The 53,143-nt window shown below is 66.1% G+C and carries 66 protein-coding genes, 1 tRNA gene and 1 pseudogene (2 of these 68 cut by a window edge); 37 read left to right on the top strand and 31 right to left on the bottom strand.

The window, feature by feature from the left end; all coding sequences use genetic code 11:
* The 10 genes from BJ970_RS12300 to BJ970_RS12255 all read left to right on the top strand — a co-directional run.
* Positions 1-2,768, top strand: the 3' portion of a protein-coding gene (locus BJ970_RS12300; RefSeq protein WP_184726380.1) for a tape measure protein. Its footprint begins 130 nt before the window's first position; the window shows 2,768 of its 2,898 coding nt (coding positions 131-2,898); its start codon lies beyond the left edge, outside the window; its stop codon occupies positions 2,766-2,768.
* Positions 2,662-3,840 carry a lytic transglycosylase domain-containing protein gene (locus BJ970_RS37760; protein ID WP_184726379.1) on the top strand — a complete coding sequence of 393 codons (1,179 nt, stop codon included), beginning with the start codon at positions 2,662-2,664 and terminating at the stop codon, positions 3,838-3,840. Before BJ970_RS12300 ends, BJ970_RS37760 begins: the two co-directional genes overlap by 107 nt.
* Before the next feature lie 10 nt (positions 3,841-3,850).
* Entirely contained in the window at positions 3,851-4,798 is a 948-nt protein-coding gene (locus BJ970_RS12290; RefSeq protein ID WP_184726378.1) for a phage tail family protein, read from the top strand.
* A 34-nt stretch (positions 4,799-4,832) separates the two neighbouring features.
* A complete protein-coding gene (locus BJ970_RS12285; protein ID WP_184726377.1) occupies positions 4,833-5,162 on the top strand; it encodes a hypothetical protein in 330 nt (109 codons plus the stop codon).
* A 3-nt stretch (positions 5,163-5,165) separates the two neighbouring features.
* Positions 5,166-6,350 carry a hypothetical protein gene (locus BJ970_RS12280; RefSeq protein ID WP_184726376.1) on the top strand — a complete coding sequence of 395 codons (1,185 nt, stop codon included), beginning with the start codon at positions 5,166-5,168 and terminating at the stop codon, positions 6,348-6,350.
* A complete protein-coding gene (locus BJ970_RS12275; protein WP_184726375.1) occupies positions 6,350-7,486 on the top strand; it encodes a hypothetical protein in 1,137 nt (378 codons plus the stop codon). Before BJ970_RS12280 ends, BJ970_RS12275 begins: the two co-directional genes overlap by 1 nt.
* The gene (locus tag BJ970_RS12270) at positions 7,486-8,022 is read left to right on the top strand and encodes a hypothetical protein (protein WP_184726374.1); all 537 of its coding nucleotides are present in this window, start codon (positions 7,486-7,488) and stop codon (positions 8,020-8,022) included. The genes BJ970_RS12275 and BJ970_RS12270 overlap by 1 nt, the downstream gene beginning before the upstream one ends.
* Positions 8,023-8,227: 205 nt before the next feature.
* Positions 8,228-8,374 (top strand): hypothetical protein, encoded by a 147-nt coding sequence (locus BJ970_RS12265; protein WP_184726373.1) that lies wholly within the window; start codon positions 8,228-8,230, stop codon positions 8,372-8,374.
* Complete coding sequence (locus BJ970_RS12260; protein WP_184726372.1) at positions 8,375-9,052, top strand: peptidoglycan-binding domain-containing protein; 678 nt, start codon at positions 8,375-8,377, stop codon at positions 9,050-9,052.
* 6 nt (positions 9,053-9,058) lie between these two features.
* Positions 9,059-9,367: a hypothetical protein gene (locus tag BJ970_RS12255; RefSeq protein ID WP_184726371.1), complete on the top strand. Its 309-nt coding sequence runs from the start codon at positions 9,059-9,061 to the stop codon at positions 9,365-9,367.
* A 177-nt stretch (positions 9,368-9,544) separates the two neighbouring features.
* Here BJ970_RS12255 and BJ970_RS12250 read toward each other — a convergent pair whose 3' ends face one another.
* The 6 genes from BJ970_RS12250 to BJ970_RS12225 form a co-directional block, all read right to left on the bottom strand.
* Positions 9,545-9,859, bottom strand: a complete 315-nt coding sequence (locus BJ970_RS12250) for a recombinase family protein (RefSeq protein WP_184726370.1) — start codon at positions 9,857-9,859, stop codon at positions 9,545-9,547.
* Positions 9,856-10,323, bottom strand: a complete 468-nt coding sequence (locus BJ970_RS12245) for a histone-like nucleoid-structuring protein Lsr2 (protein WP_184726369.1) — start codon at positions 10,321-10,323, stop codon at positions 9,856-9,858. The genes BJ970_RS12250 and BJ970_RS12245 overlap by 4 nt, the downstream gene beginning before the upstream one ends.
* 12 nt (positions 10,324-10,335) lie before the next feature.
* Positions 10,336-10,728 (bottom strand): hypothetical protein, encoded by a 393-nt coding sequence (locus BJ970_RS12240; protein ID WP_184726368.1) that lies wholly within the window; start codon positions 10,726-10,728, stop codon positions 10,336-10,338.
* A gap of 177 nt (positions 10,729-10,905) precedes the next feature.
* Positions 10,906-11,286, bottom strand: coding sequence for a DUF397 domain-containing protein (locus BJ970_RS12235; RefSeq protein WP_184726367.1), 381 nt, complete (start codon positions 11,284-11,286; stop codon positions 10,906-10,908).
* A gap of 12 nt (positions 11,287-11,298) precedes the next feature.
* Positions 11,299-12,195 carry a DUF5753 domain-containing protein gene (locus BJ970_RS12230; protein WP_184726366.1) on the bottom strand — a complete coding sequence of 299 codons (897 nt, stop codon included), beginning with the start codon at positions 12,193-12,195 and terminating at the stop codon, positions 11,299-11,301.
* Positions 12,196-12,660: 465 nt separating this feature from the next.
* Positions 12,661-12,963, bottom strand: coding sequence for a hypothetical protein (locus BJ970_RS12225; protein ID WP_184726365.1), 303 nt, complete (start codon positions 12,961-12,963; stop codon positions 12,661-12,663).
* Between the two features lie 106 nt (positions 12,964-13,069).
* Here BJ970_RS12225 and BJ970_RS12220 point away from each other — a divergent pair, with 106 nt between their 5' ends.
* The 6 genes from BJ970_RS12220 to BJ970_RS12195 all read left to right on the top strand — a co-directional run bounded on the left by BJ970_RS12220 (position 13,070) and on the right by BJ970_RS12195 (position 17,860).
* Entirely contained in the window at positions 13,070-13,432 is a 363-nt protein-coding gene (locus tag BJ970_RS12220; protein ID WP_184726364.1) for a hypothetical protein, read from the top strand.
* Positions 13,433-13,680: 248 nt separating this feature from the next.
* Positions 13,681-14,019 (top strand): hypothetical protein, encoded by a 339-nt coding sequence (locus tag BJ970_RS12215; protein ID WP_184726363.1) that lies wholly within the window; start codon positions 13,681-13,683, stop codon positions 14,017-14,019.
* A gap of 163 nt (positions 14,020-14,182) precedes the next feature.
* Entirely contained in the window at positions 14,183-14,869 is a 687-nt protein-coding gene (locus tag BJ970_RS12210) for a cytidylate kinase family protein (RefSeq protein ID WP_184726362.1), read from the top strand.
* Positions 14,866-16,176 (top strand): B12-binding domain-containing radical SAM protein, encoded by a 1,311-nt coding sequence (locus BJ970_RS12205; protein WP_184726361.1) that lies wholly within the window; start codon positions 14,866-14,868, stop codon positions 16,174-16,176. The genes BJ970_RS12210 and BJ970_RS12205 overlap by 4 nt, the downstream gene beginning before the upstream one ends.
* Before the next feature lie 184 nt (positions 16,177-16,360).
* On the top strand, positions 16,361-17,428 hold the full coding sequence (locus tag BJ970_RS12200) for a DNA glycosylase AlkZ-like family protein (protein ID WP_184726360.1): 1,068 nt from the start codon (positions 16,361-16,363) through the stop codon (positions 17,426-17,428).
* A 96-nt stretch (positions 17,429-17,524) separates the two neighbouring features.
* On the top strand, positions 17,525-17,860 hold the full coding sequence (locus BJ970_RS12195) for a MazG nucleotide pyrophosphohydrolase domain-containing protein (RefSeq protein WP_184726359.1): 336 nt from the start codon (positions 17,525-17,527) through the stop codon (positions 17,858-17,860).
* 97 nt (positions 17,861-17,957) lie between these two features.
* Here the strand turns inward: BJ970_RS12195 and BJ970_RS12190 are convergent, their stop codons facing one another.
* The 5 genes and pseudogenes from BJ970_RS12190 to BJ970_RS12170 form a co-directional block, all read right to left on the bottom strand.
* Positions 17,958-18,374, bottom strand: a complete 417-nt coding sequence (locus BJ970_RS12190; protein WP_184726358.1) for a hypothetical protein — start codon at positions 18,372-18,374, stop codon at positions 17,958-17,960.
* Positions 18,371-19,843, bottom strand: coding sequence for a recombinase family protein (locus BJ970_RS12185; RefSeq protein ID WP_184726357.1), 1,473 nt, complete (start codon positions 19,841-19,843; stop codon positions 18,371-18,373). Before BJ970_RS12185 ends, BJ970_RS12190 begins: the two co-directional genes overlap by 4 nt.
* Before the next feature lie 117 nt (positions 19,844-19,960).
* A pseudogene (locus tag BJ970_RS12180) lies at positions 19,961-20,044 on the bottom strand (exodeoxyribonuclease III); the annotation flags it as partial.
* A gap of 75 nt (positions 20,045-20,119) precedes the next feature.
* Positions 20,120-21,466 carry a sensor histidine kinase gene (locus BJ970_RS12175; protein WP_184726356.1) on the bottom strand — a complete coding sequence of 449 codons (1,347 nt, stop codon included), beginning with the start codon at positions 21,464-21,466 and terminating at the stop codon, positions 20,120-20,122.
* Positions 21,463-22,140, bottom strand: coding sequence for a response regulator transcription factor (locus tag BJ970_RS12170; RefSeq protein ID WP_184726355.1), 678 nt, complete (start codon positions 22,138-22,140; stop codon positions 21,463-21,465). Before BJ970_RS12170 ends, BJ970_RS12175 begins: the two co-directional genes overlap by 4 nt.
* A gap of 157 nt (positions 22,141-22,297) precedes the next feature.
* On the opposite strand from BJ970_RS12170, the gene BJ970_RS12165 reads away from it, so the two are divergent.
* On the top strand, positions 22,298-22,813 hold the full coding sequence (locus BJ970_RS12165; protein WP_221467827.1) for a hypothetical protein: 516 nt from the start codon (positions 22,298-22,300) through the stop codon (positions 22,811-22,813).
* Between the two features lie 21 nt (positions 22,814-22,834).
* On the opposite strand, the gene BJ970_RS12160 is transcribed toward BJ970_RS12165, so the two are convergent.
* The gene (locus BJ970_RS12160) at positions 22,835-23,662 is read right to left on the bottom strand and encodes an SAM-dependent methyltransferase (protein ID WP_184726353.1); all 828 of its coding nucleotides are present in this window, start codon (positions 23,660-23,662) and stop codon (positions 22,835-22,837) included.
* Positions 23,663-23,859: 197 nt separating this feature from the next.
* Between BJ970_RS12160 and BJ970_RS12155 the strand changes: the two genes are divergently transcribed.
* The 3 genes from BJ970_RS12155 to BJ970_RS12145 all read left to right on the top strand — a co-directional run bounded on the left by BJ970_RS12155 (position 23,860) and on the right by BJ970_RS12145 (position 25,621).
* Positions 23,860-24,726 (top strand): Sco1979 family transcriptional regulator, encoded by an 867-nt coding sequence (locus BJ970_RS12155; protein WP_184726352.1) that lies wholly within the window; start codon positions 23,860-23,862, stop codon positions 24,724-24,726.
* Positions 24,727-24,977: 251 nt separating this feature from the next.
* Positions 24,978-25,214, top strand: a complete 237-nt coding sequence (locus tag BJ970_RS12150; protein WP_184729052.1) for a DUF397 domain-containing protein — start codon at positions 24,978-24,980, stop codon at positions 25,212-25,214.
* A gap of 50 nt (positions 25,215-25,264) precedes the next feature.
* Entirely contained in the window at positions 25,265-25,621 is a 357-nt protein-coding gene (locus tag BJ970_RS12145; RefSeq protein ID WP_184726351.1) for a hypothetical protein, read from the top strand.
* A 261-nt stretch (positions 25,622-25,882) separates the two neighbouring features.
* On the opposite strand, the gene BJ970_RS12140 is transcribed toward BJ970_RS12145, so the two are convergent.
* Positions 25,883-26,368 (bottom strand): DoxX family protein, encoded by a 486-nt coding sequence (locus BJ970_RS12140; protein WP_184726350.1) that lies wholly within the window; start codon positions 26,366-26,368, stop codon positions 25,883-25,885.
* A gap of 110 nt (positions 26,369-26,478) precedes the next feature.
* A complete protein-coding gene (locus BJ970_RS12135) occupies positions 26,479-27,186 on the bottom strand; it encodes an HAD family acid phosphatase (RefSeq protein ID WP_184726349.1) in 708 nt (235 codons plus the stop codon).
* A 336-nt stretch (positions 27,187-27,522) separates the two neighbouring features.
* Here BJ970_RS12135 and BJ970_RS12130 point away from each other — a divergent pair, with 336 nt between their 5' ends.
* Positions 27,523-27,855, top strand: a complete 333-nt coding sequence (locus BJ970_RS12130) for a helix-turn-helix domain-containing protein (protein WP_184726348.1) — start codon at positions 27,523-27,525, stop codon at positions 27,853-27,855.
* Positions 27,856-27,930: 75 nt separating this feature from the next.
* Positions 27,931-28,737, top strand: a complete 807-nt coding sequence (locus tag BJ970_RS12125) for a hypothetical protein (RefSeq protein WP_184726347.1) — start codon at positions 27,931-27,933, stop codon at positions 28,735-28,737.
* 529 nt (positions 28,738-29,266) lie between these two features.
* Here BJ970_RS12125 and BJ970_RS12120 read toward each other — a convergent pair.
* Genes BJ970_RS12120 through BJ970_RS12110 form a run of 3 tightly spaced genes read right to left on the bottom strand, consistent with a single transcriptional unit; the run spans position 29,267 to position 30,509 of the window.
* Positions 29,267-29,440, bottom strand: coding sequence for a DUF397 domain-containing protein (locus tag BJ970_RS12120; protein ID WP_184726346.1), 174 nt, complete (start codon positions 29,438-29,440; stop codon positions 29,267-29,269).
* A 36-nt stretch (positions 29,441-29,476) separates the two neighbouring features.
* Positions 29,477-29,650: a DUF397 domain-containing protein gene (locus tag BJ970_RS12115; RefSeq protein WP_184726345.1), complete on the bottom strand. Its 174-nt coding sequence runs from the start codon at positions 29,648-29,650 to the stop codon at positions 29,477-29,479.
* A 1-nt stretch (position 29,651) separates the two neighbouring features.
* Positions 29,652-30,509, bottom strand: coding sequence for a helix-turn-helix domain-containing protein (locus tag BJ970_RS12110; protein WP_184726344.1), 858 nt, complete (start codon positions 30,507-30,509; stop codon positions 29,652-29,654).
* A gap of 644 nt (positions 30,510-31,153) precedes the next feature.
* Here BJ970_RS12110 and BJ970_RS12105 point away from each other — a divergent pair.
* A complete protein-coding gene (locus BJ970_RS12105; protein ID WP_184726343.1) occupies positions 31,154-31,465 on the top strand; it encodes a hypothetical protein in 312 nt (103 codons plus the stop codon).
* A 521-nt stretch (positions 31,466-31,986) separates the two neighbouring features.
* On the opposite strand, the gene BJ970_RS12100 is transcribed toward BJ970_RS12105, so the two are convergent.
* From BJ970_RS12100 to BJ970_RS12085, 4 genes are all read right to left on the bottom strand, one after another.
* The gene (locus BJ970_RS12100) at positions 31,987-32,664 is read right to left on the bottom strand and encodes a cation efflux transmembrane domain-containing protein (RefSeq protein WP_184729051.1); all 678 of its coding nucleotides are present in this window, start codon (positions 32,662-32,664) and stop codon (positions 31,987-31,989) included.
* Positions 32,665-32,671: 7 nt separating this feature from the next.
* Positions 32,672-33,076, bottom strand: coding sequence for an ArsR/SmtB family transcription factor (locus BJ970_RS12095; protein WP_184726342.1), 405 nt, complete (start codon positions 33,074-33,076; stop codon positions 32,672-32,674).
* Positions 33,077-33,210: 134 nt separating this feature from the next.
* The gene (locus BJ970_RS37755; RefSeq protein ID WP_246470825.1) at positions 33,211-33,633 is read right to left on the bottom strand and encodes a nucleoside hydrolase; all 423 of its coding nucleotides are present in this window, start codon (positions 33,631-33,633) and stop codon (positions 33,211-33,213) included.
* 51 nt (positions 33,634-33,684) lie between these two features.
* Complete coding sequence (locus BJ970_RS12085; RefSeq protein WP_221467120.1) at positions 33,685-34,461, bottom strand: GntR family transcriptional regulator; 777 nt, start codon at positions 34,459-34,461, stop codon at positions 33,685-33,687.
* Positions 34,462-34,687: 226 nt separating this feature from the next.
* Between BJ970_RS12085 and BJ970_RS12080 the strand changes: the two genes are divergently transcribed.
* From BJ970_RS12080 to BJ970_RS12055, 6 genes are all read left to right on the top strand, one after another.
* The gene (locus tag BJ970_RS12080; RefSeq protein ID WP_184726341.1) at positions 34,688-36,115 is read left to right on the top strand and encodes an MFS transporter; all 1,428 of its coding nucleotides are present in this window, start codon (positions 34,688-34,690) and stop codon (positions 36,113-36,115) included.
* Between the two features lie 240 nt (positions 36,116-36,355).
* Complete coding sequence (locus BJ970_RS12075; protein WP_184726340.1) at positions 36,356-37,153, top strand: helix-turn-helix domain-containing protein; 798 nt, start codon at positions 36,356-36,358, stop codon at positions 37,151-37,153.
* Between the two features lie 38 nt (positions 37,154-37,191).
* Positions 37,192-38,307, top strand: coding sequence for a WD40/YVTN/BNR-like repeat-containing protein (locus BJ970_RS12070; RefSeq protein WP_184726339.1), 1,116 nt, complete (start codon positions 37,192-37,194; stop codon positions 38,305-38,307).
* Positions 38,304-38,603, top strand: a complete 300-nt coding sequence (locus tag BJ970_RS12065) for a MoaD/ThiS family protein (protein ID WP_184726338.1) — start codon at positions 38,304-38,306, stop codon at positions 38,601-38,603. The genes BJ970_RS12070 and BJ970_RS12065 overlap by 4 nt, the downstream gene beginning before the upstream one ends.
* A gap of 305 nt (positions 38,604-38,908) precedes the next feature.
* Positions 38,909-39,226, top strand: coding sequence for a hypothetical protein (locus tag BJ970_RS12060; protein WP_184726337.1), 318 nt, complete (start codon positions 38,909-38,911; stop codon positions 39,224-39,226).
* Positions 39,227-39,400: 174 nt separating this feature from the next.
* Positions 39,401-39,682 carry a hypothetical protein gene (locus BJ970_RS12055; protein WP_184726336.1) on the top strand — a complete coding sequence of 94 codons (282 nt, stop codon included), beginning with the start codon at positions 39,401-39,403 and terminating at the stop codon, positions 39,680-39,682.
* A gap of 400 nt (positions 39,683-40,082) precedes the next feature.
* On the opposite strand, the gene BJ970_RS12050 is transcribed toward BJ970_RS12055, so the two are convergent.
* Together BJ970_RS12050 and BJ970_RS12045 are read right to left on the bottom strand one after the other, a co-directional pair.
* On the bottom strand, positions 40,083-40,403 hold the full coding sequence (locus BJ970_RS12050; RefSeq protein WP_184726335.1) for a hypothetical protein: 321 nt from the start codon (positions 40,401-40,403) through the stop codon (positions 40,083-40,085).
* Between the two features lie 264 nt (positions 40,404-40,667).
* Complete coding sequence (locus tag BJ970_RS12045; RefSeq protein WP_184726334.1) at positions 40,668-40,964, bottom strand: hypothetical protein; 297 nt, start codon at positions 40,962-40,964, stop codon at positions 40,668-40,670.
* Between the two features lie 485 nt (positions 40,965-41,449).
* On the opposite strand from BJ970_RS12045, the gene BJ970_RS12040 reads away from it, so the two are divergent.
* A complete protein-coding gene (locus BJ970_RS12040; protein WP_184726333.1) occupies positions 41,450-41,866 on the top strand; it encodes a hypothetical protein in 417 nt (138 codons plus the stop codon).
* Between the two features lie 353 nt (positions 41,867-42,219).
* On the opposite strand, the gene BJ970_RS12035 is transcribed toward BJ970_RS12040, so the two are convergent.
* Positions 42,220-42,621: an SSI family serine proteinase inhibitor gene (locus tag BJ970_RS12035; RefSeq protein WP_184726332.1), complete on the bottom strand. Its 402-nt coding sequence runs from the start codon at positions 42,619-42,621 to the stop codon at positions 42,220-42,222.
* Between the two features lie 715 nt (positions 42,622-43,336).
* On the opposite strand from BJ970_RS12035, the gene BJ970_RS12030 reads away from it, so the two are divergent.
* The gene (locus BJ970_RS12030; protein WP_184726331.1) at positions 43,337-43,642 is read left to right on the top strand and encodes a hypothetical protein; all 306 of its coding nucleotides are present in this window, start codon (positions 43,337-43,339) and stop codon (positions 43,640-43,642) included.
* Between the two features lie 148 nt (positions 43,643-43,790).
* On the opposite strand, the gene BJ970_RS12025 is transcribed toward BJ970_RS12030, so the two are convergent.
* The 5 genes from BJ970_RS12025 to BJ970_RS12005 all read right to left on the bottom strand — a co-directional run bounded on the left by BJ970_RS12025 (position 43,791) and on the right by BJ970_RS12005 (position 46,372).
* Positions 43,791-44,093 carry a hypothetical protein gene (locus BJ970_RS12025; protein ID WP_184726330.1) on the bottom strand — a complete coding sequence of 101 codons (303 nt, stop codon included), beginning with the start codon at positions 44,091-44,093 and terminating at the stop codon, positions 43,791-43,793.
* A gap of 318 nt (positions 44,094-44,411) precedes the next feature.
* Positions 44,412-44,924 (bottom strand): RICIN domain-containing protein, encoded by a 513-nt coding sequence (locus tag BJ970_RS12020; protein ID WP_184726329.1) that lies wholly within the window; start codon positions 44,922-44,924, stop codon positions 44,412-44,414.
* 732 nt (positions 44,925-45,656) lie between these two features.
* Positions 45,657-45,728: transfer RNA gene (locus BJ970_RS12015), tRNA-Val, on the bottom strand.
* Positions 45,729-45,797: 69 nt separating this feature from the next.
* Positions 45,798-45,998 carry a DUF4177 domain-containing protein gene (locus BJ970_RS12010; RefSeq protein ID WP_184726328.1) on the bottom strand — a complete coding sequence of 67 codons (201 nt, stop codon included), beginning with the start codon at positions 45,996-45,998 and terminating at the stop codon, positions 45,798-45,800.
* A gap of 65 nt (positions 45,999-46,063) precedes the next feature.
* On the bottom strand, positions 46,064-46,372 hold the full coding sequence (locus BJ970_RS12005) for an SH3 domain-containing protein (protein ID WP_184726327.1): 309 nt from the start codon (positions 46,370-46,372) through the stop codon (positions 46,064-46,066).
* Positions 46,373-46,525: 153 nt separating this feature from the next.
* Between BJ970_RS12005 and BJ970_RS12000 the strand changes: the two genes are divergently transcribed.
* Complete coding sequence (locus BJ970_RS12000) at positions 46,526-46,879, top strand: VOC family protein (RefSeq protein WP_184726326.1); 354 nt, start codon at positions 46,526-46,528, stop codon at positions 46,877-46,879.
* Positions 46,880-47,016: 137 nt separating this feature from the next.
* Here the strand turns inward: BJ970_RS12000 and BJ970_RS11995 are convergent, their stop codons facing one another.
* A complete protein-coding gene (locus tag BJ970_RS11995; protein ID WP_184726325.1) occupies positions 47,017-48,237 on the bottom strand; it encodes an NADP-dependent isocitrate dehydrogenase in 1,221 nt (406 codons plus the stop codon).
* A 205-nt stretch (positions 48,238-48,442) separates the two neighbouring features.
* On the opposite strand from BJ970_RS11995, the gene BJ970_RS11990 reads away from it, so the two are divergent.
* From BJ970_RS11990 to BJ970_RS11980, 3 genes are all read left to right on the top strand, one after another.
* Positions 48,443-49,273 (top strand): metal-dependent hydrolase, encoded by an 831-nt coding sequence (locus BJ970_RS11990; protein ID WP_184726324.1) that lies wholly within the window; start codon positions 48,443-48,445, stop codon positions 49,271-49,273.
* 183 nt (positions 49,274-49,456) lie between these two features.
* Positions 49,457-49,885 (top strand): DUF8711 family protein, encoded by a 429-nt coding sequence (locus BJ970_RS11985; protein WP_184726323.1) that lies wholly within the window; start codon positions 49,457-49,459, stop codon positions 49,883-49,885.
* Positions 49,886-50,124: 239 nt separating this feature from the next.
* Positions 50,125-50,325, top strand: coding sequence for a DUF1918 domain-containing protein (locus BJ970_RS11980; protein WP_184726322.1), 201 nt, complete (start codon positions 50,125-50,127; stop codon positions 50,323-50,325).
* 254 nt (positions 50,326-50,579) lie between these two features.
* Here BJ970_RS11980 and BJ970_RS11975 read toward each other — a convergent pair whose 3' ends face one another.
* Positions 50,580-51,260, bottom strand: a complete 681-nt coding sequence (locus BJ970_RS11975) for a TetR/AcrR family transcriptional regulator (protein ID WP_184726321.1) — start codon at positions 51,258-51,260, stop codon at positions 50,580-50,582.
* Positions 51,261-51,356: 96 nt separating this feature from the next.
* On the opposite strand from BJ970_RS11975, the gene BJ970_RS11970 reads away from it, so the two are divergent.
* Both BJ970_RS11970 and BJ970_RS11965 read left to right on the top strand, forming a co-directional pair.
* Positions 51,357-52,406, top strand: a complete 1,050-nt coding sequence (locus BJ970_RS11970; RefSeq protein ID WP_184726320.1) for a medium chain dehydrogenase/reductase family protein — start codon at positions 51,357-51,359, stop codon at positions 52,404-52,406.
* A gap of 113 nt (positions 52,407-52,519) precedes the next feature.
* A protein-coding gene (locus tag BJ970_RS11965) for a DUF4253 domain-containing protein (protein WP_312864221.1) crosses the window boundary here: on the top strand, positions 52,520-53,143 show its 5' portion. Its footprint extends 213 nt past the window's final position; only the first 624 of its 837 coding nucleotides appear in the window; the start codon lies at positions 52,520-52,522; the stop codon falls past the right edge of the window.

The following is a 53,143-nucleotide window of genomic DNA, read 5'->3' as shown; positions in this document are numbered from 1 at the left end:
GAAATGTCGGCGGGGGGATGGAAACCGGGCTGTCGGCCACCCTGACCCGGCTGCGCGGCCGGTTTGATGCTCTGGCCCGTGACGGGTCGGCGTCGATGGGCACGCTGGCGCGAGGCACCGCCCCGGTACTCGATCAGCTCGCCCGAGTCAGTCCCGTACTGGGGCGAGTCCGCGACGGCTTCAACGACGGCCGGGTAGCGGCGACGGCGTTCTCTGGCGCGGCGGGCACCGCGGGCGGGCGCCTACGCGCCGTGGTCGATCACACCGGTCGCGTCGGTGCCGGCTTCGGCGCGATGGCCACGTTGAGCGAAGGCGCGATGACGCGGACCGGCGGCGCGATCGGGCGCGGCCTGCTCGCACCGATCCGAAGCGCGAACAACCTGCTGGCCAGCTACGGCATTACCGCCGGGACCGTGTTCGGTCTCGCTGGCGTCGCCGCGGCTGGCATGGGCATCAAGTTCGCGGCCAGCCAAGAGCAGGCCCAGATGGCGTTCACGACGATGCTCGGCGGTGCTCAGGAGGCCCAGCGGTTCGTAGCCGAGCTCCAGGATTTTGCGGCGAGGACCCCGTTCGATCTGCCGTCAGTGACCACCGGGGCGCAGCGGCTCATGGCGTTCGGGTTCGCCGCTCAGGACGTGCTGCCCACATTGACCGCGATCGGCGATGCCGTGTCGGGCATGGGCGGCTCGGCGGAGCAGATCAACCAGGTCGTGCTGGCGATCGGGCAGATGTCGGCCAAGGGCAAGGTCCAGGGCGACGAGATCTTGCAGCTCACCGAGGCCGGGATCCCGGCGCTGCGCATCCTCGCCAACCAGTTCGGGGTCACAACTGGCGAGTTGCAGGACATGATCACCAAGGGGCTGGTCCCCAGCGCCGAGGCGATCCCCAAACTCATGTCCGGCATCCAGCAGGGCACCCAGGGAGCGGCGGGGCAGACGCAGGCGTTCGCCGGGATGATGGCCAACCAGGCCACGACCTTGACCGGCATCTGGTCCAACTTCACCGACAACCTGAACAAGGCGCTGGGCCAGCTCGTCACGCCCGCGCTGCCGCTGATCAAAACCTCGTTGGGCTTCCTGACCGATGCGCTCGACCAGGTTCCCGCGCTCCTCCAGTCCATTGCAAACAGTCCGCTGTTCCAATTGGTCACGGGCGCGCTCAAGACGGCCTTCGCTGAGATCAGCGGTGGTGTCCGGGCGTTCTTCGCTGCCTGGCGCGAGGGCGGGACCGACCTCACCTCGTCGGGCGTCGCGGGCTTCCTGGAGGCGGTCGGGTTGGCGGCCCGCAACGTCTGGGACGCGCTCCAGCCAGTCGTGAGCCTGTTAGGCCAGATCGCGGGAGCCGCGATCGTGGGGGGCTGGCGGTTACTGGGTGATGTGCTCGGCGGGTATGTGGCACCCGCGCTGATCACGGTGTCCACCTGGGTCCGGCCGCTGACGCCGGTCATCGTCGGCCTGGCCATAGCGTTCGCGACCTGGTACGGGATCGCCGCCGCAGTGGCGGCGGTGACCGGTGCGGTCACCCTTGTCCGGAACGCGATCATGGCCGTGCGCATTGCCTGGCTGGCACTGAGCCTGGTCTTCGCCGCGAGCCCGATCGACTTCATCATCGCCTTGGTTGCGGGTCTGGTCGCCGGGGTCATCTACGCCTGGACGCACTTCGAGGGCTTCCGCGCCGTCGTACTCGCCTGCTGGCAGGCCATCCAGGACGCGGCGCTGTGGGCCTGGAACAACGCGATCAAGCCCGCCTTCGACGGGATCGTCGCCGGAGCGCTGGCGGTCGGCTCGGCGGCGGTGTGGCTCTGGCAGAACGCGATCGTGCCTGCGTTCAACGGGGTCGTCACCGCCGTGGAAGCTGTCGGCGCGGCGGCCGTGTGGCTCTGGCGGAGCGCCGTCGCAGCGTTCAATGCGGTGGCTGCGGCAGCGGCCTGGCTCTGGTTCAACGTGCTTTCGCCTGTGTTCAGCTTCATCTGGCTGGCGGTTCGGGTGCTGGCGGCGATCGTGTTCACGGTGCTCGTCACGCCCTGGGTGATCGCGTTTCAGGCGCTCGCGGCGGTAGCGATGTGGCTGTGGGACAACGCGCTCGGGCCGTTCTTCAGCTGGGTCGGCGAGCAAGCGGCGGCACTGTGGAACGCCTGGGTTCAGCCCGCGATTGACGGGATCGTCGCCGGGTTCCGGTTGCTCGGCGCTTCGGCAATCGCATTGTGGACAGACTGGATCAAGCCCGCGATCGACTGGATCATCAGCGGATTCCGGTGGCTCGGCGCTGAGGCTAGTGCACTGTGGACAGATAAGATCGTCCCAGCGTTCGACGCGATCGGCCAGGCTTTCGTTTGGCTCTATGACCACACGATCGGCTTTGTTGCAAACCTGATCGTCAGCGCGTTCCGTGCGATCGGCGATTGGGCCGTGTGGCTGTGGACGCAGCAGATCGTTCCTACCTGGACGGCGATCTCGACCGCGATTTCCGACGCCTACCACGGCACGATCGCGGTGGTGTTTGGCTTGCTGCGATGGGCGCTGCGAGCTTGGCGATTTCTTCACCTGGGTCTACGAGGCGCGGATCAAGCCAGCCTGGGACGCCGTGGGGTCGGCGATCCAGTGGGTCTACGACCACTGGATTCATCCGGCGTTCGAGGCGGTCAAGTCGGCGGTTCATTCCGTGGGCGAAGCCTTCGACGCGGCCGTTGCCTGGATCGGCAGGGTCTGGGATCGGGTCAAGGGCATCGCGGCCGTGCCGGTCAACTTCGTGATCGATTGGGTCTATAACCGGGGCATCCGCGCGGTCTGGAACTGGGTCGCCGACTTCTTGGGCCTGGGTAAGCTCGCCGAGGCCACGCCTATCCAGTTTGCCGGGGGCGGTGTGCTGGCGGGGTACGCGCCCGGCCGCGACGACGTACCGGCACTGCTGTCGCGCGGGGAGTCGGTCCTCACACCGGAAGCCACGCGGCTGGTCGGTCCGGAAAACGTGCTGGCGCTCAATGCTGCGGCCTCCGGGCGTCCGGCCACCGTGGTAGGGCGCGGCGGATTCTCCGGCGGAGGCATCGCCCGGTTCGCTGGCGGTGGCGTCATCGATTCGCTCCTGTCCCTTGTGGAGGGCATCGGCGAGGGCGTGGTCTCGCTGTTCAAGGACCCGGTCGGTTGGGTCAAGGCGCGCATTGGATTCCCGGACTCTCCCTGGATCACGATGCTGGCCAAGATGCCGGGCGAGTTGATCGGCAAGGCCGTGGACTGGCTGTGGGCCAAGATCAACCCGTTCTCCTCCGGCGAGCCCGGTGCGCCCACCGTCGGCGGCGATCTGGCCGGGTGGATTCGCGCAGCGATGATGTTCGCGGGCGTGCCCGCGAACTGGGAAGGACCGCTGCGGACGCTGATCATGCGCGAGTCCGGCGGCAACCCCCGCGCGATCAACCTCTGGGACATCAACGCCCAACGGGGAGACCCGAGCCGGGGTCTCATGCAGACCATCGGGTCCACCTTCGATGCCTACCGAGACCGGCGGCTCTCGGCCGACATCTACGACCCCATCGCCAACCTCGTCGCGGGCATCAACTACATCAAGAGCAGCTACGGAACCATCTTCCGCGTTCAGCAGGCCGTCGGCCCCACCCCACAGGGCTACGACCAGGGCGGCTGGCTCCCACCCGGGCTGTCCACTGTCTACAACGGCACCGGCCGCCCCGAGGCCGTCTTCACAAGTGATCAGTACGAGGCCCTGGTCGGACAGATGCAAGCCGGAGAACCTGCGCGCTACATCACCGTCTACGCGCGCACCGACGCCGACCCTGAGCACATCGCTCACTCCGTCGATCGACACCTGGCAATCGGCACGCGACTGTAGGGGGTGAGCGATGCCGCAGGGCGCGCACGTCTGGACCCTCGACTGGCTGACCCTGCATCCCGACGGCGACTACCGCGATGCCTCCGGCGTGCAGTGGATTCTCACGAAAGAGCAAGGTTTCTGGAGCTCCCCGGCCACGAACGCAAGCCTGTCGCCCCGGCTCGCGCGGCACGGGGCCTACCGCTCTCCGGGATGGAAGAAGCAGCGCACGATCTCGCTGACCGGGCGGGCCTACGCCGACGACTACGCCGTTCTCCGCCAGGCCGAGTCCAATGTGCTCGGCCTGCTGTCCGATCCCATGAAACCGGCGACGCTGACTTGCTACTCCGAAATCGGCGCGCTGTGCTGCGAGGTGTACCTGGACGACGAGATCCTGTGCACACCGCTGGACGTGATCAGCGAGCCCGGGATCGAGTTCAGCGTTCAGGTCGTCGCGCCCGATCCGGCGAAGTACGCCGTCGAACAGCAGGTGATGTCCTCCGGACTCCCGCGCGACGCAGGAGACGGGCTGGACTTCTCCCAGATCATCGCGGGCGACACGAACCAAGGGCTGTTCTTCGGCTGGGGTGCCGATGACGACGGGCTGACCTTCGGCACCTCGAACGCCTCCGGGTTCATGCTGCTGACCAACCGCGGAACAGCTCCGACCACGCCGGTCTACACGCTGTACGGCCCGCTGACCAATCCGACGCTCACCGCCGGGACCGCGAGCATGCGCTACAACGCCGTGCTCGCAGCAGGGGAATACGTGGTGATCGATCCAGCGGCCCCCTCGGTCCTCCTCGGCGGCACCGCCGGGCGTCGCCAGCTCCTCAGCCCCGCGCAGTTCGGAGCCTTCGCCGTACCGCCGGCCAGCCCCACTGGCGAACCCGGCGTGCTCTCCGTCGGCCTCACGCACACCGGAGCGGTCACCGACAGCGGCTACGTCACGGCCGTCGTCCGCTCCGCGTGGTTCTAACCCGATTTCCCGCTTACCGGAAGGAGATCCCGACGTGGGCGTGTACTCCAACGAGCCCGACCCGCCGGTCTACTACCAGGCGGTCGAGGCGTCCGACTGCGTGCGCTACACCGACCTGAGCCAGGCGCAGTGGTTCATGGACCGGATCAACTACGCCTTCGGCGGCCAGCAGTCCACCAACGTCCGGATGGGTGAGGACGGCACCACGATCCGCTGGTTCGGCTACTACTTCCTGCACCTCGGTGACTGGCTCTACAAGGGCAACACCGCGATCACCGACGAGGTGCTGCGGGCCTCCGGACTGCGACCGATCACGACCGAATGGCCGCAGGACCCCGCTCCCGAACCGGCGCCAGGGGCGTAAGCAGTGGTCGCGCTCGGAACCTCGGTTACCTCGGCCTACGACCCGTGGGCGGTGCAGTCCCGCGTGGGGCTCACCGATGCGCGGCTGGCGCTGGATTCCGTGTTGATGCCGCGCCCGAACCTGAGCTACATCGACTACCGCAGCGGGATCATGGCCAGCGGCGACACCGCCGGAGTAGGCGGCAGTTCGCACATGGCCATGAGGGTCAAGCCCGCGACGTCCGGCCTGGCGGTCACCGTCGAGATGGGCAACGCCGTCATCAACACGCCGGGCCTCGGCGCGTACATGTGCGCGCTGGACTCGGTTAAGACCCTGAGCCTCGCGGCATCCAGTTCAACCACCAACCGTATCGACCTGATCATCGCGAGGGTCTACGACGATCTGAACCCGGCCATCGCTTCCGCGTCCGGAGTGCGCAAGTTCGCCGTGGAAGTCTGGCAGGGCGACCCGAGCACCAACACCCCGGCGGAGCCCGTTCCTACACCAACGTCCGGCTGGCACCCCCTGGCAGCGGTCAAGGTCAACAAGAACGCCACGGCGATCACCACCACGGACATCACCGACAAACGCGGGCCGGGCCTGGTGGCACGAGGCGGAATGCGGTCGTTGTTCGGACCGGACGCTCTGCCGGGCAGCTCCGCGTACTCCGAGGCCGGGGCCTATCCCGGCGATCAGCGCTGGGTGCACGCCTCGGGTTTCCAGCACCAGGTCTATTACGGCTCACCACAGGGCTGGCGCGGTGTCCACAACTGCATGGTCTACACGGCGAATCCGCCGCTCGGGCAAATGCTGTGGACCCTGGGCGCGGGCAACCTGAAGTCGGTCTGCTCGGTGACGATTCCCGACCCCGGCACGCCCTACATGATCTATCCCACCGCGCGGCTGGTCACGCAACAGTCGCCCGGAACGGCAGTCGATGTCCACACCAAAGTGGACGATCCCATTACGGGCTCAGCGGTCAATTGGGTCGGCGACGACACGGGAAACGTCAACGCTGACACCCGCCACGTCTACTCGGTGCCGCCGATCATGTACGGAGAGCTGACCGGGCAGCACACCGTCTATCTGACGGCTCAAGTCATCGCCACCACGACCGGCGGCGGATTCGGGTACCGGGGCAACGATGTCGGACACAACCTGCTGTCCGTCTGCGTCTACCCGTCCACAGTGCAGCCCCCGGCAGTCTGATGAACGACTGGCGAGTCATGGTGGCCGAGACGGTCACCGGGAACGTGCTGGCCGATGTGACGCCTCGCGACCTGCCGTCCTTCTCGCGGAAGCTGACGGACAAGGGAACCTGGACGATCAACGTCGTCCCGGACGACCCGGCGAACGCCAGTCTCGATCTCCACTCCTACACCGACGCCGGGCGGTTCTCCTGGGCGATCATCTACGGCACAGTCGTTGTGCAGGCCGGGCCGACGTTCACCCACTCCTACGACGAGAACTCCCGCACGCTGTCGGTGTCCGGTACGGGCATCCAAGGGCTATTCGACCGGCGAGTGTTGCGCAACCCCCTCGGATACACCGCGATCGTCAATCCCAGCGAGGACCTGACGATCTCGAACAAGAGCCTGCGCGGCATCGCCCGCGAGATCGTGGCCGCCAACCTGGCACAGAGCGGCTACGGCCTGCCGATCGACCTGCCCGCGCCGGAGGCGGGGACCAACACCCGCTCCTACTACGGCTACGACCTCGCGAGGGTCTGGGACCGGCTGGACGACCTCGCCAAGGTGATCGACGGCCCAGAGCTGGATTTCTGGCCCTACCTGGTGCCCGGCGAGAACAAGCTCCGCTGGCAGATGCTCATCGGCTCGCCGCTGCTCGGCGACCAGCAATCCGCGGCGGTCTGGGACTACGGCGGCGCGCTGTCGACGATCGACGTGGACGTGAACGGCAGCGTCAGCCCGTGCACCCGCGTGTGGGTCAAGGGCTCGGGCAGCGAGCGCGGCCTGATGACCGGGTTCGCTGAGGACACCACCTTGGTCGGCCTGGGTTTCCCGCCGACCGACTACGTGGACGGCGACCACACCTCAGTGGTTGAGCAGTCCACCCTGGAGAGCTACGCCGACGCCGACTTGGCCCAGTTCAGCTCGCCCACGGAAACCTGGAAGTGCTCGGTGCGCATCGACGGCGCGACGGGCACCGGCATCGAAGTCTCGCCCGCGCTGGGCAACTGGAGCCTCGGCGACGCGCCGACCTTCGGCGTCAGCGGGCACCCCTGGCTCGCAGATGGGCAATATCGGCGGCGGGTTCTCTCGTTCAGCAACCAAGACGAAGCCTCGGTGCAGCTCGATCTGCAACCGACTCCGGCGGTGATCTGATGCTCCAGCCACCCGGCACCGGCACGCTCGCCGAGCAGTTCCGCGCACTTGAACGCCGCATTGAGGAGCTGGCGCGACCCAAAGCCATGCTCCCCGTCTGCGTCATCCGCCTGAACAGCAACGTCGGTCTCGCCGCGAACGTGGACACCTTCGCGCAGACAGGCTGGAGCGCGAGCTACGACCCGTTCGGCATGTACGTGCCCGGCGCAGCCGGAGTGTCCGCCTACATCCAGATCGAGCGGGCCGGGTACTACCGCGTGCACTTCCACAGCGCCATCGGGGCAGCGAACGCCGTAGCCGGGGCGAAGGTCACGCTCAACGCCGCGAACGTCAACAACTCCATCGCGACCGACTCCGGCCAGATCCCCCAGCAGGGCGGGGACGGCGCCGTGCTCGACGCCATCCGCTCGCGTACCTATCTCAACCTCGGCGACAAGCTCTACTGGTCGAACTGGTGCTTCGCCGCCGCCACGCTCTATGGATCGTCGCTCGGCGTGCCCAGCGAGATCACGGTGCAGTACAGCAGTTCCCTGTGACGCGAAGGGGGCCTGGTGCTGCCCCGTCCACTGGTCACCGCGCTCGCGATCCTGTCAACTACCCATCCAACCCGCCGTCGTGCGGGGACAGGTCCGCGAGGCGGTCGGCCAGTACCTCGCCAAGCGGGCCGAAGCAGAAGCCGAACGACAGAAGCACCCCTACCCGCCGCCCCCACGTGACCTGTGCAGATGAAGGAGGCCCGCGATGACCGAGCCCGAATCGCCCACCGACGAACCGCCGGCTGCGACGGCAGGCGAGGAGTCGCACGAGGACGCCTGGCAGCTCGCCGGAGAGGAAGCCGACGCCCCGGAGGACACGGGTAGATCGGCAGATGAGGAAGGTGAGTCCTGATTGGCGTGGCGTCTCGCCAACGCACTGATAGACCTGCGCAACGAGGTCAACGCCCGCTGGCCGAACCGGGACCGGACCTCCGACGGCACGATCGGCGACGCGGCGCACGCCAGCCGGACCAGCGATCACAACCCCTGGATCATCGACCGCAACGGCGTCGGCGTGGTCCGCGCGATCGATATCGACGTAGACGGCATCGACGCGGCCTGGCTCGCCGAGTACCTGCGCCAGCGCGGCCTGACCGGGCATGACGGCCGCACGGGTGACCACCGGCTGACCAATGGCGGGTACGTGATCTACAACCGCCGGATCACCAACGCCGACTTCTCCGGCTGGCACGCCTACACCGGCACCGATCCGCACACCGGCCACGTCCACATTTCGTTCTCCCGGACGAATTACGACGACCGGGCCGGGTGGGGCATTGCCGGGGGAAGCCCCGCGCCCGCACCGCCGCCATCCGGCCGCCCCACGATCCAGGAGGGCTCCACCGGCCGCGCCGTGAGCGACCTCCAGGCATACCTGGACCTGGTCTACCCCGCGTACTCGAAGCTGGCCGTAGACGGCATCTTTGGCTCGAAGACCACGGCCGTGGTCCGGGAATTCCAGCGGCGCTCCGGCCTCGCGGTCGACGGCATCGTGGGCGCGCAGACTTGGTCCAAGCTCGGGTTTCGGTGATAGCTCATGGAAAAGTACGCGAATCGGCCGCGCCCCATCCTGGAAGCAATCCGCGGTGGCGGGTGGAAGACGATCCTAGGCACCCTGCTCGCGGCAGCGGTGTCTTTCGGCGTACTCAACGCCGAACAGGCGACTGCGCTCGACAATCTTGTGGCTGCGGTGGTCACCCTGGTCACCTTCGCCACGTCCGCCGTCGCGCAGTTCCATGTCCTCGACAACGCCGAGCCACTGGTGACGCCGGTAGCAGCACCCCACGATGACGCCGACCGGCCACTGGTCCCGGCCGCAGATCCGGAGCCGCCGCCCCTGATGTGATGGCGCGCGCTCCGCACTCGATCGATGTCCTGCTACCGTGACCTTGCGGCGGTCATTCCGTAGGGGACTGAATAGGCCCCCGTCTGTCCTATCGGGACAGACGGGGGCCTTTTCTTTGTGACCAAATGATGTCAGAGCGCTCGCTCCGCGCCAGCGGAAGCTATTGTGTGACCGAGTTCAGGCAGTCAGCCGCAACTCGCGCGGTATGTCCTCGTCGATGACGACGACCATCACCCCACGCCCGTGCAGGCGTGTCATCGCATTCGCCACGTTCGTCAGCGTCGGCCCGAAAACGTCCAGTTGGGGCACTCGCACCTCATCGCCCCGGCGCAGCACCGACAGCAGCCGCTCGAACATCGGCGGACGCTGACTGCCCTTCCAGATGTCCACATACACCTCAGAGCAGCCGAAGTACAGCATCCATCGGCCCTGTACGTCCGACGTACCAGCGACCGCCTGCGGGTGCACACGGAGGTAGCCGTAGACCGTCATGACAGCCCCACGCTCGCCGGGCCGACGGGAAGCCCCTTGGCCAGGCGGTGCTCCTCAAAGGCCACGTACACCTCATCACGGATCACCCCACGATCACCGATGTCGTAGCCGTTCTCGCGGCCCCAGTCGCGTGCCATGTTGCGGTAGCGCTTCTTGGCCTTCTCCGTCTCGGCTGGGCCGCCAGGCTCGGACTTGTACCAGGGCTTGCCGTTCGTCGTGCTCGGCATCGACGGCCGGGCTAATGCGGGCGAGGGGCGCTTGCCGTTGACGGGGTTTTTCTCCGGCCTGTGCTTGCCCAGCCGTGTCGCCACGTTGATGTACGGCGCCATCAGCTCGCGGAACTCGGCGGCATTCTCGTCGGATAAGTCCACCGAGTACGTCTCACCGTCGAATGCGAACACCAGCGTGTGATCGGCTCGTGTGTCGTGGTCGAAGTCGTCGACCAGAAGTACTTGCGTCGCCACGGAAAACCTCCCTCACGCAGCCTTCGCGGTCGGCTTACGAGTGCGCATCTTTCGCTTCCCGCGCACCTGCCGACGCCTTCCCATCTGTTGCTCTGCAAAGAATTGGCGCACGTCTTGCTTTGTGACCGTCACGCCCTCCTGGAGATAGCCGTCCACGTAGTCGTATTCACGCTCGCCGATCTTGACCATCGTCCAGGGCTCAAAACGATCCACCGCGCCGGAATGGCAACGCATACACTCCAGCTCGGTGGACCAGCACTCGTCACTCCGACCCTTGTTGCGCACGAGGAATCCATCGTGGGTCGGATCCCAAGCGTGGTTCCACCGCCTACAACGGAGCACTTCCGGCGGTGCGGCTTCCAGGTACGCACGGACCTCGGCATCCATTGCGGACGCAGTTGCCATACGGGGTCACCCTTCCTGTGCGGTCTCCTGCGTGTTGAAACGGATTTAACACCTGCAACGGAGAGTGAGCAACCATGTGGCCGCAGAAACTTGCGCCGAATCGGTGAGCGGTCTGCTCCCAGGCAAGACAAAAGCCCCGCCGTCCGCATCGGACAACGGGGCCTTCGGGTATGAAAACTAGACGGCGTAAGCCAAAGCGTCGAACTCATGCTTGGCAATGCCGTCGCGGAACGCGACAACCTCGGCCTCGGTGAACTCCAGCTCGATGCCTGACCAGCCGCTACGCCGGAAGAGATACACGCCGTCCTCATCGCGGCGACCGATCTCCAGGCACAGGCCCTCGGTCCGGCCCTCGCGTGCGGCGACAAGGAAGGCGTCGAACTCTGCCTCGGTGAACCTGAGAGCCCGCGTCACGTAGTCCGCGGTGCCCTTGAGCTTGTCGTCGCGCATCTCGACCCAGCCATCGCGGCGGGCTACCTCGACGCACTGCTTCTTGGGGTCACTGCGGGACGCCTTGCGGAACTCATGCTCGGCGAAGACCGGCGAGGTGGTGGTCATGGTGCGATCTCCCTAGGGGGTAGGGTTTTCCATCTTCTTGTACTCATCCGCCACCTGCTTCATGAAGGCGCGGCTTTCCTCGAAGCGGAGGGCGGCATTGGTGAGGCGTGCCCAGGCGGACTCGTAGGATGTGAGCGCCTTGCGGTCATCCAGGTAGCGGATCTCGCCTTCACCTTCGGTGTAGGCCAGCTCCAACGGCCCGGCCGCGCCCGGCGAGGGCACGCGAAGCAGCGTGAACCGATGGCCGATCGGTGAGCGACGGCCGGGCGGCGTATAGAACGGGAACACCTGAATCATCACGCGCTTCCTGTTCGACAGGTTGATCAGGTGCTCGATCTGCTCGCGCATGATTTCGGGGTCGCCCCACATGCGCCGCAGGCATGATTCGCTGAGCACGAACTGGACTGTCGGCGGGTCGCTCTTGTCCAGGATCTCCTGCCGCGCGAGCCTGGCCTGAACAAAGTCATCGCTGGTAAGGCTGAGGTCTTCGTCGTCCGGGAGGTCGGCGTGCTGGGCGCGGGCGTACGCCTCGGTCTGCAACAAGCCAGGAACGACCTCGACTTCGGCCGACCGAAGCTGGTCCATCACGTTCTCAAGGTCGACCAGCAGCCGGATGTCCTCGCTGTACGCGCGGCGGTGGCCGGTTGACCAGAATCCTCGCTTGTGGTTGTCGCGGCGTAGCTCGCGCAGCGCTTCCTTGTATCCCTCGTCGGTGAATCCGAGGCGGGACGCCAACAGGTCCAAGTCGCCGACGGCGATCGTTCCCGCTCCGCTGATCAGACCGGCTATACGGCTCTGGCTGGACTCGATGATCGAGCCGGCCTCGGCCTGCGAGACGCCCGCACTCTCGATCATGTGCGCGATCTCGCGGCCCAGCAGGAGCTTCCTGGCGGTACGCATCTTGGCCATCGGCATTGGGTGCCCTCTCTGCGACGTGCGGCGTGATGGTCACCGAGCGGACACCCCTCCTTTCCTGCCACAGAGGGTATCGCCCGGTGCTACCCGATTGGAGGGGTAGGCAAAGGTGATTATCACTGTACTGTTATCGCTAGTACATACAGCTCATGCAATCGAGAACTTGAGATGCAGAGCTTACAAGTGATTGCGGAGGCCAAATTGCCCGCACCCAGAATTCAGGCGAACTCCCGTGCGACCAGGAAAAACCTCGCCCACACGTCGCTGCGTCTTCGCCAGTGAGACCACCCCGGCCCGTCCTGTGGCCCACCAGGCTGGACGCGCCGGGTTCATGTGGCGGGCGACGCAGCGTCGAGCCAACGGGATTTGGCGATGTCCCCAGGCTCCGCGCGTCGCCCGCCGCCCCTCAATACGTGATCGACGAAGTCGGGAGATGGACAACAGGAGGCGGAGCTGATGTCAGGCCAGGTTGAGCGCTTGTACGTGACGTGGATGCGCAGTGGTGCCGACGGCCAGGATCACGCCGTCACGGACGAGCAGCAGGCACGCCTCCACGAGGGACTTGGCTTCAGCGAAGCGTTCTGCGGTGACCTCGTTGTTCCGGTCTCGCTGACCAATCCGCCGGGGCGCAAGTGCCCGCGCTGCCTGGCCTATCGGCTGGCCCGGGCCACATTGTCCGACCTCGATCTCCGCATGAAGCCGCGCCACCGCCGCCGCTGTCGCGGCGGCCTGCTCCGGCGGCTTTTCAGGCTCCCCGCCCAACCCGACCTCCCACCGGACCGGGCGGGATCCGACCACGGCGGCCCTGTGGAGGCATGCCCCCCGAACTCCGCAGGGTCGCCGTGTTCCACCACGCCGAGGAATGATCATGTTGCTCACCCCCACAAACGAAGACGTTCCGCACATCGCCGCCCTCCAGCGGGCGGTTGAGGCCGGATTCAAGTTCATGCACCTACGCGACGGACACGGCGAGCTGGCAGCCATCTACGCCGAGCGGAGGTGCGGCTACGGCGTAGTCGAGAACATCACCTTGCGGGGGATGGACGAGGCAGTCGCCGCCCGATTCCGCGTTGAGGACTATCCGCACGGCGACCCGCTGTGGCGAGAGCACGGCACGGTGGAAGAAGTCATCACGGCGGTCCTGGAACTGCCGCCACACGGTTCGCCCGGCGCACCGAACAGCACACACCGTCGCGGCAGCGGCCTCTGGGTTCCAGGCGAGGGATTTTGAACGTCGTGGCGGAGGCGTGGAAGGGCGTCTGGAGCAGGCAGGTCATCCACCGAGTACTGCCCGAGAACGCCCAGCGCCTCCAGGCCGACGGACGCCTTTCGGTCTCGCGGAATGCGGTGCCGCCTGCGTGCCCGCGCCACCAAGACCGGGCCAGCACCACTGCACGACCTGTTGGCCATTCGGATCACCGAGTACTACTTCGCGGCCGATCTGACGGCCTCGCGGACAAGCAGAAGGAGAACAGGCCGATGATCGTCGCGTTGATCGCGCTCGGCGGTGCAGCTCTCGCAGCCGTGTCGTGGTTGCTGGTTCGCTACTACGTCGAGGAGGGCAAGCACAGCGGGGCTGGCGAAGGCGCACTGACGGTGCGCCACCTGCTAGACCAGGCAGCCGCCGAGTCAGCACGCAGACCCCGGCATTTACTTCGCGAACCGGTCACCCTTCGCGGCGACTTGGCCGATGACCTCGCCGTTGTGGAGACGAGGTTCCTGCCGCTGGTCGAAACCGGTCTGCCGCTGGGCGAAGCCGACTGCGCGTGCCATCCGGGCATGCTGCGCCGAGTCCTCGTCGGGCTGGAACGGGCCTAAGGCCCGGCGCGGGTACAGCAGCCGCCCTGCCCTCCAGAGACCCGGTGCCTCACTCGCGGCTCGATCGTAGGAAATCCGAACACGTAAGGAGGAACGAGCGGTGCCCGTAATACCAAGTGGTCGCCCATCGGCAAGGGAAACGCCGTTATCGCCTCGGCCCAACGTGGCGATCGCAGGACTGACGGCGGCCGGAAAAACCACGCACGCGAGGCTTCTCGCCGACGCGCTCGGCTACCGGTACGTATCGGCGACTGGAATCCTGCTGGAGTTGCTGGGGATCGAGTCCGACACGGGGCGAGCATGGTTCGATCACCAGGAGCGTATACGGAAGGCCAGATCTGCTGGCGATGTGGACGCCGAGCTGGACCGGCGTCTGATCCAGCTCGCTACGGAAGAAGACGGACTGGTCCTCGACAGTTGGGCGATCGCTTGGACCTGCCGCGTGCCGATGGTTAGGTTGTGGTTCGAGTCGGATGCCCTGTCGCGGACCTGGAAGTGCTTCGTATCCCAGGGAGAATCACCGGAGCACGACCTCGACGGTTGCCTGCGGATCATCGAGGACAAAGACACTTCCACACGAGATTTGTTTCTTCAGCATCACGGATTCGATCTGTTTCTGGACCGAGAAATCTTCGACGCAATCCTGGACAACACGCATCTCATCCACCGGCCGACCAGACGAGCCGCAGACGCCGGGATAGCGGCGTTCGCTCCCGTCGTGCAGGCAGTAGTCGAATCTTTGCTTAGCGACCGGCAAGGCGATCTCGCGTCAGCGGCGCTCAATTGGACGAACGATCAAAGAAGTTGTTTGGTTCATGTACGCAGAAAACGGGGTGATGATCCATCATGAAGGTTGCCCTTCTCTACCCAGAAGTCTACGACATGGCACGCTTCAAGGAGAATCGGAAGGAATTCCCACCTTTCGGCGTCCTGTATCTTGCTGCCGTCATTGAACAGGCGGGGCATGCTGTCGTCATCGAAAAGGTTACTCCATATTCAGACAGTCTTGATCTGTCGGAATTCGACGCTGTTGGCTTTAGTCTCGCCAGCTCCGCCACGTATGGCATCATGCTCCAGGCTCGAATGTCGTCGACGATTCGCGATGATGCGCTGGTAATGGTCGGCGGTGTTCATTGCAACTTCTACCCGCGCGATAGCATTCGCGATTTCAGGGCGCACGTCGCCACCGATGGAGAGTCGGAGGAATCGATACTGGAGATTCTCGACCGCGCGGCAGGCAAAAGCTTCGCGGGTGTCGCCGGAGCGTGGTGGTACGACAACGGCGAATTGAAACACGAGGCTTCCCGGCCTCTTCTGCGCGATATTGACCAGCTCCCCTTGCCCGCGCGTCACCTGCTGCCGACCGAGGACTTCGTGATCTCCGATCGGTTGGCTGGGCGGAACTATCGCATGGCGCACGTCATGTTCTCGCGTGGCTGTCCGTTCCCCTGTAGCTTCTGCGCCGCCGGACAAACCCGAATCCAGTACCGCAGCGGGCAGAGTGCTCGCCGCGAGCTGACACACCTCATCGATTCCTACGGCATCGAGGGCTTCGCCATCGTCGACGACAACTTCATTGTCAATAAGAACAAGGTGGGCGACATCTGCGAGAAGATCACCGACCTAAACCTCAAGTGGTCGGCGTTGTCTCGCGTGGACACGATTGACGAGACCCTGCTAGGGAAGATGGCCGCGTCTGGTTGCATCGAAATCAAGTACGGCATGGAGTCCGGCAGTGAGCCATTGCTGAAGGCCATGCGCAAGAACACGAAACGCCAGCAGATCACCCGCGCTATCCGCGCCACGGTCGATGCAGGGATTGAGGCCAAGGTGTTCGTCATCCACGGATTCCCGGGCGAGAACAACACGACCACCGACGATACGATTTCGCTACTGAGCGAACTCGGCTCTGACCTCTCTCGCGTATCCCTGTTCCGCTTTGTCCCGCTGCCCGGCACCCAGGTCTACGATCAGGCCGATGTCTACTCGGTGAAGGGAACCCACCTTCAGTCTGACTGGGACGGCGACTGGTCGAAGTTTCACATCCACCACAACGATCAGCATTGGTGGGGAACCGACGAGCAATGGAAGGAAACCAACGAGTCCTACGTTCGACTCAAGGAATTCGTGGAGGCCAATTGGAACAGTCAAGGCTAGGTAAGCCAGTGCGGTTTCACCATCGTGACATTCATCGCGTGATAGTGTCCGATTCATGCCGCCCTCAATGCCGGTGACAACGCAGGAGTGCGACCTCGACAACTCTGAGGCCGCACTCCTGTGGAATTGGCTTCTATCTCGGCAAGGTCTCTCCACCGGTACGAAGTTTCCGTCCATCGTGGACATGAGCAACGCCTCTCTCGGCCTCCACGCTGCTCGGTTACCCTCGCCGTACGCGACCGCGCTGGCGCGTGGAACAACACCACAGGTAGCCACCACCTTGTTCGCGCCGGAGACCCAGTCCGACGTCATTACCGTGCGCTGTATGCGGAAGACGCTGCATACGCTTCCGCTGCCACTCGCTGTTGCCGCGCACGGAGCCACGCTTCACTTCCGCGAGCGTGACGCTCAACGCGCCATTACCAACGCCAGCCTGCCCATGTCCGCGATCAGCGCCGCTATCGACGCCATCACGGACCTCCTCCTCGTATACGGCGCCCTGCACCACCGAGCCATCGAGACTCGTCTGGTGACCTCCCGCCGACCTGTCGTCGCCGTCCGACTGGCACTCAAGCTGGCGTGGGAGCGCGGAATCCTCACCTACGTCAACGCGTCCGGATGCTGGAACAGGGAACACCGCACGTTCGCAGTGACCGCGAAGCAACATCCCGGACTTGACATGAAGCCCGATCGGGGAACCGCGACCAGGGAACTGATCGCCGCCTACTTCGATCGCTACGGCCCGGCCACGCTCAAGGACGCGATGTGGTGGTCAGGACTCAGCCGGACCGCGATCCTCGCCGCTATGACTGAATCACGTGGCGACTGGGTTCGCGTGCTCGCGCCGTGGAGCCCGTCGCCGATGTTCATGTACCGGCAGCGGTGGGAGGAATTCCAGGCCAGCGCGCCCGAGCAACGCTCCTCCGGTCTCAACTTCTTGGCCCACGAGGACGTGGCGCTCAAAGCCTACTTCGAGACCAGGAGCCGCTATCTCGGTTCGCTGCCTGCCCGGCAGGCGTTCAACCAGATCGGCGAGGTACTTCCCACAGTCATCTGGGACGGCCAGGTCATCGGCACGTGGTCATGGCAAGCACCCGGCAAGCGCGTGGCCTACTCCCTCGCACGGGGCCGTAGCACCACGAAGCTGCGGAAGGCCGTTGGAACCCACGCCGCGACCTTGAGCGAAGCTCTCCGGCTGGGATGGTCCAGCACGCCGCGCTATGCCGCAGAAGACCAGTTGGCACTGTTGTAACCACGTTGTGTCAAGACCAGTACCACGACCGCGCGTCAGTCAACGAGGCGGATACAGTGCCCCATCCACCCACCAAATTCCAGGAGGACCAGCAGGATGCTGCCGCTCCGTTCCGGCGCAACCCTCGCCGACCTTCAGCGCTACGTCGCCGAGATGGAGGAGGAGAGAGGGTTCGCCGATAGCACTGTGCTGGAGCAGTCCCTCAAGCTCGGCGAAGAGGTCGGCGAGCTGTTCAAGGCCGTCCGCAAGCGGGAACGCCTGCCGATCGACCACGGCTCGATCACCGGCACCGTCTCCGAGGAACTGGCCGACGTCCTGATCTACCTGTGCGCGATCGCCAACCGCGAAGGCGTAAGCCTCGAAGACGCGCTGCGGAGCAAGGAACTCCTCAACGAAACGCGCGTCTGGACGATTGACAGTGCGACGCCATGAGCAGCGGCGCGGAGCACCCGTGACTTTCTGACCGGGTGATACGTTGCTCAGATGAGGCCCCCGGCGCGCAGCCCGCGCCGGGGGCCTCTGGTATCTGTTAGCGCTGGTACCGGTAGTCGTCGTGGAAGTCCGGGTGGTCCTCGTACTCGGCGGCGAAGCCGAACACCACCCAGCGCAGATCCCAGAACCTCTGGTAGCCCGGCATGCCCTCGCACGGGTCCGCCTCGATCAGCTTGTCGATCTCGTCGAGCACGCGCCGCTTGCCCTCCAGCGCCCGCCGGCTGCGCTGATCAGGCACGTCCTCGCGCTCCTCCTCGACGCGGGTGCGGACGAAATCCACGACGTCGGGCACCTCGTAGTCCTCGTCCACCAGGTCGGACAGGCGGGCAGGGCGTTCGCGGCTCTGCTGCTCCCACTCCGCGAACAGTTTCATGATCTCCTGCTGGAACGTCGGTTTCAGCTCGGACCCATCCTCGGCGGTGGCGGGCATGGCTCCAATATCGCGCTTGGTCATACTGCGTCCTTCTTCTTGATGACCACCCGGTCGCGGTAGTCGCCCGCCAGGTGCGCAGGTTTGCGCCCCTTCCTGCCCTTCAAGATCGTGACTGTGCACAGCGCGTCCACGATCGCCCGCTTGCGCTCGATCGGCGTCAGCTCCGGGTTCATGAACACCTCGGCCGGGTTCGGTGCGTCCGCGACTCCGCTGAGCACCGAGCCGGTGGAGCGTGAGGCCAGGTCGGCGTTGACCCCATCCAGCTTGGTTATGATCTTGTTCCGCTGCCGGAGGAAGGCCGTGCGCGAGAGTTCGCCCTCGCCCAGCATGTCCTCCAGCTCCGTGATCCGCGCCCGCAGCGCGTTCGCCTCGGTGTGCAGGTCCACCGCGTCGCCGTCGGGAACCCCGATCAGGTCCGCGCCGTGCTTGGCGAGCCGGGCGCAGACGTAGGTGTTCACGATCGCGTCGATCGGGTCCGCGCGCACCGACAGGTGGAGCCCGTGCTTGCACCGGTAGGCCGCGTGGTTCTCACCGCCCGCGCCCTGCGACGAGATGCCCGCCGATCGCATCAAGTCCTGGCAGACGCCGCAGGTGTAGAGGTTCGTGCCCAGCCACTTGAGCGACCGGCTGCCCCGGTACGTGGTCCGGTGCTCGTTGTCGAGCAGGATCGCGCGGACGGCGTGGTACTCGTCCTCGGTGATGATCGGCGGCCAGATCGCTTTCGCGCCCTCCAGCACGACGCCGCGGTGCTCCATCAGCCCGATGTTGCGCGGGCGGACGAGGATGCGCTTGAGCGTGGCCGGGTACCAGCGCTTCGAGCCGCGCGGGGTCGGTACGCCCGAATGGGTCCACTTCTCGCAGATCGCGTACAAGCTCTCGCCGGAGATCACCCGCTGCACGGCGTCCTGGATCATGGCGGCCTCGTGCTCGATGATCTTGATGCCGACATCTTCGCGGTTGATCACGTTGCCGTAGGCGTCCCGGATCGTCCCCTGGTATCCGAACGGGCGTGCGCCGCCGATCCACTCGCCGCGAGCAAGCGCCTGCTGCTTCTCCCTGCACACGCGCTCGCTGATGTCCTCGGCCTCACCCGCGTCGTTAGCAGCGAGGATGCGGGCGATCCGGCGGCCCGCCGAAGTGTTCAGGTCGAAGCTCGGCGATGCGACGTACTGGAACTCGGTGCCGTAGCGCTCGGCCAGCTCGATCTGGCCCTCGTGCTCGCGTGGCCTGCGGGTCAACCGGCCCGACGTGTAGGCGATGATCTTGTGGATGCGGCCGTGTTTGGCGTCGGCCAGCATCCGCTTGTAGTCCGGGCGCGGCTTCTTCGAGCGGGTCGATGCGCCGATGTCGTTGTCCTTGTAGAGGTCAACCACCGTGTCGCCTTCGCGCACAGCGACCTTCCGGCAGTCCTCCTCCTGGCGTTCGACACCCAGTTCGCGGCCTTCGCGGTCGTCGCTGATCCGAACATAGATCCCAACCGGTTTGCCCACGGGGATCACCGGTCCTCGGACGGCTGATCCGTCCCGCGAGGCGCTGAGCTGGCGTTATGGTCGCCCGAGTGGGGTCGTGTTGATTTCATTTAAACAGTGTCACATGTGCAGCAATCCCTCGGTGGCGGCGAGCCACTCCACGAAGCCCTTCTTGGCGGCGGCGCGCAGGCCGTTGACGTTCACGGTCGACACAGTCAGCACACCAGCGAGGGTAATCACCCATGCTGACGGTCAGCACACACGGTTGTGCGGCAACAGTGCCGGGAATCGCGGCGGTCAGGCCAGCCAGAACGCTTCGCGGGTTCGTCTGCGGCGATCGCGGCGGCGCACGGACTTCGGCGCCGCCGGGCGCTGCCACAGCCACATGCACACCCGGGCACCGCCGAGGCTGGAGCGGTCGACGGCGAGCCGCCCGCCGGTGGATTCGGCGACCCGGCGGGCGATGTCCAGCCCCAACCCGGTCGACCCGGCGCTGCTGCGCCCGCGCTGCACGGCATCGGACAGCTCCGCCACCCCGGGGCCCGCGTCTTCCACGATCACGCCGACCACGCCGTCGTTGCGCTGCACCGACACCACGAACTCGGTCTCCTCCGGCGTGTGCCGGAAGACGTTGCCGACCACGGCATCCACCGACGCGGCGAGTTCCGCGCTCGGTACCGGGACGTAGATCTCCCCCTCCGCGCCGCGCAGGCACCACGGCCGCTGCTGGTCCTCGGCCAACGCCGACCAGAATTCGAGCCGCTCCCGCAACAATCCCGCGACGTCGCACTCGGCTTCCTCACCGGGGCCGGACCGGCGGGCGCTGGTGATCACGAGATCGACCTCGCGCTCCAGCCGGTCGACGGCCACCCGGGTCTGTTCCGCAGCCTGATCGTCGCCCAGCGCCTCGGCGTTGAGCCGCAACGCCGTCAGCGGGGTGCGCAGCCGGTGCGAGAGATCTGCTGCCATCTCGCGCTCGGCGGCGAGCAGCTGGCGCACCCGGTCGGCCATGCTGTTGAACGCGCGCCCCGCCTCCACCAGCTCGGGCGGTCCGCTGGGAAGCACCCGGACGCTGAGGTCTCCGGCGCCAAGCGAGGACGAGGCGTGCGCGAGTCGGGTCGTGGCGCGCACGACGCGGGCCGCCAGCCGGTCGGCGACCAGCAATGATCCAGCGACCAGGAGCAACCCGACGGCGCCGAGCACCAGCCAGGACCGCAGCACGCCGCGGGTTTGCTCCTCGGCCGGCACGAAGACCTCGGCGAGTGCGGTGCGACCGCCGTCCAGCGCGATCGGTTGCACGAACGCCGTGCCGCCGGGCACTTCAATGCTGGAGGTCCGCACCTTCGCCATCGCCAGGTGCACGTCACCGGCGCCGACCCGGGGTTCGCCCACCACACCGCCATCCGGCAGGTACACCGCGAGCCATCCGGCCTGACCGGCGTGGGTGCTGGCGATCGCCTTGCCGACCAGCGCGTGATCGGTCGTGGTGGCCAGCACCGGCGCCAGCGCCACCGCTTGCCGTTCGGCATCGGACATCGCCTGGTCGCGGGCCATTTCCTTGATCATCAGGCCGAGCGGGATAAGAAACGCCAGCGCGACCATCGAGGTCACCGCCAGCGCCACCAGGACGATCGTGCGCCTCATTCCGGTGCCACGAGCTTCACGCCGACGCCGCGGACGGTATGCAGGTAGCGCGGCTCTGCGGCGCTTTCACCGAGCTTGCGCCGCAACCAGGACAGGTGGACGTCGATGGTCTGGTCGTCGCCGTAGGACTGGCGCCACACCTGGGCGAGCAGCTCGCGGCGCGGCACCACCTTGCCCGGCCGGGCGGTGAGGTAGGCGAGCAGGTCGAACTCGCGCCGGCTCAGGTCCAGCTCGGTGCCGCGCAACTTCGCAACCCTGCTGTCGACGTCGATGTGCAGCCCGCCGGCCTCCAGCACCTGCGAAGGCTGCGCGCCGCGGGCCCGCCGGAGCACCGCTTCGATGCGCGCGTTGAGGTGTTCGCTGGAGAACGGCTTGACGACGTAGTCGTCCGCGCCCGCGCGCAACAGGCGCACGATCTCGCTCTCGTCGTCGCGGGCGGTCGCCACGATGGTCGGCACGTTGGAGATCCCGCGGATCATCTTCAGCGTCTCGCCGCCGTCGAGGTCGGGCAGGCCGAGATCGAGGATGATGACATCCGGGGAGTGTTCGGCGACCTCGCGCAGCGAAGCCAGGGCCGTCCCGACGCTGCGGACCGCCCAATCGCGCGCGGACAGGTCGCGGATCATCGCCGCCCGCACCACCGGATCGTCCTCGACAACCAGAACCACAGCCATGGCGGCGACGATACGGGCCCTGTGAGAGTTCTTCGGCTTGCGGTCTGCGGGTGAGCTCCGGCACACCGCAAGCGGTCGCCCTGGGGCCGCGCGGCCGAATGCCCGGGGTTGCTTGCGCATTCATGGCCCGGCGGTGAAGGATGTCGCTCCCGTGCGCATGAAACAAGCCGTCTGCTACGTCGGCGTCTGGTTGACCGCGACCACCGCCGCCGTAACGCTGGCCTGGCTCGGCGTGCGCGATGTCATCCGCGGCGCGGTATTCGAGCAACCCGACGCGGTTCCGCTGGTCCGCCCTGTTCCGTTGCCGCCGACGGAATCGCCGCTGCCCCCGCCCACCTCGAACGCGCCGGCACCGCCGCCTTCGGACACAGTGGACTCCCCTACCTCGGAGACCGAGCCCGACCCGCCGTCGAGCACGCCGTCGAGCACGCCGCCGAGCGAGGAGGCCGGCGAGGTGCGCACGTACGACGTCAAGGGCGGCAAGGTCGTGCTCTCGCTGCGTCCCGACGGAGCTGACCTGGTTTCGGCGGTGCCGCGTTCCGGCTACACGGTGCAGACCTGGGACCAGGTAGCCGGTTGGCTGCGGGTGGAATTCACCGCGGGTCAACACGGCTCATCGGTGATCGCGACCTGGCACGACCACCCCACGCAGGTCGAAACCCAGGAATACTGACCGATCGCCGCGCAGGGCCTGTCAGGGCTTGCGCGCAACGCCGCCGATCAGCAGGCGCTGGAAGGAGTCCACCGGTCCTTGCGGCCCTTCCGGCCACCAGCGCGCGACCGGCACCAGGCCCGGTTCGAGCAGGGCGAGCCCGGAAAAGAAGCCGGTGATCTCCTCGCCGGACCGAAACCAACAGGTACCCATCGTGGCGAGGCAGGCCGCCTCCGTTCGGCCAGCCAGCTTGGCCGTTTCGGCGTCTTCGGGACGGCAGAAGTGGCTGATCGCCACGTACGAGCCGGACGGCAGGGCGTCGATGTAGTACGCCATCAGTTCGGGCAGGCCGAACTCGCCGGAGATGTGGTGCAGCGTGCCGATCAGGTACAGCGCGATCGGCGAGGTCCAGTCCAGCCCCCTGGCGACACCGTGCGCGGCCAGGAGTTGCCGAGGATCGGTGATGTCCGCCGCGACGTAGTGCGTCCGGTCGTTCTCCGCGAGCAGGGCACGCCCATGCACGATGGCCATCGGATCGTTGTCGACGTAAACGACGGTCGCGTCCCGGTTGCTCCGCTGCGCGACCTCGTGCGTGTTCTCCAGCGTCGGCAGCCCCGCCCCGCAGTCCAGGAACTGGTCGATCCCGACGGTGCCAGCCAGGTATCTGGTGACCCGCAACAGGAAAGCCCGATTGTCGGTGGCCAACGCGCTCAGTTCCGGGATGAGTCCGGCCAGCTCGTCGCGCACCGCCCGGTCGGCCGCGTAGTTGTCCTTGCCGCCGAGGAACGCGTCGTAAACCCGCGCGCTGGTCGGCCGCGTGGGGTCGATGCCGCCGGACGTGCCCGCGCGTCCTCCGCTGGTTGGTGTCATGTCGCTCCCAACCCAATTGCCGCCCCGATTCGCTGAGCGTAGGCGATCACGCGCGCGCACCGCACGAGCGGGTGGATACGGCCGATCCGGGTAAGGCACTCGACCTGGAGCCGGATTCCACTACTATCCCCCTCGCGTAACGTCCAACCGTTGGATCGCGACAGTGGTTGGAGAGTCCATTTCACAGGAGGTCTCGCGTGGCCCCGGACAGTGCCACGGGAAGCGGCCCCACGGCTCGCCGTCTCGTGCTGGGCAGCCAGCTGCGCAGGCTGCGCGAGGCGAGCGGGATTTCCCGTGAGGACGCCGGATACGCCATCCGCGGTTCCGGCTCGAAGATCAGTCGGCTGGAGCTGGGCCGGGTCGGCTTCAAGGAGCGCGACGTCGCCGATCTGCTGACCCTCTACGGCGTGGTGGACGACACCGAGCGCGAGTCCTTCTTGGACCTGGTGCGCCGGTCCAACGAACCGGGCTGGTGGTACCGCTTCAACGACCTGATGCCCTCGTGGTTCCAGGACTACGTGGGTCTGGAGGAATCGGCCTCCCGCATCCAGACCTACGAGGTCCAGTTCGTACCCGGATTGCTGCAGACCGAGAAGTACGCCCGCGCGGTCTCCACCCAGGGTCGGCCGGATTTCCCGGAGGACGAGCTGGACCGGCGGGTGCGGCTGCGCATGCAGCGCCAGAAGCTGTTCACCCAGCCGAAGGCGGCGCGGTTGTGGGCGGTGATCGACGAGTCGGTGTTGCACCGGCCGATCGGCGGCCGGGACGTGCTCCGCCAGCAGATCGAGTTCCTGCTCGAAGCGACCGCTATGCCCACGGTGACGCTGCAGGTCCTGCCGTTCGAGCTCGGCCGGTCCGGGGCCGAGGGCGCGTTCACCATCCTGCGCTTCGCCGAGCCGGAGCTGCCGGACATCGTCTACCTGGAACACCTTTGCGGTGCGCTGTACCTGGACAAGCCGGACGAGGTCGAGGTGTACAGCAAGGTCAGCCACCGGCTCGCGGTCGACGCGCAGACGCCGGAGGAAACCCGAAAGACGTTACAAGAGGCCCTGAAGCGCAGCTGACGGTCGGCCGACCGTAGCCCGCATCACCGAAAACCCGCAGGTGGCGGCCTCATGCGCGGACGACCATCCCCTCAGCACGGGCGTTGATAGACGCTTGGCGTCCCACCGCCGAATTACTCCGTTCGAGTGATCAAGGTCGGCTGAGATGCACGTGCATTTTTGCCGTGCATCTGCACCTGCTACGGTTGCTGCACGATCAACTGCACGTGCAGATGATCGTGCAGCATTGGTCGGGGAAGGGTGGGGTTCGGATGCCGAACATCCAGAACGGTATGCCCGCGCAGCAGCTTCCCAACGTGGTGTGGCGAAAGAGCCGCCACAGCGGAGCGGTGGGCAACTGCGTGGAATTGGCATCGTTGGTCGACGGCGGAGTCGCCGTCAGAAACTCGCGATACCCCGAGGGTCCAGCACTGGTCTACAGCCGGGACGAGATCGCCGCTTTCCTGCACGGGGCAAAAGATGGCGAGTTCGACGATCTGATCGTCTGACGGCGCCGACGCCGCGCGCGGAGGCCCTTACGAGAAATATCGGTGGCGCCATGAACGAGATTACCGACGGTCTGCAGGCTCTGATGGCCCGCGACTTCCAGTTCGCGCACCCGCGTGACGCCAACGGCGGCCTGGTCGCAGTGGTGGGGATCCGGGTTCATCGAGGGGTTTTCGACATCTTGCAGCTCTTCGGCGAGCACGACGCCGATGCGGCGCGGATCCCCGGCGACGAGCCGGACGTCCTGTTCCCGAGCAAGGTCCTGTGGCGAACCACCGGCCCGGCGCGGGATGTGATCAAGGATCTGCTCGCGTTGTCCGAGCCTACGCCGGAGATCGGCGCGCAGGCCGTGGGTTGTTGGCTGCCCACCCGCGCCGGCCGTTCGGCCTGGCTGGCCGCCTCAGCCTGACGCTTCGGCAGCGGACCCTCGGTCCGCCGCCCCCGCCCCAAACCCCGGTGTCGGAGTCCTCAATGGACCGCGCCCCCGGCGCCGGGGTATCCCGAAACGATCGAGTTCCCGCGCCACGGCGCCCCGGCGCGGGAACTCGGTCGAGAAGTTCTCCGAATTCCCAGGAGAGCAACCGGATTTCGTACGGGTTCCGGTAAGCCGCAATCGGCGGCAACCAGCCGTCCCCACTCGTTCTCGGGGACGGCTGGACAGCAGCGGCGGTCAGCTCCTCGCCAGAAGGCGCTCATCCTGGGTCGCACGCCGGGTCCGCCAGTGGTAGCCGACGACCGCGAGCGTGGCGGCCAGGAAGACGATCTGCATCGCTGTGCGCGGCACGAGTTGGTCCTCCGGGGCGGTGAGGATGCCCGCGAGAGCGGCGTGGACGTTCGCGGGGAACATCGCGACGAGCATGAGAGCGAGTCCGCCCGCCGCCCACGGCGCGGTTCGATGCCACAGCAGCCCCGCCGCGCCCGCCAACTCAAGGACGCCCGTGACGGTCACGAGCAAGCCGGGAGCGGGCAGGCCGGGCGGCACCATGCTGATGAGTTCCGCCCGCATCCCAACGAAATGCGCAATGCCGGTCGCCACGAACATGGCCGCGAGACCACCGCGAACGGCGACCGACCAGGGACGCAGCCGGCGGACCCCGGCGGCGCCCGCCACCAGCAGCACCAGTGTGACGACGAGCAGAATGATCAACGGAGCCATGCCGGGCCTCCCCCGAGAGGAAACTTGTCAACGACAAGATTGACCCCGGCATGACATCTTGTCAATGGCAAGATGCGGGCCCTGCCGGTCATGGCACCGAACGGCCCCGGTCAGTTGACCTTGTACATCGGGTTGGGGAGCTTCACGCCGCGTTCGGCGTGGCCGCCTGCCAGGTCGGAGTCCTGGTCGCCGATGTTCAGGATGATGCGGTAGCCCTGCCGCTCGATGTCGGCCCGCGCACCGCTCTTGTACGGCACGACCGACGGGTCGTGGTCGTACACCGGTCGCAGGTAGAGGCCGTCGAACTCGGGGTAGCCCTCCTCCCGGAGGTCCTGCGTGCTGGCGTCGCGCATCCTCGGGCTCTCCCGGCGGCCGGTGACGAAGAAGACCGCGACGCCGTGCGCGTCGGCGAAGCGCACCAGGTCCCGCGTCGCGGCGATCCCGGTGGCCTCGCGCGCCAGCACGTACTCGTCGTATTCCGCCTTGTCGTAACCGAAATCGTGCTCGGTCTCATAACCGTAGGTAGACAGGCTGGTCTCATCGATGTCCAGCACGATGGCCGGTTTCGACACGCCCTGCGCCAGGCGCCGGGCCAGGTAGTCCTGGCCGCGCCGGTCGGCTCGGGCGATGTCGGCGTCCCACCGGCCCGAGTCGTGATAGTCCACGATGGACTTCTTGAGGTCGGACAGGTTCGGGGCGGGCTCGGCGGACCTCACCCCTTCGGCACCTTGGGCCGTGGCGCAGCCGGTAGCAAGCACACCGAGCAGGGCGAGGGACGAGGCGATCCTGGGGAGCGCGGCGGACTTTCCGTCGGACACGATAAGAAACCTCCTGGTGCGAAAACCGCTATCCGGGCAAGACAGTTGCGGGCCGAAGTGTTGCACGGGGCGATCATCATCGACCGACCACGACGACACCTTCGGCCGACATCACACACACTCGTGGATGCGAAGGCCGCCGGGACCTGATGGCTGCTTGGCTTGCCGCTTCAAGGTAAGCCCGCGTTTCTAGCCCTCGCAGATCAGGTCTGTCACTCTGAGGTGATCAGTCGCTACGCTCAGGGAACATCGCCGCCGAGGTACGCCTCCCCGGGGACGCCTTGGGGGCTCGGCGGGAACAACGTGGCACCACCAAGCGAGAGGGCAGGTGGCTCAATGACGTCCGACGATGTGCGTGCACAAGTGGGTAACAGGGTTCGCCAACTCCGGGAACGCCGGGGCAAGAGCCGGGCGACTATAGCGGGCCTAATGGGAAAGAGTGAAGACTGGCTGAAGAAGATCGAACGGGGGCAGCGTCGCCTTCCGCTGGAAACCGGCGTTGCCTTGGCGCGGCTCCTTGGTGTGAAGAACCTCCAAGATATTTACGGGCCCGAGGTGTCCGCCCCGGTGATCAACGCCGAACGCCCATCCCACCCGGCGGCAGAGGAAGTCGGCGAGGCACTTACCGGCTATCTCCCCCCAGAAGGAGCACCAGTTTCGCCGCAATGACTTAAGGCTGCCGCAGCTCAAGCATGGCGCGACTGGCACGCGTCCGAAGCGCAGCGGACTGTTTCTGCCCGGATCTTGCCTGGTCTGATCCGCGCTGGTCGTTCTTCGGTTCGCGCCCACGAAGGCGACGAGAAACGAGCGGCGCGCGCGGCCTTGGCTGACGTGATGCACCTCGGACAGGCATACCTCGCGTGGCAAGGCACCGCCCATCATTGGTACTGGCTCACCGTAGATAAAGGGTATTCGTTGGGCGAAGACGCCGACGCACCGATGGCATACGCAGCCGGTCTTATGTACTCCGCGTTCGCCTTTCGCACTACCGGTAGGCCAGAACAGGCTCTGGATCTCCTTCGTCTCGCCACTGACGCTCTCAATCCATTTCTGGAAACGGGCGCGGACGAAGCGCGTGGTCTATGGGGAGCAATACAATTGGCCCGAGCCTCCACCACCGCCCGCCATTTCGGCGACCCCTCGGCCTGGGTTCATTGGGAAGACGCGAACCGGATGGTCTCACTCCTACCGGAAAGTTATGCCCACCATCACGGCTACAGCGCTGGCCACGTCGCGCTACATCGCACGTGGATCGCTCAAGCTCTTGGGGATGCCTCCGAGGCCATTCGATCTGCCGATGCGGTGAACATCGAGTCGATTCCGTCCCGGAACTGGCGGGCGTCGCATCTGGTCCACCTTTCCAGGGCACTGCACCAGCAACGCGACAGCGGTGCACTGATTCCGTTGATCCAAGCTGAAAGGCATTCGGCCGAGTCCATCCAGTTCAACATGGCGGCCCGTGAAGTCGTCAGCCATCTGGTACACCACGGCCCGATGTCAGTCCGGTCCGAAGCCGCTCAGTTGGCTGAACGTCTCGGCATCGCTGCATAACCCGATTAGTGGGGGACTAAGCGTCCCCGGTGACCATTAGTCCCCCTCGCCCCGTTCTCAAGGGGCGAGGGTTGTCTCATGTCTCAATGGTTGCTGATCGTCGTCACCGGCACCCACATCACTCGCTGTCGCACCGCCCGCTGTGAGAAGCCGGTCGTTCTCGTAACTAGGCGAGCGTCACCACGAATCGGATGTGACGCTTGCATGAGGGGCATTTGATGCCGACGAAAATTCCACGATGAGAAACCTCCTGGTGTGAAAATCGCGTTCGGTAGCCCGGATCCGCGCAGCACGCGGTCGAGCGCGGAGTAAGACAGTTGCGGGGCGAAGTGTTGCAAGCGCTTATCCCGTCATCGAGCCGACCACGACGACAGTTCGATGCGCAACACAACGCGTACAGTCAGAAGGTTTGAGCCGAAGTACCGCTGAAAGCCACCGGAATCGCGGGCAGCGAACCACCAAACGAGTGGCAACCCGCGAGGTAAGAGACCCGTGCCCCGGTATCAGCTACCGGGGCACACAGTCTCGATCAACGATCGAAACGGCCGTCCTTCACGGCTCGAACGAAAGGCGCCACATCAATCCCCAAGGTCGGCCCATGCGGATCCTTGGAATCGCGGACACGGTCTAACGTGACGGCCAATTCGACACAATTTCCGTTCGCGCTGGAGTAGCTGGACTTAATCCATCGATACGCTGCCATCCTGACTCCATTCGGATAACAATAATCCGATCTTGATCAACGATCGAAACGGCCGTCCTTCACCGCCCGAACAAAGCCCGCCACGTCAATCCCCAAGGTCGGCCCATGCGGATCCTTGGAATCGCGGATACGGTCTAACGTGTCGGCCAACTCGACACAATCGCCGTTCGCACTAGAGTAGCTGGACTTAAGCCAACGATGCACTGTCATGCTAACTCCATTCGTCAACAATGATTCGAGCAATTAGCTCAATCGCCTCGGACTGACACAAGGCGATCTTGCCGATCTCTGCTACCGCCTTGCGGTACGCTTTTATGTCGTCTTCATCTTGATCGAAAGCACCCGAACTGTGATGTTCAAAATGAACAACAGGCGGCGCATCCTTAAACTCGTAGAAGACGAACGGACCGGGTGATCCTGGGTGCCAGCCAACGCGTTGCGGAACTACCCGAATAACCACATTGGACTGCTCACTAATTTTGATCAAATGCCGCAGTTGCTCAGCCATGACACCAGAAGGACCGATTGGTTCGCGAAGCGCGAATTCCGCAATGAGCGCATTGAACCGCACCGGATTACGACTCGTGAGGACCTCTCGCCTGGCAACCTTGACCATTACGCGAGATTCTATCTCGTGCTGAGGTAGCTTATCCAAGCGCGCACTTCCGACCACAATGGCGCGAGCATAGTCCGTCGTCTGCAACAACCCTGGTATGAGGCACGGATGCCACGCTGCAATATCCGATGCCGCTCGTTCGCACTCCCACGCCCCAGCCAGTTGTAGCGGAATACCGGGTATCCCAACCGTGAGCCAGTTTGGCTCGCTCGCGTTACGCGCCAGATCGAGGATTCTTTCACGCTCCTCCCGCGAGGTACGCAGTATCGCCAGGATCATCGCTGTCGTTTCAATACTCGGAACCCTCTTGCCGGTCTCGATCCTTGAAAGGTGCGATTGATCTATCGACAGCCTATGGGCTAGTTCGCGCGTGCTGATTCCTCGCTCTTTGCGCGCTTCTCGCAGAGCGGCCGATAGTGCCCTGGCGCGTGGCGATCCGGTTGCTGTAGCCATGCGATTCATCCTTACGTGTCGCCGGGCGTAATCACCCGTTTAGAGCAATTGCGATGTCATGTCGGCATCACCCAATCTCTTGACTGCGCTGATCAACCCTTGCCGTATCAGCGTACTTGTTGGGTCAACCCTCGTGGGAGGCATCTTGACTGGTTACAGCACCATTTCCGGCCGACCATCTGGACTGCCCAAACGGATGCTTGACAACGACCGCGCGCGGTGTTTTGGGCACGCGGTAGACGCAATCGGTGAAGCATCCTACGTCCCGACTCATGCGGTGTTTTCGGTTTGACGTGACATGCTTTCACCCAAAAGCGTGGCGCGCGCCGGGGCGGTGAAGTCAGCTCGCCAGCCCCCAGGACCGTCCTCGCTTCCGGGCACCTCGACCTCCCCCACTATCCGACGATTAAGAGGTTTTGATGCCGACGAAAATTCCACATCGGACACTGAAATTCGCATACCAGTGCAGTCACGAGAAGTGCGAATTCTCCGAACGATACTCCGACGTCGTCGCCGATCACGAGCGCGACTTGCACGATCGGAAATCTCCCCGACATCCCGAACCCCAGGGGGCGCGTTGTGAGTTCCGCAGTACATGACGACACGATCTGCATGCGGGACCGGAGCGGCTGGAGTCGGCCTCGATGAGCCGGAGAGCGTGGGTCGCCAGCACACAGCAATCCCAGTGGCATGCCTGCGATGTCAGCGACGCCGGAGGATCACTCGTGATGGCCTGCGGTAACCGGCTCTACGAGCCATTTCACCGCAGGATCGGCATCGACCCGCCCACAAATCACTTCGCGGTGTGCCAAGCCTGCGCCGCCGCCGTGCACTGGCAACCAACGCAACCGCGACCGCCACACACGGCCCGGCCTCTCTGGCCCACTACCGACCCCGACGACACCAACACGCTCGCCCGCACCCACGATGCCGCCGCCCTCGCCAAGGCGGCGTGACCGCCCGACGCCATCCCATCGCGATAGCAACACAAGCAGAAACCCCATGAGATCACGGGCCAAGACGCCACCACCCCACGGCACCCTCCGCAGATACCAGCACCACAGGTGCAGATGTTCGCCCTGCAAAGCCGAGCACACCCGATACCGCAAGAACAGGCGACTCCGAAACGCCCGGCGCGCCGTCCCGGCAGGCAGACACGGCACCCTCTATGCATACGACGAGTTCGGCTGCCGCTGCGAAGCGTGCCGCCAAGCCAAAAGGGACTACCGAAAGGCATGGGCGTCCCGCCCCATACGCGAGCACGGCACCAGGGCGTCCTACTCCCGGGGATGCCGGTGCACCCCGTGCAGGAAGGCCGCCAGCAACTACCAACGACGGCGACGAATACGGCTCAAAGCGACACGACAGGCCACCCAGCAGTAGCGAAATAGCGCGGCCGGTTGGCAGTTCCGCAGGACGCCAGCCGGCCGCTCCATAACCTCCATCGGCACAGATCGGAGACTTCCCGGCACGGAATTCAGCAGCAGTGTTCGCCGCGCCAGGCTTCGCGGCCTTCCTTCACCGCCACCGCCGCGATCACCAACGCCACGATCGGATCCGCCCAATACCAGCCGAACAAACTGTTGAGCAGCAAGCCAACCAGCAGCACGCCCGATAGGTACGTACACAGCAAGGTTTGCTTGGAATCGGCCACCGCGCTGTTGGAGCCGAGTTCCCGGCCGGCGCACCGTTGGACGTAAGACAACACAGGCATGATCAGCAGGCTCAACGCCGCCAGGACGACGCCCACGATGGAATGCTCAGCCTCCGACATGCCGAACAACGCGCGCACTGATTCGACAGTCACATAGGCGGCCAGAGCGAAGAACGAGACACCGATGATCTTCAACGTAATGCGTTCTCGTGCTTCGGGGTCCGAGCCGCTGAACTGCCAGGCCACGGCCGCCGCCGAGGCCACCTCGATGGCCGAATCCAACCCGAAGCCGATCAGCGCCGTTGACGACGCGGCGGTCCCCGCCGTGATCGCCACGATCGCCTCGATGACGTTGTAGCTGATCGTCGCGGCGACAAACCACCGAATCCGCCGCGTCAGCACGGCCCGGCGCTCGGCACTCAAACCCGCGCCCGTTGCCGCCGATCCCGAACAGCACCCGTCCTCGCAATTGTCCGCTAACGGCCCGGCGGTCCAGGACATCTCCGCCTCACTCACCGGCCACCCGCGCGACCTCGGACGCGTCTCCCACGCCACTGTCGGTGCCATAGTTCGGGCACAGCGCCACGGCTTGCCCGGTGGCGGCCAACAACTTCTCGGCCGAGGCCAACAGGTCCATCAGCTCCGGCCGGGCTAGCGAGTAGTACACCTGCCGCCCCTCCGGCCGTCCGACCACAAGCCCGCAGTCCCGCAAACAGGCCACGTGCGCCGACACCGTGGACTGGGCCAACCCCAGCTCACCCACCAAGTCCGCCACTCGCGCCGCGCCGTCGGCCAGCCGCCGCGTCATCGCCAATCTCGTGGCATCCGACAGGCTGTGGAACAGCGCCACCGCCGCATCCAGCCCACTCGTCGCCGGTCTCGACGCCAGGGACCTATCAGCATTCATCGCCATGCGGCGATGATAGCGAATTTCGGCGATGAATGGGGCCGGGGCTCCAAAACCCTTCGCTGGAGCGCACTTGCGAACGCGCTGCTGCGCTCACGCAACGCGTTGAGAAGCTTTCGGATCGGCGCACAATCGGTCGGTCAGCAGCTCGGCGAAGTTTCCGTCGGTCTCCAGCACCACGCGAACGTGCGCGCCGTCCTGGGCCGGGAAGTCCCGGTACTGCCGGCGAACGTCGGCAATGGTCGTGCCGCCCCGGGCCTTGGCCGGTGTCCACGTCGACCGCGACGACCGGTGCCAGCACCGGGGAGACGTCTCACGTACAGCGCGAGATGCGCGTCCCCGTGCCAATTGCTGCGAGCCCCGATGGCCACCGGGATGTCCGGCCGTCCCGCCAATTCGAGTACTCGCAACGTGTTGTCGGCCGCGGTGACCGCATCGACATTGCCGAAGACGGTGGTCACCGCCCGGGTGTCGACGCCCGAATCCCGAAGCAGGTACAGCAGCGCCAGCGCGTCGTCGATTCCGGTGTCGCAGTCGACGATCAGGGTTTCCTTGGACGCCATCGGTTGCGCGCCTTTCTGCTGGGAGCGGAGTCGTGCCGGGGGGTGCCCGGCTCATCGGGATTGGCGCACCGGGAGGCCCGGCGCGCCGCTGGGCAACACGTACTTCGCGGCGATCAGCGGGGTGTGCTCGATCGAGACGACCTGGGTGACCAGCACGACCGGGGTGTCCGGCGAGCGGTCGAAGACCTCGCCGCGACGCCGCCCGAGCACCGTCGCGTTGACCGTGCTCGCGGCGCTCAGCGGCAGGTGCGGGTCGATCGAGCTGAGCACGTGCAACATCGTGCTCGGCTGGTTTTCCGCCGCCGCCAGGATGCCGGGCAGCGCGGGATCGACGGCGGCCAGCGCCTCGTCGTGCACGCTCCACTCCTCCACCAGGCAGGCCGGCACGCCGTCGACGACAACGACGCTTTCCCAGAACCAGATCTCGCAGCTGGCCGGCACCGGCAGGTGCTGCATCACCAGGTCGGTCGGCTGCTCGATGTCGCGCACCAGCGGCCGGACCTTGGTGTCGCCCGCGCCCAGCAGGGTTTCCATCGGTCGCAGCCGTTCGAATCCGCGCCGGGCCGGGCGGTCGCTGACGGTCCGCCCCACGCCGCGCCGGACGGTGATCACGCCGTCCACCTGGAGCAGGATCAACGCCTCCCGCAGCGCCGGTCGGCTCACGCCGAGGTCGGCCGCGAGGTCGGGCTCGGACGGCAGCGTCGAGCCCGGCGGATAAGTGCCTCGCCGAATGGCTTCGGCGATCCGCTCGTAGAGGTCCACGACCGGTCGCCGTTGGGGTCGTCTGGCCCCCACAATCGCACCCCCTGCCGGATTGATGTCAGACAAGTTAAGAGCGATAGCCTCGGCTCGTCAACACCGGGGAGGCCAGAAAAGGCCGAACTTACGAGCATAAAAGGACTGCACTCCTTGACCCGCGCCACAGCGAGCTGGCACACCCGTCCGGCAATGCTTACGGCCTGTCAGACAAGTTCGGCTTAGCCGACCGCTCCGCAGGGCTCCCGGCAGCCACCCGCCCTGTTCCGCCCCACCTCGCCGAAGCGGAGGCACTTTCATGACGACGGCCCGCGACCTTTCGCCCACCGGCGCACCACCGGTGCGCTACGCCGGTCTGCTCGTGGCACTGGTACTCGCCGTAGGCGGCTACCAGATCAACGCCACCATGCTCTCACCCGCGCTACCCGACGTGATCGAGCGATTGCACACCGACAGCGGCACCGCCGGGCTGTCGCAAACCGTGTTCTTCCTGTTCTCGGCGATCGGCCAGGTCACGATCGGTCGGCTCAGCGACTACCTGGGCCGGCGCCCGATGCTGTTGGCCACCCTGGTGGCACTGCTCGTCGGCGAGGCCGTCTGCGCACTGGCGCCGACCATCGAGATCTTCATCGTCGGCCGGATCCTGCAGGGCCTGGCCTCCGCGTCGTTCACGCTGGCCTACCTGACGCTGCACGAGACCCTGTCGCCGCAGCAGTTCGGCCGCGCCCTGGGGATCATCACCGCGGTCAACGGCGGCATCGCGGGGGTCGACACGATCATCGGTGGCGCGGTCGCCGACACCGTCGGATTCCGCGGCATCTTCGTGATCACCTTGGTGCTGACGCTGATCGCCATCGGCGCGGTGCACCTGTGGGCACCGACCACCACGGTCTCGACCGGCCGGATGGACTGGAAGGGCGCCGCCCTGCTGGGCATCGGTCTCACCGGCATCCTGCTGGCGCTCAACGAAGGCAGCAGTTGGGGCTGGTCTTCGTCCGCCACCCTTGCGCTGCTCATCGGCGGTGTGCTTGCCCTCGTGCTGTTCATCGCGGTGGAGCGGTCCACGCGCGACGCGCTCATCGACGCCTCGGTGCTGGCGTCACGACGTGGCTGGCCGCTGCTGCTGACCACCGTGTTCACCCTGGCCGGGGTGTTCGGGATGCTGAACTTCACCATCCCGCTGCTGACCCAGACCGCGGGCGAGGGCTACGGGATGTCGGCGACCATGTCGGCGCTGCTGTTCCTCACCCCGGCCTCCGGGCTCGGGGTCATCGCGGCCCCACTGGTCGGGCATTTCGGGCCTCGCACGGGCTGGCGGCGCTCGGTACTGATCGGCTCGGTCGGCACGGCTGCGGCCTTCGTGCCGCTCGTGCTGTTCCCGCAGTTGGCGTGGATCACCGTTGCGGCGCTGGCGGTTCTCGGCGTCACCTACACCGGCTATCAGCTGACCGCCCTCAACGGTTTGGGCGTCGATTCCGCCCCGGCGGACAAACCCGGTTCGCTGCCCGGCCTCAACGGGGCCTGCTTCGGCATCGGCGGATCGCTGGGCATCGCCGTCTCCGCCAGCGTCGTCACCTCCGTCAGCGACGGCGGCGCCCCGACCTTCGACGCCTTCCACGCCGCGCTGTGGTCCTCCGGCGCCTTCGTCGCCCTCGCGCTGGTCACCGCACTGCTCATCAAGACCCCGAAGAACGAGAACTCGACGACCTGGAGTGGTTCACGGTAAACGCGATGAAGTCGGCTTTCATTCTTGCGTTTTCGCGCGAAAACGCCGCCAGCTCCGCACCGGGGCGGTAATTCGCGCGAAATCGCAAACCCGCCACGCGGGCCCTTCGCGCCCCTAGCGACGCCCGAGCGCACAGGCACCCGAGGCCGAAAGCTCTCGCGACCTGTCGGTCGTCGGAGCTACCGTCGGTGTCCAGCCACCGGGTGCCGTGGTGGACTGGGCCGATTGGGGGCTGCCGGGATGCTGGACGTCGCAACCGAGGCCGCGCGCTTCATCGCGGCCCACGCCGACGAGCGAATCAGGCTCGCCGACGTGGCCGACCACGTCGGCTACAGCCCGTTCCACCTGGCCAGATCGTTCGAACGACGGCTCGGCCTGCCGCCCGGGCAGTTCCTGGCCGCGCACCGCTTCCAGCGGGCCAAGCAGCTGCTGCTCGCCGACGACCACCGCATCATCGACATCTGCTTCGCGGTCGGATTCACCTCGGTCGGCACGTTCACCCGGCGGTTCACCGCCGATGTCGGGGTCTGTCCGACCGAATTCCGCCGACTGCCCGACTCGCTCTCGGACGCGCCGCCGGAACCGGTGCACGTGCCTGGCCCCCTACGACAGGGCGGCATCGTCACCGGCTCAGTCCGCCTCAGCGCAGCGGCGCAGACGACGCTGCGGGACACCGCAGCGATCTACGTCGGGTTGTTCCCGCGCCGCGCCCCGCGAGGGAGACCGGTCAGCGGCGCGCTGCTCGACCCAACCGGTGACTTCATGTTGACCGGCGTCCCGGCGGGTACCTACTGGCTGCTGTCCACGGCCTTCCCCGCACGCGCGGACACGACGGCGCAGCTAGTGCCCGCCTGGAACGTGGTCGGCGGGTCGCCGCAGCCTCTGCGGGTATCCCAACGGCACACCTGCCACCACCGTGACGTGCACCTCGACGTGGCCGCCGAGTGGACCACACCGGTGCTGGTCGCGCTCCCGCCGCTGGCGTCGCCTACTGCGCAAAATCGGAGAAGACATGCGCGCCCCGCAGCCATACATTGACCGGCAACTACCTTCCCGCGGCTGACCAGGGAGTCCTCATGAGCCGTGTCCGAGTTCTCGTCGGCACCCGCAAGGGCGCGTTCATCCTGACCGCGGACGGCACCCGCGAACAGTGGGACGTCAGCGGCCCGCACTTCGGCGGCTGGCAGCTCTACCACCTCAAGGCATCGCCCGCCGACCCCGACCGGCTCTACGCCTCGCAGTCGCTCGGCTGGTTCGGCCAGCTGATCCAGCGCTCCGACGACGGCGGCCAGACCTGGGAGCCGGTCGGCAACCAGTTCTCCTACGACGGCACGCCAGGCACGCACCAGTGGTACGACGGCACGCCGCACCCCTGGGAATTCGAGCGGGTCTGGCACCTCGAACCGTCGCCGACCGACCCGGACACCGTGCACGCCGGGGTCGAGGACGCCGCGCTGTTCCGCACCACCGACGGCGGCCAGAGCTGGCAGGAACTACCCGCGCTGCGCGAGCACGGCTCCGCCTCCGGCTGGCAACCGGGCGCTGGCGGGATGTGCCTGCACACGATCATCCACGCCCCGGACGACCCGAAGCGGCTCTACACCGCTATCTCGGCGGCCGGCGCCTTCCGCACCGACGACGGCGGCCAGAGCTGGCAGCCGATCAACCACGGCCTGCACTCCGACGGCATCCCGGACCCGGATGCCGAGGTCGGCCACTGCGTGCACCGCATCGCCCTGCACCGCGAGCGCCCGAACGTCCTGTTCATGCAGAAGCACTGGGACGTGATGCGCAGCGACGACGCAGGCGATTCCTGGTACGAGATCAGCGGGGACCTGCCGACCGACTTCGGCTTCCCGATCGACGTGCACGCCCACGAGCCGGACACGGTCTACGTCGTGCCGATCAAGAGCGACGAGCAGCACTACCCGCCGGAGGGCAGGCTGCGCGTCTACCGCAGCCGGACCGGCGGCAACGAGTGGGAGCCGCTAACCAAGGGCCTGCCGCAGAGCAACTGCTACGTCAACGTGCTGCGCGACGCGATGGCAGTGGATTCGCTGGACGACTGCGGCATCTATTTCGGCACCACCGGCGGCCAGGTATACGTGTCGCCCGATGCCGGGGACAGCTGGCAGCCGATCGTCCGGGATCTGCCCGCGGTTCTCTCCGTCGAGGTGCAAACGCTGCCATGATCAGGGTCGCGCTTCCCGCCCACCTGCGGTCGCTGGCCAAGATCGCGGACCGCGAGATCACGCTGGAGGTCGACGGTCGGCCCACGCAACGCGCGGTCCTCGACGCGCTTGAGGCCCGGTACCCGATGTTGCGCGGCACGATCCGCGACCAGGACACCCAGCTTCGCCGGGCGTTCATCCGTTTCTTCGCCTGCGAACTGGACCTCTCTCACGAGTCCCCGGACGCCCCGCTCCCGGACGAGGTGGCCGCCGGCCGGGAGCCGTACCTGATCGTCGGCGCGATGGCGGGCGGATGATCGTGCTCGGAAGCTAGTCGCCGCAGAACGCGACGCGTCGATTAACCGGTGGCGGCGCCGTGTGGACCGCGCTGGAATCCGGCGCGCTGGCCCGAATCGGCTAACCGTCCACATCGGATTTCCCGACCCGACCCAACCCTGCCGTTCAACTAATGGGTGGTCGCTCGGGCTCTCACGGCGTGTTGGCGTGGCGATTCACCAAGCTGGTGGAAGTTTTGCCCCGTCATTCACACGGCCCACACCCCGGCCCTCCCGGAATCGACGCCGTGTTGACGCTAGCGAAAACAGCCAGATCGGAGTTTGACGTGCGCAGTTCTGTTCGCATCCTGTTCGCCGGTATCGCCGCGACCGGGTTGCTCGCGATGGGGGCCACGCCGGCGCTCGCCGCCAAGGGCAAGGCCAAAGAGTCGGACGATGACTCGACCGTCACCGCGGCGGCCGAAGGCGGCAAGGGCGGAAAGGGCGGCAACGGCGGGCTCGCCCTGAACATCTGCCCGGCGATCGGCATCCTCGCGAAGGCGGAGGCCCGCTGCGACGGTGGCAATGGCGGAAACGCGAACGGCGGCGACGCGAAGGCCGTCGCGGAAGACGACAGCCACGACACCGAGTACGAAGAAGACTGACGTCATCCTCACGGGTCCGCCGACCGGCTCGGGGCGCGGCACTCCCGCCCGAACGGGGTGTCAGACTTCGGTCTCGCGCGCTGCGGCCGACCGGCGAACCTGTCCCGCTACGAGGTCTTCGCCCAGAGCCGTCGGACTGACGATTCGGGGCGAACGACTTAGAACGGAGTACTAGTGACCACTTCTGTTCGCCTTCTCGGCACCGCCGCCGCGCTCGGCGTCGGCGTGCTGGCGACGAGCCTGCTTACCCAGCCAACCGCAACGGCAGCGAGCACCGAAAAGCCGGGCACCGACGGCGAGTCCGGTCAAGGGATCAGCATCTGCCGCCCGATCTCCTTCACCGGCCCGATCACGGTCGAATGCTCGTCGGCGCCGAGCGGTGGAAGCGCCAACGGGTCCGCAGACTACGTTGCCAAGGACCACGGCGAAGATGGCGCGGACGAGGACGAATCCTGACGTCCGAGAACTCTTCGCGACACACCTGGTGAATGTGTCGGTCTCCGCACGGAGGCCGACACTTTTTCTCTTGTGACTGCCAGGGATGGCGTGAGCAGAGGTGATTCCCGATATTGCCTGGAATCGGGACCTTCCTCCCTGCGGCAGGCCTCTTCGCCATAATCTGTCCACTATGGACTTCTCAACCGACAGGTGCTTGTCGTCGCACGATCTGGGTGCTTTCGCCGGTTCATCCGGAGGCGCCGTATCGACGGAGCTACCCTCAAAAGGCGGGCAGGCCACGGGATTTCCTCGGACGTGGCCTGCTCGCCACCAGTCCGAATCGCGTACGCGAAGTGCCGGCCTCCACACGAGAGGCCGGCACGGATTTCGCGGCTCTAGATCCCGAAGATCTCCGGGATCAGTCGTCGTCCTTGCTGTACTTCCGGTCCTTGCTGTCGTCCTCCGCGTATGCCTCCGCGTCGCCACCGTTGGCGTTGCCGCCGTTGCCGCCGTCGCAGCGGGCCTTCGCCGGAGCGAGCAACGCGACGGACGGGCACACGTTCACCCCGAAGCCACCATGGCCGCCTTTGCCGCCCTTGCCGCCTTCGGCGGCGGCGGTCACCGTAGAGTCGTCATCAGAACTCTTTTCGCCCTTCGCGGCCAGCGCTGGCGATGCGCCTATCGCGAGCAACCCGAAGGCAGCGGTCCCGGCGAACACAGCACGAACAGACCTGCGCACTACAGACTCCTATCCGGATGGTTACCACACTGTTGAGGCCCCCTCCCCGGTCCCGGAGACGGGTTTCGGCGGTGCCGAAATCAACGCGTGGACCCTTTCACCGGAGACGGCAAATTGTCCTGAGCGACATGCAGACCCGCCGATCAGTCACCCGGAGGTGCGACACCGACCGGTGTGCGCACAAACAAAGAGCGTGCCGACCGGTGTGCACCGGTCGGCACGCTCCTAACAGGACGTTCGCTCAACAGTGGCCCAAATCGACCGTCAGTCCTCGTCGTATGCGGTCGCCTCGGCGTCACCGCCGACACCGTTGCCGCCGTTGCCGGCCGAGCAGGACCCCTCGCCCTTGCCGAGGATGCCGACACCGATGCCGCAGAGAACGTTCACGCCGATGCCGCCGTTGCCGCCCTTGCCGTGGCCACCGGTAGCCTCAGCAGCAGTGATCGAGTGGTCGTCCTTCTCTTTCCCCTTCCCGTGGCCGCCAGCGAAGGCCGGGGAACCCATGGCCAGCATCGCAGCCGCCGCAGCGGTAACACCCAGGAGGCGAATCGAAGTGCGCATTACTTAACTCCCATCCATGTTGGACAATGCCGGGTCGGCATGTTGAGTTCCCGGAGTTCCGGGGATTTGGGGGTGCGCCGACCGGCAAGAGAAACCGTGCCATTGATCCGGGGGTTCCGGCATGTCGAGCCACACCAAAGAGAATCATCAGCCACTCTTGCGGATTCAAGATTACGCAGCGTCGTCTGGCCGACGGGATTCCGAACCCCGCAACTCAACTGATCAGATGAAGCAGATCCGGCATCGCCAAAAAAGATCAAGAAGTAGGATAACACGATCACGATCACAAAATGATCAAGAACAATCAAACCGAAAGTTGTTGAAGACAAGGCACTTGCACTAGTTGAGCTCGTGACCGTCGCGGCCCGGTAGTCGGCACGGGTCGCTCGTTGGGGCCAAGAACATGCGCACCGCGAGCACGCCACACGAGTCGGCCCTAGCCTTCGTAACTGCTCCCGCCCCGATTGTCGTTTCAGGAGGATGTCATGGGAATTCGCCGCGAGGCAGCGGTCGTCCTAGCCGCGCTGGGGACGCTGACCGTCAGCGCTTCGGTGGTCGCAGCAACTGCCTGGGCCGGACCGCCGCTGCACGTCGAGATGGGCAAGGTCGAGTGTCACACTAGCGCCGACCTGCTATCCAGGATTGGGTTGCCGAAATCCTTGGCGGACAAAGCGGATAACGGCGCTCCGGCGGCAATGGTGCCCATGACTTTCCGGAGTGCTGACGGCCAGCGGGTCTCGTACTCGGTCACAGTGGACGGAAAGCAGCGGGCGAGCGGTTCGGTCAGCGGCGGCGGGCAGTCCATTAACAGCGTCACCATCGACGGCGGCAAGAGCTCTCGGCTCGTGGTGACCACCGGCCCGACCGTCCTTGTCGACCGGATGGTCGCGGGACGCTGCTGACCCGAATCGGGCGCGCATAAACCACGGCGGGAAGCGGGAAAGGATCCCGCTCCCCGCCGTTTTCGCGTCGGCACGCCTTCTCTCAGCGCGCCGAGACCGCAGGAAAAACCGGTGGCTTCACCGAAAACCGGTGAAGCCACCGCGAGTGCGACGCAGGCAGATCGAAGGGCCAGAGTCACGCCCTCCAACGTACGATCCCACCTTGGTTCCACCTCGTGGCGTGCGCTAGAAGGACCACGGGCGGCGACTTTTACGCTGCACTCCTTGCCTTTCGGCAATCCGTGAGGGGCCACGACGACGCCACGAACGCGCCGGCCGGATCCAGTCCGGGCGGCAATTGGTAGCTCGTGCGCTCAGAAGTCGAACACGGAACCGGTCGCGGCTTTCAGCGCGCAGGGGTTGGCCAACGTCACCTGGTAGCCGACCTCTTGGCCGCGCCAGGTGCCTTCCGCGGACGCGCTCACCTTCCGGCTCTCCTTGGTGCAGGTCTTCGGCTGCCCCGAGCCCAACTGCTCGAACTTCCCGTCGGCCTGCAGCAACTCGTCGCATGCGGAGGCGGCTCGCGGATGGTTTCCACTCGCCGGGTAGCAATTCAGCGTGACAGTTCGGGATTCATGAAGTTCCGTCACCGTGAGTTTGAATGTGGTCTGCCCCTCGTCATTGCCGGACTCAGCCGAAGCGGCCCCTGGAACCAGCACCGCCGCAGCGAACGCAATGCTGACCACGGCGCGGCCGGGAAACCGAGTATCGGTCATTTCACGTCATCCTCCGTCCTGACCGGAAAAGAAACCCTTGTCTTCCTTACCGCACCCAGAACGATCTCTCCGCGCGAGCCGGAAACGATCACTGATCGGGTTCCCTCGAATCGGTAATCGCTACGGCCCGCCACCGCCGGATCCCGATCCCTTCCCTGGATGGGCCGACCGCACGGTCCGACAACGATTCGACTTGGCGACAGCCCACATCGATCGACGACACCGGGTAGCCCTTATTGCCCCGCGAGTGTGCCACGCCCGGAAATAGGCGACGGAAGTTCACATCGATTTGTCCACTAATCGAGTTTTCCAGAGCCGGACGGCTGCGGATTAGGTCCGCAACTTGAAGACACGAGCACGTCATGGGACAGAGCGTGATCATGAAACAACCCCAATCGGGCACGGCTTTCCGATCGCGTGATCATCTCGCTGCCGGCGCACCGCCGATATTCGCGCAACGAAGCAGTTTGTCCTCAACGGAGATCAACCCCTGGTGTCCCGCGTCGAGAAAATTCGGCTAGAGATCATCAGATGAGGTGAGCGGCGAAAATCTCGACTTGCACGACTATCTGGCCGCGCTATGTTCTAGGAGGTCCCGCTGCGGCGGGGTTTCAAATCCCGAGGGAATCCTTTGCCGGTTCTGCCTCGACCAAGAGTCGGCAGGGGATTCCTTACGGCGTCATCCATGAAATTCAGTAAGAAGGGGATTTTAGTTATGCTCTCTGCCAAGCGCGTCATCGCTGCAACTGCTCTCGGGCTTCCCCTCGTGCTCGGCGCCCCGGGAATGGCGCTGGCCGACGGCGGGCACGGGGAACACGGCAAGAAGGCCCACAAAGAGGTGCAGGACCAGGACATCAAGCAGGACGAGGACGCCAGCATCAAGCAGAGCAACGAGAACAAGCCTGTCCAGTACCTGTTCAACGTTGGCAAGGGCGACCAGAACGCGGTGAGCTGGAACAAGCAGGACAACGACGCCGACATCGACCAGACCGAAGCGGCCTGGCAGGAGCAGGAAGACTGACGGCGGCGGCCCCGGCCGCCCTCGGCTCGATGACATCATGAATAAGGCTTGGCCCGGCGATCCCTCTCGCCGGGCCAAGCCATTTTCAGCTTCGTTTCGTTCCGCCCTGGCGTGTGATGCACTGCCACGTCGGGGCCGATGCGTCGACCTAGTCGTCGACCAGCATCTCCCCCTCGGTCTGCTCGGTGCCGTTGTAGTTGTTCTGCTGGGTCCAGGTCATCGCCGCCTGCTCGCCCTTGCCGCCAGTGCTGACCTGGGTGACAGGCGAGACGTTGATGTTGTTCTGCACCGTGTGGTTATGCTCGGCCTGGTCCTGGACCTGCTTGGTGATCTTGGAAGCCTTCGGTAGCTTCGTCGGATGCCCATCGGCGGCCAGCGCCGTGCCTGCCGTCCCCAGCAGCACCGGCAGCCCCACAGCAGCCGCAGCGAGCACGCGCTTCGCGGTACGCATCAACCGATTCCCTTCGTAGACCAACATTGATGTGCGGTCCGATGTCCCGCGATGATCCGCAATTGCAAATCACCATCGGGTTTCCTGGATCCACAACCCCGAGCGGGGCAACAGAAACCTACCGTCGCCAAGACATTCCCTGCCATGCCGATACCGCCGTGATCACCCCAAGTAGTGATCACCGTTGGGCGACAGGGCAATCGCATGTCCACAGTGTCCACTCGTCCGAGATGACGAAGCCCGCTGACCCGACGGGTGCCGGATCAGCGGGCTTCATATTCATACCGTGTTAGGGGCCCAGTCGGCGCCCCGGTCAACTCATCCGTTGAGCCGGAAGACGCTTCCTGTGCTCACGCTGTCGGTCTGCCCGAATCCGCGCGATTCGAGGGTCAGCCAACTGCCCATCGGGTGGTGCAGGTCGCGGACGGACACGGTCATGTCCTTGGCGATCAGCGGGGCGATGGAGACACCAGCCGGGCGCCACTCAAGAATCCACCGCTGGTCTTGCTTTCCGTACGCGCAAGGCGCGACGAAAACACTTCGGGCGGACCACATGTTGGCTTCCGCGCACTGGTTCGTTCGCTTGTTCCGGATGGTCACGCTGCCGTCGTACTGGCGGGCGATGATCCACTTTTCGGTGGCGCCGAACGCACCGAACGGAACGGTCTTGATCACCGGGTCGCCGAAGACGGCCCAGCGGGATCCGTCGGCCGAGCTGGTGATCTCCGTTTCGAACCCCGCGTCAGCAGGAGCCGAAGCGGCCTGAGCCGCAGGAACGAGGGCAAGCGCCAGAGCACCGAGAGCGCCCAACATCCAGCGAGCACGCATCATGACTACCCCTCCACAAGATCTTTTCGGAGAAAAGAATGGCAATCGATTTTTCGACCGCCGAATAAGATCTCTACCAGCACCGCCGGAAAAAAGCCCATTATGTCACCGCAAAGAGTGGCACCCTTTGGCTCAAATGTATTCCTCAGTGGACAGTTCTTGATCGAATTCCTATTATTTCCGAGCGCCCGCTCGGGCGGTCGACCCGCAGTACCGACGCCGGTAACGGATGCGGGGACCGCGCCGGGCCTGGGAAAACGCAGCCTTCGGACGGCGACCCAGGTCCGTCCGGCCCCAAGCTGGCGCCCTACTGCGGGACGCCGAGTAGCCGCCACAGTTCCGGAAATGTTGCGGCTCGGGTAGACAGTGGACGGTTTCCGGACATTGCCTTCCCGGCGGATCGCCGCGGTCGGAACGGCCGCCAACTGGGCCGGAATAGCCACAGATCGCGACACCTGGTCTGGACCAAAGTGGCAAGATCCGCATTGCCTCTGGGACGAGGGCGGGGATGCCGATAGGACCGGCGTCGTCCCCTTTTCGGTCTACAGTGGACTCTGGGCCGTTACCGGCTCGTCCGCGCGGTGCCGTGCGTGGTGCAGGCGTCGTGCCGCTCGTCTCGGCCGCCTCCGCCCAGTCCGCCGTTCAGCGCCGACTCCAACGCCTCTGCGTCAAAGCGGAACAGCAGAGCCCCTACCGATGATCGTCGGCAGGGGCTCTGAGCTGAGCATCTTCCAGTGCGCGATACTGGGATTGAACCAGTGACCTCTACCGTGTCAAGGTAGCGCTCTCCCACTGAGCTAATCGCGCTGAGCGGCTCGGCCGCGTACGGGCATCAGCTTAGCCAAGCCCCTGCCGCGGCCGAGCACCACCCCTGTTTCACACCTGGCGCTCGAAGGTGACCAGGAGCCCTTCGACAGCACCCGGCCCGAGCCGGCCCTTGACGTCGGCCCCGGTGATCGCCTTCAGCTGCCAGCCCTGGGCGGCGTGATCATTGAGAACCCGTTCCAGACTGTCTCCGGACATTTTGCCGCCGAGCCACTTCTCCCGGAGCTCCACGACCTTGTACCGATACGGCATCGGCTCTCCCCGTTCGCGCGAATACCTGTCAGGAGTGCGACGATGCGCGGCCGCCGCCGGTTCCGTCAGGGATCACAAATGCTGCCCGGCGCCGGGGCAAGGAATTCGGCGGCCGCCCAACGGGCGTTGCCGAGATCGCGGAAGCCACCGACCACGTAGGGCGTGCCGATCACCTGCGCACCGTGGTCGAGCGAGTCCACCCGGCCCGCCCCGAAACTGGGGCCGGAGCGGACGTTGAGGATGTCGGCCGTGACCCGGAAGATGCACGGCTTGGTCTCGCCGGGACTACTCCCTGGCTGGCCGGCCCCGATCAGGTAGATCGCGCCGATGGCACCGGCGCCGAGGAGCAACAACGGACGGGGCAGCGGGAACATGGCATACCTCCTGGTCAGTCACGCCAACCCAGCTATAACGGCCTGGGCCGGGCAGGCGGAACCCGAGGCACCCGTCGGCGCGCCCGGTTCAACGCGCCGGGGGTCGCCCGCCCGGCGTTCAGGTGCGCGCGGTAGCCATGTTGAATCGGTCACATGGCCGCACGATTCAAAGACCTCGCGCTGGACGTGCTCGACCACCAAGCGCAGGCGGACTGGTGGTGCCGGGCGCTCGGCTACGTCCGCCGGGACAGCCTCACCGGCACCACCGACCGCCCGGCCGACTGGCCGGTGCCGATCGTCGACCCGGCCGGCGTCGGGCCACTGATCTGGCTCAATCCGGTGCCGGAGCCGAAGAACGGCAAGAACCGGATGCACCTGGACGTCATCGGCGACCGGAACGAACTGCTCGGCCTGGGCGCCACCCTGATCCGCGCTCGCGACGCCGAAATCGACTGGGACGTCCTCGCCGACCCCGAAGGCAACGAATTTTGCGTCTTCGCGCGCTGAGTCCCGCCGGTGCCAATAGGAAAACGATTGCTCCCGCCCGGAACGGCGGGAGCCCGTCCACGAACCCCTTCCGGCCGACACTGGATAGCAAGAACGCCGCCCCCACCTGGGGAGCGGCGTTCGCGGCAGGCTGAAGATCAGCGGTCGGCCATCTTCTTCTGCAGGTTCTCGTCCAGCGTCGCGAGGAACGCCTCGGTGGTCTGGTAGCTCTGGTCACCGCCGACGAGCAGCGCCAGGTCCTTGGTCATCCTGCCGCTCTCGACGGTCTCGATGACGACCTTCTCCAGCGTGTCGGCGAAGCCGACGACCTCCGGGGTCGAGTCCAGCTTGCCGCGGTGCTGCAGGCCACGGGTCCAGGCGAAGATAGACGCGATCGGGTTGGTCGAGGTGGGCTTGCCCTGCTGGTGCTGGCGGTAGTGCCGGGTGACCGTGCCGTGCGCGGCCTCGGCCTCCACCTTGCCGTCGGCGGTCATCAGCACCGAGGTCATCAGGCCCAGCGAACCGAAGCCCTGCGCCACGGTGTCGGACTGCACGTCACCGTCGTAGTTCTTGCAGGCCCAGACGTAGCCGCCCTCCCACTTCAGGGCGCTGGCGACCATGTCGTCGATCAGCCGGTGCTCGTAGGTGATGCCCTTGGCATCGAACTCGGCCTTGTACTCGCTGTCGAAGATCTCCTGGAACACGTCCTTGAACATGCCGTCGTAGGCCTTGAGGATCGTGTTCTTGGTCGACATGTAGACCGGGTAGCCGCGCTCCAGGCCATAGCGGAAGGACGCGCGCGCGAACTCCTCGATGGAGCGGCGGTAGTTGTACATCGCCATCGCGACGCCGCCGTCCGCACTGAACTTCGCGACCTCGAACTCGATCGGCTCGCCGCCGTCGTCCGGGGTGTAGGTGACGGTGACGGTGCCGGGGCCGGGGACCTTGAAGTCGGTGGCCTTGTACTGGTCGCCGTGCGCGTGACGGCCGATGACGATCGGCTTCGTCCAGGTCGGCACGTAGCGCGGGATGTTGGAGATAACGATCGGTTCGCGGAAGATGACGCCACCGAGGATGTTGCGGATCGTCCCGTTCGGGCTCCGCCACATCTTCTTGAGGCCGAACTCCTCCACGCGGGCTTCGTCCGGGGTAATAGTGGCGCATTTCACACCGACGCCGTGCTTGGCGATGGCGTTGGCCGCGTCGACCGTGACCTGGTCGTCGGTGGCGTCTCGGTGCTCGATGCCGAGGTCGTAGTAGTCGAGGTTGATGTCCAGATACGGGTGGATCAGCTTGTCCTTGATAAAGGACCAGATGATCCGGGTCATCTCATCGCCGTCGAGCTCGGCTACGGTGCCCTGGACCTTGATCTTGCTCATGTGGCGGGGTGCTCCTCTCGCGAGAATGCAAGCGGTACAAGCGTACTGCTATCGGCCTCGATTGTGTCCTCCACCCTTCACCTACGACCACTGCCGCGGAAAGCGCGATGCGCCACAGTTGGCGACGACGACGCCGTGCCGTGATCTTCTTCTAGGCTCAACCCCTGACTGAGCGATCTTTATTAAGTGATCCTGGAGGGGGCCCGTGTCGACCGGACCGACGCATGCGATGAGCGGGGTGGCCGCTTGGGCGGCCGTGACCGCCTTGACCGACACGCACGCTATAGGGCAATTATCCCTGAAGACCTGGGTGGTCGGGGCGACGCTGTCCGCTGGGGCCGCGCTCCTGCCCGACATCGACCACCCCAAGTCGACGGTGGCCAGCACATTCGGCGCCATATCGCGCGGTGCGTCGGCCGGGATCAGCGGCTTCAGCGGCTTTCTGTACCGGCTGACCCGTACCAAGCGGGACACCGACCGGGAGGGCACACACCGCGGCTTCACCCATACCGTCGTGTTCGCGGTGCTAGCCGGCCTGATCACCACGGCCATCGTGCAGACCGGCGCGGGCATCGCGCTCGCCGTGCTGATGTTCTTCTTCGCGGGGCTCGCGGTCCGCGGGCTCATGCACACCTGGTCCTCCAGCAAGGACGCGCTGTTGATCAGCGTGGCCTCGCTGCTGCTCACGGTCGCCTGCTGGGCGTGGGCCGGGGATCAGCCCACCGACGCGGCGGCGTTCGGGGTGGCGGTGATGATCGGCTGCGTCGCGCACTTTCTCGGCGACGCGATCACCGAACTGGGCTGCCCCATGCTGTGGCCGGTACCACTCGGCGGCAAGACCTGGTACCCGGTGGCCCCGCCGAAGCCGCTGCGGATGCGGACCGGCGGCAAGGTGGAGCTCCTGGTGGTCGGCCCCGGCCTGACTATCGCCGCCGTGGTGCTGAGTTCGGTCGTCCTCTACCGGATCGGTGCCGCCCCCTGGCTCGGGCAGCTAGACCTGCCACCCGAGGTCATGGCCTGGATCGCGCACTCGTGACAGGCGGGTGGCTGCCCCGAATGAGCCGTTCACCTCGATCAGTGCGGCGAACGGACCCGCTCGCTGCGATCCGGGCACGGCACCCGGCACCGCCGGATACGACATTTCGCCCATCGCTCGTTCCGGGGTCGATAGGGTACAAGGGCGGCACAACTTCCGTGTCGCCCGAGTCCCGGAGGGAACATGCGAGCTCGAAAGCGGTTCGTGGTGGCTGCCCTGTCGCTGCCGCTGCTGGTCGGCCTCGCCGCGTGCGGCGAGATCCAGGAAACCCGGCAGGGCCTGCAGGACGCCAACGACCAGATCCAGCAGGCGCACGAGAATCTGGATGCGGCATCGAGCTGCCTGAAAGCGATCAACGTCGCGAGCTTCATGCCTAATTTCGCCGACCCGCAGCAGGCGCAAGCCGATGCGCAGGCCAGGGCCGAGGAACTGTTCCAGCTGGCCGAGCAGACTACCGACCAGACGCTGCGCAAGAACCTGCTTGACGTCCAGCAGTCCGTGCAGCGGGTCGCCGCCGGCGAGATCACCTTGGAGTCCAGCGCGGAGTGGACCGCCACCCAACTGGAGAAGTACCAGCAGGTAACCACCACCTGCTCAAAGATCGGCGGCTAGCGGGCGGCGCAAGCTGAGTCCCACACCGCAAGTGGCTTAAGCCGCTTATGAACAGACCCTAGCGGTGCAACTCGCGCCGCCGGCGAAAGCGGCTGCGCCGCTTGCGCGAACCGAAGCGCCGCTGATTCGGACAGCACCCTCAAGCCGGCTTTACCGCGACGCCGCCCGCACCGCCGTGGGTCATCCGATGCGCATTGTGGCCTCGGTCACCTAGTCTGGGACCGCGGAGGTGATGGGTGATGAAGGCAGCTGTGGGTGATCAATTGCATGTGCACAGCAAGCACATCGACGAGGCCGACCAGATCGCCGTGATCCTGGAGGTTCGCGGCGAGAACGGCGCCCCGCCGTACAAGGTCCGGTTCAAGGACGGCCACGAGAGCCTGGTGTTCCCGGGCGGCGACTGCGAGATCGAGGCGCCCCCTCCCCGCCAGGGGGACTGACCCGAAAGTCACGGCCGGTCGTGAAGCCCCGGTCAACTGGTCGGCGACCAACGAAGGTCGAGCGGACCTGATGCCAGGCAAGCGGCGTAAGCCGCTTTCGGCCGCGTAAGCAGCTTGCATCGCCACGGGTTCTCAGACGCCGCCTCGCGAGGACAGTGCCGACACGCAAGATTGCGCATGCCGGGGATCCTGCAGTCGAGGCGGCGCCTGGCGGTTCGCCCACAGGCTCCGCTCAAGAGCCCCTGCCTCCGGCGTCATTTCCAGGATTGGGCGAGTAACGACTCCACCTCGGCGCGGAAAAGCAACTCCGGGTCGACACCCATGTCGACGAACTGCCCTTCGACCTCAAGGCTGACTAGCCCATGCAGTCGCGACCACGCTAGTAGCCCCCGCTGCAGCACCGCAGGTGGCGCCATCAGGCCGCCGCGCACTTCGCGCCAGGCGACTAGCTGCCGGTCCAGCACCGAGCGCTCCGCGGGCAGCCCTTCGGGCGCGAGATCGACGAACACTTCGAGAATCGGCCGGAATGCCCGGTCGGCCAGGTCGAAAGTGAGCTCCGGGGCCCGGAACCCCGGCACCGGAGTGCCGAACAGCAGCAGATACCGATGCGGCTGCTGCAACGCCCACCCCCTGAACCGCGCTGCCAGCTCGCGGAACCTGGTCGCGGGCGCCTTGCGTCGGTGGGTGCGCAGCGCGTCTTCCAGCGCGTCGCCGAGGTCGCGGTAGGCGTCCACGACCAGGTCGGTCAGCAGCGCGTCCCGATTCTCGAAGTACCGGTACAACGCGGGCCCGGTGACGCCCATCCGCTTGGCGATCGCGTTCACCGAGATCCCCGCAGGCCCCGATTCGGCGAGTTGTTCCAGCGCGACCCGCTTGGCCTCGTTCCGGGTCTGCTCACGGAACCGCTCGCGGGGGCTACGCGGCGCTGTTTCCATGCCCGGCATCCCTCCTCCCTTGACACGCTAACCGTAACATGCTCATAGTTTTGTTACGACCTCTCACAAACAAGACAAATTATAACTGGAGGCGTCATGGCCGTTCCCAGCACCGGAACCGAGGTCGTGCTGACCGGCACGGGCGGCACCGAAGTCGTTACCATCCGCCGCAGCGCACCGCGCCCGCCAGGACCGCACGGCGTGCTGATCCGGGTCGAAGCCACCGGGGTGGCCTTCGCCGAGGTCCAAATGCTGCGCGGCCGCTACCCGGCACAGCCGAAATTCCCGTTCGTGCCCGGTTACGACCTGGTCGGCGAGGTCGTCGAGGTCGGCTCGGCGGTCGCCGCTTGGCTGCCCGGGCAGCGGGTTGCGGCGATGCCGCGCACCGGCGCCTGGTCCGAGTACGTCGAAGTGCGCGACAGCGAACTGGTTTCCGTGCCGGACGAGGTCGATGCCGCCGCGGCGCTCGCGGTGGTGCTCAACGGCGTCACCGCCTGGCAGCTGCTGCACCGGGCTGCAAAAGTTCGAAGTGGACACACTGTGCTGGTGCACGGTGTCGGTGGCGGCGTCGGCATCCTGCTCGCGCAGCTCGGGGTCGCCGCCGGTGCCCGGGTGATCGGGACGGCTTCCGCACGCCGACACGAAGCATTGCGGGACATCGGCGTTGAGCTGATCGACCACCGCACCGAGGACGTTCGCAGCCGCGTTGCCGAGCTCGCGCCCGGCGGCGTGCACGCCGTCTTCGATCCGCTTGGGCCGGAGAGCCTGGACAAGTCGTGGCAGCTCCTCGCACCGGGAGGATCCCTGCACGCGTACGGCAGTTCGTCGACGTTGCACGACACGGGACCGTGGTGGCTGCCTTATGTGGCCTTGACCAAGCGGCTCGCCCGCTGGGAGCTGGCACGGCTAATCGGCCGCACGGGCGGCCGCCGCGCCCGCATGTACTACGTCAAGTCCAACGCCCAGTTCCGAGCAGACCTGGAGCGTTTGCTCCGAATGGTCGCTAGTGGACAGTTGCGGCCCCTGATCGCCCAACGGCTGCCCCTGGAATCCGCGGCGCGCGCACTCGACCTGCACATCTCCGGCACCCAGACCGGAAGAATCGTGCTCGTTCCGGGCCTCTCCTCGGACCGCACAGTGGCATGACGGACCACCGCTGCTCCGCAACACCTCCGCAGCTCGCACCGCAACGCGAAACGGGTTGAGGACAGGCTCTAAGGTGGTTCGCGACGAGCGGCGTTTGGCGAGAAGGCGGTGAAGTGTTGCGAGACGACCGGCTAGCGGGGGCTCCTGCCGACCTGTCCGCGGTTTTCGGCACCGGCGCAGGGGTTTCCGTCCGGCTGCCGCCCGGTGAGGTGCTGACCGAACAGGTCACCGTCACCGGCAACCCGACCCCGCTGTGCTGGATCAGCGATGAGGCCCCGGCACCACAGCTCGTCGCCACGCTTCGAGCCGAACACCGTGTCAGCGGCCTGTGGCCGTTGCTGTTGTGCGACAGCGACGAGGTCTACGGGGAGCGGTGCACGGTCGGGGTGGTGCCGCCGGAACCGCTCGAACACATCGACCGCTGGCGGGTGGTCGACGTCATGGTCCGCATCTGGGACGGATTGGTGCAGGCCGACGACGACCTCGGCCCGGCCTACGACCTGGAGGTGCTCGCCCCGTTCGACTACGCCTGCCCGGGACCGGCGCGGGCCGGGAACCTCCTGGCGGATCCGGACATCCTGGCCAACCAGCAGTTGCCTCGGTTCATCGACGCCGACACCCGGCTCGCGCTGATCCCGGTGCGGCGGGGCGCGGACGCGCTGACGGCGCTGGGCTGGTCCGGCGCGGCGAACCACGTGTCGCGCACGGCCGGACTCTCGGCAATGGCCCGCAGCTGG

The sequence above is a fragment of the Saccharopolyspora phatthalungensis genome, from assembly GCF_014203395.1.
Taxonomy (GTDB): Bacteria; Actinomycetota; Actinomycetes; order Mycobacteriales; family Pseudonocardiaceae; genus Saccharopolyspora; species Saccharopolyspora phatthalungensis.
This window is presented reverse-complemented; position numbering and strand designations above follow the sequence as displayed.

Coding starts and splice junctions, on each gene's coding strand:
- BJ970_RS11970 (WP_184726320.1), top strand. CDS start 51,357: ATGGCCGTTCCCAGCACCGGAACCGAGGTCGTGCTGACCGGCACGGGC.
- BJ970_RS12025 (WP_184726330.1), bottom strand. CDS start 44,093: ATGCGTACCGCGAAGCGCGTGCTCGCTGCGGCTGCTGTGGGGCTGCCG.
- BJ970_RS12040 (WP_184726333.1), top strand. CDS start 41,450: ATGGGAATTCGCCGCGAGGCAGCGGTCGTCCTAGCCGCGCTGGGGACG.
- BJ970_RS12035 (WP_184726332.1), bottom strand. CDS start 42,621: ATGACCGATACTCGGTTTCCCGGCCGCGCCGTGGTCAGCATTGCGTTC.
- BJ970_RS12070 (WP_184726339.1), top strand. CDS start 37,192: ATGAGCCGTGTCCGAGTTCTCGTCGGCACCCGCAAGGGCGCGTTCATC.
- BJ970_RS12255 (WP_184726371.1), top strand. CDS start 9,059: ATGGAAAAGTACGCGAATCGGCCGCGCCCCATCCTGGAAGCAATCCGC.
- BJ970_RS12290 (WP_184726378.1), top strand. CDS start 3,851: ATGCCGCAGGGCGCGCACGTCTGGACCCTCGACTGGCTGACCCTGCAT.
- BJ970_RS12080 (WP_184726341.1), top strand. CDS start 34,688: ATGACGACGGCCCGCGACCTTTCGCCCACCGGCGCACCACCGGTGCGC.
- BJ970_RS12100 (WP_184729051.1), bottom strand. CDS start 32,664: ATGTCCTGGACCGCCGGGCCGTTAGCGGACAATTGCGAGGACGGGTGC.
- BJ970_RS12000 (WP_184726326.1), top strand. CDS start 46,526: ATGGCCGCACGATTCAAAGACCTCGCGCTGGACGTGCTCGACCACCAA.
- BJ970_RS12275 (WP_184726375.1), top strand. CDS start 6,350: ATGAACGACTGGCGAGTCATGGTGGCCGAGACGGTCACCGGGAACGTG.
- BJ970_RS12215 (WP_184726363.1), top strand. CDS start 13,681: ATGATCGTCGCGTTGATCGCGCTCGGCGGTGCAGCTCTCGCAGCCGTG.
- BJ970_RS11995 (WP_184726325.1), bottom strand. CDS start 48,237: ATGAGCAAGATCAAGGTCCAGGGCACCGTAGCCGAGCTCGACGGCGAT.
- BJ970_RS12105 (WP_184726343.1), top strand. CDS start 31,154: ATGAGCCGGAGAGCGTGGGTCGCCAGCACACAGCAATCCCAGTGGCAT.
- BJ970_RS12020 (WP_184726329.1), bottom strand. CDS start 44,924: ATGATGCGTGCTCGCTGGATGTTGGGCGCTCTCGGTGCTCTGGCGCTT.
- BJ970_RS12170 (WP_184726355.1), bottom strand. CDS start 22,140: ATGGCTGTGGTTCTGGTTGTCGAGGACGATCCGGTGGTGCGGGCGGCG.
- BJ970_RS12250 (WP_184726370.1), bottom strand. CDS start 9,859: ATGACGGTCTACGGCTACCTCCGTGTGCACCCGCAGGCGGTCGCTGGT.
- BJ970_RS12200 (WP_184726360.1), top strand. CDS start 16,361: ATGAGCAACGCCTCTCTCGGCCTCCACGCTGCTCGGTTACCCTCGCCG.
- BJ970_RS12175 (WP_184726356.1), bottom strand. CDS start 21,466: ATGAGGCGCACGATCGTCCTGGTGGCGCTGGCGGTGACCTCGATGGTC.
- BJ970_RS12165 (WP_221467827.1), top strand. CDS start 22,298: ATGAAACAAGCCGTCTGCTACGTCGGCGTCTGGTTGACCGCGACCACC.
- BJ970_RS11985 (WP_184726323.1), top strand. CDS start 49,457: ATGCGAGCTCGAAAGCGGTTCGTGGTGGCTGCCCTGTCGCTGCCGCTG.
- BJ970_RS12220 (WP_184726364.1), top strand. CDS start 13,070: ATGTTGCTCACCCCCACAAACGAAGACGTTCCGCACATCGCCGCCCTC.
- BJ970_RS12205 (WP_184726361.1), top strand. CDS start 14,866: ATGAAGGTTGCCCTTCTCTACCCAGAAGTCTACGACATGGCACGCTTC.
- BJ970_RS12130 (WP_184726348.1), top strand. CDS start 27,523: ATGACGTCCGACGATGTGCGTGCACAAGTGGGTAACAGGGTTCGCCAA.
- BJ970_RS12140 (WP_184726350.1), bottom strand. CDS start 26,368: ATGGCTCCGTTGATCATTCTGCTCGTCGTCACACTGGTGCTGCTGGTG.
- BJ970_RS12235 (WP_184726367.1), bottom strand. CDS start 11,286: ATGACCACCACCTCGCCGGTCTTCGCCGAGCATGAGTTCCGCAAGGCG.
- BJ970_RS12030 (WP_184726331.1), top strand. CDS start 43,337: ATGCTCTCTGCCAAGCGCGTCATCGCTGCAACTGCTCTCGGGCTTCCC.
- BJ970_RS12230 (WP_184726366.1), bottom strand. CDS start 12,195: ATGGCCAAGATGCGTACCGCCAGGAAGCTCCTGCTGGGCCGCGAGATC.
- BJ970_RS12160 (WP_184726353.1), bottom strand. CDS start 23,662: ATGACACCAACCAGCGGAGGACGCGCGGGCACGTCCGGCGGCATCGAC.
- BJ970_RS11980 (WP_184726322.1), top strand. CDS start 50,125: ATGAAGGCAGCTGTGGGTGATCAATTGCATGTGCACAGCAAGCACATC.
- BJ970_RS12190 (WP_184726358.1), bottom strand. CDS start 18,374: ATGACCAAGCGCGATATTGGAGCCATGCCCGCCACCGCCGAGGATGGG.
- BJ970_RS12150 (WP_184729052.1), top strand. CDS start 24,978: ATGCCGAACATCCAGAACGGTATGCCCGCGCAGCAGCTTCCCAACGTG.
- BJ970_RS12095 (WP_184726342.1), bottom strand. CDS start 33,076: ATGGCGATGAATGCTGATAGGTCCCTGGCGTCGAGACCGGCGACGAGT.
- BJ970_RS12270 (WP_184726374.1), top strand. CDS start 7,486: ATGCTCCAGCCACCCGGCACCGGCACGCTCGCCGAGCAGTTCCGCGCA.
- BJ970_RS12010 (WP_184726328.1), bottom strand. CDS start 45,998: ATGCCGTATCGGTACAAGGTCGTGGAGCTCCGGGAGAAGTGGCTCGGC.
- BJ970_RS12120 (WP_184726346.1), bottom strand. CDS start 29,440: ATGGCAGCGTATCGATGGATTAAGTCCAGCTACTCCAGCGCGAACGGA.
- BJ970_RS12240 (WP_184726368.1), bottom strand. CDS start 10,728: ATGGCAACTGCGTCCGCAATGGATGCCGAGGTCCGTGCGTACCTGGAA.
- BJ970_RS12115 (WP_184726345.1), bottom strand. CDS start 29,650: ATGACAGTGCATCGTTGGCTTAAGTCCAGCTACTCTAGTGCGAACGGC.
- BJ970_RS37755 (WP_246470825.1), bottom strand. CDS start 33,633: ATGGCGTCCAAGGAAACCCTGATCGTCGACTGCGACACCGGAATCGAC.
- BJ970_RS11975 (WP_184726321.1), bottom strand. CDS start 51,260: ATGGAAACAGCGCCGCGTAGCCCCCGCGAGCGGTTCCGTGAGCAGACC.
- BJ970_RS12075 (WP_184726340.1), top strand. CDS start 36,356: ATGCTGGACGTCGCAACCGAGGCCGCGCGCTTCATCGCGGCCCACGCC.
- BJ970_RS12065 (WP_184726338.1), top strand. CDS start 38,304: ATGATCAGGGTCGCGCTTCCCGCCCACCTGCGGTCGCTGGCCAAGATC.
- BJ970_RS12195 (WP_184726359.1), top strand. CDS start 17,525: ATGCTGCCGCTCCGTTCCGGCGCAACCCTCGCCGACCTTCAGCGCTAC.
- BJ970_RS12005 (WP_184726327.1), bottom strand. CDS start 46,372: ATGTTCCCGCTGCCCCGTCCGTTGTTGCTCCTCGGCGCCGGTGCCATC.
- BJ970_RS12265 (WP_184726373.1), top strand. CDS start 8,228: ATGACCGAGCCCGAATCGCCCACCGACGAACCGCCGGCTGCGACGGCA.
- BJ970_RS12045 (WP_184726334.1), bottom strand. CDS start 40,964: ATGCGCACTTCGATTCGCCTCCTGGGTGTTACCGCTGCGGCGGCTGCG.
- BJ970_RS12110 (WP_184726344.1), bottom strand. CDS start 30,509: ATGGCTACAGCAACCGGATCGCCACGCGCCAGGGCACTATCGGCCGCT.
- BJ970_RS12145 (WP_184726351.1), top strand. CDS start 25,265: ATGAACGAGATTACCGACGGTCTGCAGGCTCTGATGGCCCGCGACTTC.